Source organism: Faecalibacterium prausnitzii (assembly GCF_049532945.1).
Lineage (GTDB): Bacteria > Bacillota > Clostridia > Oscillospirales > Ruminococcaceae > Faecalibacterium > Faecalibacterium prausnitzii_N.
This window is the reverse complement of the sequence record NZ_CP186691.1, coordinates 511802-568004: the sequence shown is the minus strand read 5'-3', so window position 1 is coordinate 568004 and position 56203 is coordinate 511802. Positions and strand designations below refer to the sequence as shown.

General features: G+C 52.2%; 56 protein-coding genes (2 of these 56 cut by a window edge). 25 read left to right on the top strand and 31 right to left on the bottom strand.

The genetic code is table 11. The features are described 5' to 3' along the window. The 4 genes in view from ACNQFG_RS02835 to ACNQFG_RS02820 are tightly spaced (at most 13 nt apart) and all read right to left on the bottom strand, a layout consistent with a single transcriptional unit that may run on beyond the window. On the bottom strand, nt 1-123 hold the 5' end (the start) of the coding sequence (locus ACNQFG_RS02835) for a helix-turn-helix domain-containing protein (RefSeq protein WP_008982739.1). The gene continues 837 nt to the left of window position 1, outside the view; 123 of the gene's 960 nt are visible here — the first part of the coding sequence; the start codon lies at nt 121-123; its stop codon lies off the left edge, out of view. A gap of 5 nt (nt 124-128) precedes the next feature. Then, entirely contained in the window at nt 129-1532 is a 1404-nt protein-coding gene (locus tag ACNQFG_RS02830) for an ABC transporter ATP-binding protein (protein ID WP_423405904.1), read from the bottom strand. Nucleotides 1533-1545: 13 nt separating this feature from the next. Further along, nucleotides 1546-2229 (bottom strand): energy-coupling factor transporter transmembrane component T, encoded by a 684-nt coding sequence (locus ACNQFG_RS02825; protein WP_423406542.1) that lies wholly within the window; start codon nt 2227-2229, stop codon nt 1546-1548. Next, nucleotides 2229-2834: an MptD family putative ECF transporter S component gene (locus ACNQFG_RS02820; RefSeq protein WP_005938453.1), complete on the bottom strand. Its 606-nt coding sequence runs from the start codon at nt 2832-2834 to the stop codon at nt 2229-2231. Before ACNQFG_RS02820 ends, ACNQFG_RS02825 begins: the two co-directional genes overlap by 1 nt. Nucleotides 2835-3213: 379 nt before the next feature. On the opposite strand from ACNQFG_RS02820, the gene ACNQFG_RS02815 reads away from it, so the two are divergent. From ACNQFG_RS02815 to ACNQFG_RS02805, 3 genes are all read left to right on the top strand, one after another. Then, nucleotides 3214-3543, top strand: a complete 330-nt coding sequence (locus ACNQFG_RS02815; protein ID WP_423405903.1) for a plasmid mobilization protein — start codon at nt 3214-3216, stop codon at nt 3541-3543. Further along, complete coding sequence (locus ACNQFG_RS02810) at nt 3504-4832, top strand: relaxase/mobilization nuclease domain-containing protein (protein WP_177672881.1); 1329 nt, start codon at nt 3504-3506, stop codon at nt 4830-4832. The genes ACNQFG_RS02815 and ACNQFG_RS02810 overlap by 40 nt, the downstream gene beginning before the upstream one ends. A gap of 111 nt (nt 4833-4943) precedes the next feature. Beyond that, nucleotides 4944-5837 (top strand): BRO-N domain-containing protein, encoded by an 894-nt coding sequence (locus ACNQFG_RS02805; RefSeq protein WP_008982743.1) that lies wholly within the window; start codon nt 4944-4946, stop codon nt 5835-5837. A gap of 116 nt (nt 5838-5953) precedes the next feature. Here ACNQFG_RS02805 and ACNQFG_RS02800 read toward each other — a convergent pair whose 3' ends face one another. The 15 genes from ACNQFG_RS02800 to ACNQFG_RS02730 form a co-directional block, all read right to left on the bottom strand. Then, entirely contained in the window at nt 5954-6154 is a 201-nt protein-coding gene (locus tag ACNQFG_RS02800; RefSeq protein ID WP_423405902.1) for a transposon-transfer assisting family protein, read from the bottom strand. A gap of 3 nt (nt 6155-6157) precedes the next feature. After that, nucleotides 6158-7084, bottom strand: coding sequence for a hypothetical protein (locus ACNQFG_RS02795; RefSeq protein ID WP_423406541.1), 927 nt, complete (start codon nt 7082-7084; stop codon nt 6158-6160). A gap of 21 nt (nt 7085-7105) precedes the next feature. Next, complete coding sequence (locus ACNQFG_RS02790; RefSeq protein WP_423405901.1) at nt 7106-10312, bottom strand: YodL domain-containing protein; 3207 nt, start codon at nt 10310-10312, stop codon at nt 7106-7108. A 98-nt stretch (nt 10313-10410) separates the two neighbouring features. Further along, nucleotides 10411-12489, bottom strand: coding sequence for a DNA topoisomerase 3 (locus ACNQFG_RS02785; RefSeq protein ID WP_423405900.1), 2079 nt, complete (start codon nt 12487-12489; stop codon nt 10411-10413). Further along, complete coding sequence (locus ACNQFG_RS02780; protein ID WP_423405899.1) at nt 12486-13208, bottom strand: DUF4366 domain-containing protein; 723 nt, start codon at nt 13206-13208, stop codon at nt 12486-12488. Before ACNQFG_RS02780 ends, ACNQFG_RS02785 begins: the two co-directional genes overlap by 4 nt. Next, a complete protein-coding gene (locus tag ACNQFG_RS02775) occupies nt 13198-13449 on the bottom strand; it encodes a DUF4315 family protein (protein WP_015537333.1) in 252 nt (83 codons plus the stop codon). The genes ACNQFG_RS02780 and ACNQFG_RS02775 overlap by 11 nt, the downstream gene beginning before the upstream one ends. 18 nt (nt 13450-13467) lie before the next feature. Then, nucleotides 13468-15444 carry a C40 family peptidase gene (locus ACNQFG_RS02770; RefSeq protein WP_423405898.1) on the bottom strand — a complete coding sequence of 659 codons (1977 nt, stop codon included), beginning with the start codon at nt 15442-15444 and terminating at the stop codon, nt 13468-13470. Continuing rightward, the gene (locus ACNQFG_RS02765; protein WP_423405897.1) at nt 15441-16337 is read right to left on the bottom strand and encodes a DNA cytosine methyltransferase; all 897 of its coding nucleotides are present in this window, start codon (nt 16335-16337) and stop codon (nt 15441-15443) included. The genes ACNQFG_RS02770 and ACNQFG_RS02765 overlap by 4 nt, the downstream gene beginning before the upstream one ends. Then, the gene (locus tag ACNQFG_RS02760) at nt 16334-18736 is read right to left on the bottom strand and encodes a VirB4-like conjugal transfer ATPase, CD1110 family (RefSeq protein ID WP_423405896.1); all 2403 of its coding nucleotides are present in this window, start codon (nt 18734-18736) and stop codon (nt 16334-16336) included. Before ACNQFG_RS02760 ends, ACNQFG_RS02765 begins: the two co-directional genes overlap by 4 nt. Further along, the gene (locus ACNQFG_RS02755) at nt 18663-19088 is read right to left on the bottom strand and encodes a PrgI family protein (protein ID WP_005935473.1); all 426 of its coding nucleotides are present in this window, start codon (nt 19086-19088) and stop codon (nt 18663-18665) included. Before ACNQFG_RS02755 ends, ACNQFG_RS02760 begins: the two co-directional genes overlap by 74 nt. A 20-nt stretch (nt 19089-19108) precedes the next feature. Then, the gene (locus tag ACNQFG_RS02750) at nt 19109-19972 is read right to left on the bottom strand and encodes a VirB6/TrbL-like conjugal transfer protein, CD1112 family (RefSeq protein ID WP_005927770.1); all 864 of its coding nucleotides are present in this window, start codon (nt 19970-19972) and stop codon (nt 19109-19111) included. Between the two features lie 86 nt (nt 19973-20058). Beyond that, on the bottom strand, nt 20059-20274 hold the full coding sequence (locus ACNQFG_RS02745) for a Maff2 family mobile element protein (protein WP_005922889.1): 216 nt from the start codon (nt 20272-20274) through the stop codon (nt 20059-20061). Nucleotides 20275-20336: 62 nt separating this feature from the next. Continuing rightward, nucleotides 20337-22145: a VirD4-like conjugal transfer protein, CD1115 family gene (locus tag ACNQFG_RS02740; protein WP_217285417.1), complete on the bottom strand. Its 1809-nt coding sequence runs from the start codon at nt 22143-22145 to the stop codon at nt 20337-20339. Then, nucleotides 22142-22612, bottom strand: a complete 471-nt coding sequence (locus ACNQFG_RS02735) for a PcfB family protein (RefSeq protein ID WP_005928054.1) — start codon at nt 22610-22612, stop codon at nt 22142-22144. Before ACNQFG_RS02735 ends, ACNQFG_RS02740 begins: the two co-directional genes overlap by 4 nt. A 100-nt stretch (nt 22613-22712) precedes the next feature. Beyond that, the gene (locus tag ACNQFG_RS02730) at nt 22713-23627 is read right to left on the bottom strand and encodes a DUF6017 domain-containing protein (protein WP_423405895.1); all 915 of its coding nucleotides are present in this window, start codon (nt 23625-23627) and stop codon (nt 22713-22715) included. Nucleotides 23628-24046: 419 nt separating this feature from the next. On the opposite strand from ACNQFG_RS02730, the gene ACNQFG_RS02725 reads away from it, so the two are divergent. Next, the gene (locus ACNQFG_RS02725) at nt 24047-24298 is read left to right on the top strand and encodes a DUF6061 family protein (protein ID WP_005922694.1); all 252 of its coding nucleotides are present in this window, start codon (nt 24047-24049) and stop codon (nt 24296-24298) included. A gap of 145 nt (nt 24299-24443) precedes the next feature. Here ACNQFG_RS02725 and ACNQFG_RS02720 read toward each other — a convergent pair whose 3' ends face one another. From ACNQFG_RS02720 to ACNQFG_RS02675, 10 genes are all read right to left on the bottom strand, one after another. After that, nucleotides 24444-26168: a recombinase family protein gene (locus tag ACNQFG_RS02720; RefSeq protein ID WP_097781440.1), complete on the bottom strand. Its 1725-nt coding sequence runs from the start codon at nt 26166-26168 to the stop codon at nt 24444-24446. Next, nucleotides 26165-26629 (bottom strand): hypothetical protein, encoded by a 465-nt coding sequence (locus tag ACNQFG_RS02715; RefSeq protein ID WP_005924522.1) that lies wholly within the window; start codon nt 26627-26629, stop codon nt 26165-26167. The genes ACNQFG_RS02720 and ACNQFG_RS02715 overlap by 4 nt, the downstream gene beginning before the upstream one ends. 183 nt (nt 26630-26812) lie before the next feature. Next, nucleotides 26813-27031, bottom strand: a complete 219-nt coding sequence (locus tag ACNQFG_RS02710; protein ID WP_080545308.1) for a hypothetical protein — start codon at nt 27029-27031, stop codon at nt 26813-26815. 385 nt (nt 27032-27416) lie between these two features. Beyond that, complete coding sequence (locus tag ACNQFG_RS02705; RefSeq protein WP_423405894.1) at nt 27417-27791, bottom strand: hypothetical protein; 375 nt, start codon at nt 27789-27791, stop codon at nt 27417-27419. Between the two features lie 42 nt (nt 27792-27833). After that, the gene (locus ACNQFG_RS02700; protein WP_423405893.1) at nt 27834-28790 is read right to left on the bottom strand and encodes a hypothetical protein; all 957 of its coding nucleotides are present in this window, start codon (nt 28788-28790) and stop codon (nt 27834-27836) included. A gap of 12 nt (nt 28791-28802) precedes the next feature. Further along, the gene (locus tag ACNQFG_RS02695) at nt 28803-29147 is read right to left on the bottom strand and encodes a hypothetical protein (protein WP_423405892.1); all 345 of its coding nucleotides are present in this window, start codon (nt 29145-29147) and stop codon (nt 28803-28805) included. Between the two features lie 17 nt (nt 29148-29164). Beyond that, nucleotides 29165-29875 carry a hypothetical protein gene (locus ACNQFG_RS02690; protein WP_423405891.1) on the bottom strand — a complete coding sequence of 237 codons (711 nt, stop codon included), beginning with the start codon at nt 29873-29875 and terminating at the stop codon, nt 29165-29167. A gap of 348 nt (nt 29876-30223) precedes the next feature. Then, entirely contained in the window at nt 30224-30679 is a 456-nt protein-coding gene (locus tag ACNQFG_RS02685; protein WP_015537049.1) for a DUF3592 domain-containing protein, read from the bottom strand. Between the two features lie 825 nt (nt 30680-31504). Beyond that, nucleotides 31505-32773, bottom strand: a complete 1269-nt coding sequence (locus ACNQFG_RS02680; protein WP_423405890.1) for a GHKL domain-containing protein — start codon at nt 32771-32773, stop codon at nt 31505-31507. Next, on the bottom strand, nt 32770-33468 hold the full coding sequence (locus ACNQFG_RS02675; protein ID WP_117472332.1) for a LytR/AlgR family response regulator transcription factor: 699 nt from the start codon (nt 33466-33468) through the stop codon (nt 32770-32772). The genes ACNQFG_RS02680 and ACNQFG_RS02675 overlap by 4 nt, the downstream gene beginning before the upstream one ends. A gap of 178 nt (nt 33469-33646) precedes the next feature. Here ACNQFG_RS02675 and ACNQFG_RS02670 point away from each other — a divergent pair, with 178 nt between their 5' ends. From ACNQFG_RS02670 to ACNQFG_RS02630, 9 genes are all read left to right on the top strand, one after another. Beyond that, the gene (locus ACNQFG_RS02670) at nt 33647-34234 is read left to right on the top strand and encodes an accessory gene regulator B family protein (protein ID WP_423405889.1); all 588 of its coding nucleotides are present in this window, start codon (nt 33647-33649) and stop codon (nt 34232-34234) included. A 12-nt stretch (nt 34235-34246) separates the two neighbouring features. Then, nucleotides 34247-34417 carry a hypothetical protein gene (locus ACNQFG_RS02665; RefSeq protein ID WP_005924488.1) on the top strand — a complete coding sequence of 57 codons (171 nt, stop codon included), beginning with the start codon at nt 34247-34249 and terminating at the stop codon, nt 34415-34417. 77 nt (nt 34418-34494) lie between these two features. Next, nucleotides 34495-34965 carry a DUF5626 family protein gene (locus ACNQFG_RS02660; RefSeq protein ID WP_207699088.1) on the top strand — a complete coding sequence of 157 codons (471 nt, stop codon included), beginning with the start codon at nt 34495-34497 and terminating at the stop codon, nt 34963-34965. A gap of 13 nt (nt 34966-34978) precedes the next feature. Then, on the top strand, nt 34979-35125 hold the full coding sequence (locus tag ACNQFG_RS02655; RefSeq protein WP_081027705.1) for a cyclic lactone autoinducer peptide: 147 nt from the start codon (nt 34979-34981) through the stop codon (nt 35123-35125). 113 nt (nt 35126-35238) lie between these two features. Continuing rightward, a complete protein-coding gene (locus ACNQFG_RS02650; protein WP_005943373.1) occupies nt 35239-35520 on the top strand; it encodes a hypothetical protein in 282 nt (93 codons plus the stop codon). A gap of 202 nt (nt 35521-35722) precedes the next feature. Then, entirely contained in the window at nt 35723-36289 is a 567-nt protein-coding gene (locus tag ACNQFG_RS02645; RefSeq protein ID WP_117535234.1) for a hypothetical protein, read from the top strand. A 12-nt stretch (nt 36290-36301) separates the two neighbouring features. Further along, nucleotides 36302-37039, top strand: coding sequence for a DUF3658 domain-containing protein (locus ACNQFG_RS02640; RefSeq protein WP_223387800.1), 738 nt, complete (start codon nt 36302-36304; stop codon nt 37037-37039). Nucleotides 37040-37237: 198 nt separating this feature from the next. Further along, nucleotides 37238-38974: a recombinase family protein gene (locus ACNQFG_RS02635; RefSeq protein WP_423405888.1), complete on the top strand. Its 1737-nt coding sequence runs from the start codon at nt 37238-37240 to the stop codon at nt 38972-38974. Between the two features lie 123 nt (nt 38975-39097). Beyond that, the gene (locus tag ACNQFG_RS02630; RefSeq protein WP_423405887.1) at nt 39098-39475 is read left to right on the top strand and encodes a carbohydrate kinase family protein; all 378 of its coding nucleotides are present in this window, start codon (nt 39098-39100) and stop codon (nt 39473-39475) included. 263 nt (nt 39476-39738) lie between these two features. Here ACNQFG_RS02630 and ACNQFG_RS02625 read toward each other — a convergent pair whose 3' ends face one another. Next, nucleotides 39739-41340 carry an ATP-binding cassette domain-containing protein gene (locus ACNQFG_RS02625; protein WP_423405886.1) on the bottom strand — a complete coding sequence of 534 codons (1602 nt, stop codon included), beginning with the start codon at nt 41338-41340 and terminating at the stop codon, nt 39739-39741. A gap of 228 nt (nt 41341-41568) precedes the next feature. Here ACNQFG_RS02625 and ACNQFG_RS02620 point away from each other — a divergent pair, with 228 nt between their 5' ends. After that, nucleotides 41569-42480, top strand: coding sequence for a helix-turn-helix domain-containing protein (locus ACNQFG_RS02620; protein WP_423405885.1), 912 nt, complete (start codon nt 41569-41571; stop codon nt 42478-42480). A gap of 303 nt (nt 42481-42783) precedes the next feature. Next, nucleotides 42784-44064: a serine dehydratase subunit alpha family protein gene (locus ACNQFG_RS02615; RefSeq protein ID WP_423405884.1), complete on the top strand. Its 1281-nt coding sequence runs from the start codon at nt 42784-42786 to the stop codon at nt 44062-44064. 133 nt (nt 44065-44197) lie between these two features. On the opposite strand, the gene ACNQFG_RS02610 is transcribed toward ACNQFG_RS02615, so the two are convergent. Next, complete coding sequence (locus tag ACNQFG_RS02610) at nt 44198-44851, bottom strand: HAD family hydrolase (protein WP_423405883.1); 654 nt, start codon at nt 44849-44851, stop codon at nt 44198-44200. A 456-nt stretch (nt 44852-45307) separates the two neighbouring features. Between ACNQFG_RS02610 and ACNQFG_RS02605 the strand changes: the two genes are divergently transcribed. The 10 genes from ACNQFG_RS02605 to argC all read left to right on the top strand — a co-directional run. Continuing rightward, complete coding sequence (locus tag ACNQFG_RS02605; RefSeq protein WP_423405882.1) at nt 45308-46387, top strand: branched-chain amino acid aminotransferase; 1080 nt, start codon at nt 45308-45310, stop codon at nt 46385-46387. Nucleotides 46388-46577: 190 nt separating this feature from the next. Then, complete coding sequence (locus ACNQFG_RS02600) at nt 46578-47345, top strand: alpha/beta hydrolase (protein WP_423405881.1); 768 nt, start codon at nt 46578-46580, stop codon at nt 47343-47345. A gap of 32 nt (nt 47346-47377) precedes the next feature. Beyond that, on the top strand, nt 47378-48136 hold the full coding sequence (locus ACNQFG_RS02595; RefSeq protein ID WP_423405880.1) for an esterase family protein: 759 nt from the start codon (nt 47378-47380) through the stop codon (nt 48134-48136). Between the two features lie 217 nt (nt 48137-48353). Then, entirely contained in the window at nt 48354-49724 is a 1371-nt protein-coding gene (locus tag ACNQFG_RS02590; RefSeq protein ID WP_423405879.1) for an ATP-grasp domain-containing protein, read from the top strand. 202 nt (nt 49725-49926) lie between these two features. Further along, complete coding sequence (locus ACNQFG_RS02585; protein ID WP_423405878.1) at nt 49927-50856, top strand: hypothetical protein; 930 nt, start codon at nt 49927-49929, stop codon at nt 50854-50856. A gap of 124 nt (nt 50857-50980) precedes the next feature. After that, the gene (locus tag ACNQFG_RS02580) at nt 50981-51808 is read left to right on the top strand and encodes an MYG1 family protein (RefSeq protein ID WP_423405877.1); all 828 of its coding nucleotides are present in this window, start codon (nt 50981-50983) and stop codon (nt 51806-51808) included. Nucleotide 51809: 1 nt separating this feature from the next. After that, nucleotides 51810-52670 (top strand): GNAT family N-acetyltransferase, encoded by an 861-nt coding sequence (locus ACNQFG_RS02575; protein ID WP_423405876.1) that lies wholly within the window; start codon nt 51810-51812, stop codon nt 52668-52670. 354 nt (nt 52671-53024) lie between these two features. Beyond that, on the top strand, nt 53025-54257 hold the full coding sequence (locus tag ACNQFG_RS02570) for an argininosuccinate synthase (protein ID WP_044953332.1): 1233 nt from the start codon (nt 53025-53027) through the stop codon (nt 54255-54257). 333 nt (nt 54258-54590) lie between these two features. After that, nucleotides 54591-55991: an argininosuccinate lyase gene (gene argH / locus ACNQFG_RS02565; protein WP_154255776.1), complete on the top strand. Its 1401-nt coding sequence runs from the start codon at nt 54591-54593 to the stop codon at nt 55989-55991. Continuing rightward, nucleotides 55988-56203: the start of an N-acetyl-gamma-glutamyl-phosphate reductase gene (gene argC, locus ACNQFG_RS02560; RefSeq protein WP_423405875.1), read on the top strand. The gene runs 726 nt beyond the window's last position; the window shows 216 of its 942 coding nt (coding positions 1-216); its start codon is at nt 55988-55990; its stop codon lies off the right edge, out of view. Before argH ends, argC begins: the two co-directional genes overlap by 4 nt.

The following is a 56203-nucleotide window of genomic DNA, read 5'->3' as shown; positions in this document are numbered from 1 at the left end:
ATGATAGAGCGTCATCATGCCTTCACCGGAGTTATCGCTTAAACGCATTACCTTGCAATCATCTGACTCGATCAAGTTTTGAACATTGGGACCGTAATACATTTCTTGGAGCAGTTCCGGCATAGACGCTACCTCCTTTCTTTGGAGCATCCCTCCATATTAAATATTTTATCACAAGTCCGGCCCAAAAACTCAAAATCATGGGAAACAATGATGATAATTTTATTTTCATCATTCAACTTGCGGATCATGTCGCTCACTTCCAGCATACGATGATAGTCAAGCCCACTGGTCGGCTCGTCAAAGACAAGCACATCTTTGTCGGAGAGAATAGCGGTTGCCACCGCAAGGCGCTGTTTCTGACCTCCTGACAGGGCCATCGGATGGCGGTCTTTGAAATCCAGCAAATCAAAAGACCTGAGAATTTCTTCAATCCGCTCCGGCGGACAATCCGGCTGCGCCAGTTCACATTCGTTCCATACGCTGTCTGAAAAAAGCTGATGGTTCACATCCTGCATCACACAGAAGCTGGCCTTATTGCGCTGTTTTGCTTTCAGTGTTTGCCCGTCCAGCCGGACGGTTCCATTCACTTCTTTCAAAAGCCCGCACAGGCAGCGTGTCATCGTCGTTTTTCCTGCGCCGTTATGACCGACAATTCCCAACACTTCGCCTCGTTTTGCAGAAAAGCCAAGACCGCTGAATACCGGCTGCTTATCAAAGGCACAGGAAAGGTTTTCTACGGATAAGCCTTCCTGCGCTCCTGACGGATCGGCAGGAGGCAGCTCCAGCACAGGATGGACAAGACTTCTAAGCCCCATCCTGATACGCTGCTCATCCGAAAGATTGCGAAACTCGTTCCCGGAAAATATCTGAACGATTTTCCCTTTTTGAATGAAGATTGCCCGGTCAATCAGATCCATCAGGAAATATAGGCGGTGTTCGGCAATAACAACCGTCCGTCCTTCTTTTTTGATCTGGATAATCTGCTGGCGTAAGGTGTCAATCGCGTCAGCATCCAGATTTGCCGTCGGCTCGTCCAATACAAAAATGGACGGGTTCATGGCATATACAGAGGCAAACGCAAGACTTTGTTTTTCTCCGCCAGACATGGAAAAGATATTACGGCCCAGCAGTGACTGTATTTTCAGAGCAGAAACCGTAGCATCATATCGCTCTTTGATTTTCCTTGGCTCAACGCCTGCGTTTTCCAAACCAAAAGTAATCTCGCTGTCAGAATCTATATTGAAGAACTGCGATTTTGGGTTTTGGAACACGGAACCAACCTGTTCTGCCAAACGGTACATTTCTGTTTGAGCTACATTCATACCGTTTACAATCGTTGTACCAGATAAGGTTCCGCCCTCGACAAAATGAGGAATCAGACCGTTAATAAGTTTTGTTATGGTTGTCTTACCACAGCCTGATTCACCAGTAAGAACAATGCACTCGCCCTGCTGAATGTTCAGGTCTATATGAGAAAGCGTCCCCTGCGATTTCTCATATTCAAAAGATACATTTTGAATTTCAATCATAGGAAACACCTCCTTATCCTACCATAATGGAAACTACGCAAAAAGCAACGCCTATTGCCAAACACACAAAGTCCTGCACACCGAGCTTCATTTCAATCATGCTTGTCTTTGGTGCAGGGTTTTCAATCCCCCGCGTAACAGCGGCGGCGGATAATTCTTCCGCTGTTGTTGTGGCAGAGATCATTGTAGGCACCAGTAAGCATTCAATTTTTTGTACTCCATGAATATTACGGAGCTTCATGGCATCCCGGATATAGCCGGTTTCTTCTTTTAAAGCCGGAAAATATCGGACAGTTACAGACAAAGGAATAATCAATCCCTGCGGGATATGCCATTTCCGAAGTGCAACCATCAATTCCCGGACGGGCGTTTTCTGTAATACCATTGTACCGACAATCAAACAAGGGAAAATCTTTCTTGCATAAGATACAATGATTGTGAAGCTGCTGGCTAAAATTTTCGGTCCGTTTGGAAATACATAGTATTGTAGCGCCAGACAAATTCCAAATGCGATTGCCAGTTTGCCTGCGGATTTTTGGCATCCGCAGGCAACGATCAGCAGGAGCAGAAAAATAACCCATGTAATTTCAACCCATACGGAGTGCTGGGTAAAGGCCACAATATTTGCCAGCACCAACAAAAGCAATTCCGTCCGTGGATCGAACCTTAATGTATGTTTTTTGCCCTCCCCATTCATCACACAATTCCTGCCTTTACAAAGTGCTTTTTGAACAGACCTCTGGCAATAAATGCGCCGATGATACCACCGATGATTGGAGCAACAAACAGAACGATTAGCATTGCATTGGATGACAGAGCTTCAACTGCCGCAACATAATCAGCGGGCATTCCCTGTTCTGTAATCTGTGCCAAGAAATCGGCCTTAAACAACCAGATGGGAAGGGGAGAACCAACCATCCCCAGAGAAAAAATCACATAGGCAATCGAATTTCCCTTGAAGCTGTTATACTTAGTCACCATTCGGACAACTTCAGCCAAAATGCAAGTAGAAGCCATCGAGATCAGGATCACCAGGGTAAATTGTCCTGTGGCAAAATAGATAAGAGCCGTGATAAGCCCCATCAGGAAAACTGCACCCGGTTTTTGAACCTTTGCGACCATCAGCATAAAGGGAATGCCTGCAAACACAGCGATAAAGCCAGGCATCAGCATCCAAAGAACAGGGTGAATACCTCCCAGAAGCATAAAGGCAAAGTTGATGACAAAGTAGATTGCGGAAAAGATACCGATGGTAATAAGGTCTTTTCCTTTCAGTTTTTTGTCCGTACTCACTTCAGACATTGAAAATTCCTCCTTTTAGTTAGGACGTGCTAACTCGTAGACTTTTTGAAAGCGCCCTTCGGCGTTTTCAGTAATTATTATAGCAGACTTGAAAAGTCTTTTCCGCTCCAATCGGCCTTTTTTGTTCCAACCAGACGCCTTCTTTTTATTTGAATTTTGCTTGAGTGAATTTCTTTATTTTTATGAAATTTGTGTTTTTATTTTATTCTGCCTAAGCCATTTCTCTTGTTAAGGATTGTAGTATTAGTAGAGGGAGAATACGAGGAAAGAGTTACGGTAGCAAGCATAGGAAGTGTGTACCCACTTCCGTATTTTGCTCTGCAAAACAGCTTGTTGGGAAGTGTCCCAAACCCTCAAAACGGAAAGGAGAGTAAAACGAATGGAAGGCAGAAAACGAACCGTGCAGGTCAAATTTTATGTGACGGAAGAAGAACGGAGGTTGATTCGAGAAAAAATGAAATTGATACCAACCCGGAATATGGCCGCCTATCTGCGAAAGATGGCGATAGATGGTTATGTTGTCCACATCGACACCACCGACATCCGGGCGCAAACCGCCGAACTGCAAAAGATTGGTGTCAACGTCAATCAGATCGCGCGGCGGATGAACAGCATGGGGCCGCTGTACACACAAGACGTTGCGGACATCAAGGGAGCATTGGCGCAGATATGGCAATTACAAAGATACATCCTATCAAGTCAACGCTGAAAAAGGCACTGGACTACATCGAGAATCCGGCAAAGACGGATGAAAAAATGCTGGTATCCTCCTTTGCCTGCTCCTACGAAACCGCCGACATCGAATTTGAACTGCTGCTATCACAAGCCATGCAGAAAGGCAACAATCTGGCCCACCACCTGATACAGTCTTTTGCGCCGGGCGAAACCACGCCGGAGCAGGCCCACGAGATTGGCCAGCAGCTTGCGGATGAAGTGCTGCAAGGAAAATATCCCTATGTGCTGACAACGCACATTGACAAAGGGCACGTCCACAACCACATCATCTTTTGCGCTGTGGACATGGTGAATCAGCGCAAATATGTTTCTAACCGGCAGAGCTATGCCTACATCCGGCGCACCAGTGACCGGCTGTGTAAGGAACATGGCCTGTCCGTGGTAATGCCCGGCCAAGACAGGGGCAAGAGCTATGCCGAGTGGGACGCGCACCGCAAGGGCACGAGTTGGAAGGCGAAGCTGAAAGCCGCCATAGATGCAGCCATCCCGCAGGCCAAGGATTTTGACGATTTTCTGCGGCTCCTGCAGGAGCAGGGCTACGAGGTCAAGCGTGGCAAGTATGTTTCGTTCCGTGCGCCCGGACAGGAACGGTTCACCCGCTGCAAAACACTGGGAGAAGCCTATACCGAGGAAGCTATTACCGAGCGCATTAAAGGACGGTCCGTGGAACGGAAGCCCAAAGAAAACCATAAAATTTCGCTGCGGATTGATTTGGAGAACAGCATCAAGGCCCAGCAGTCCGCAGGGTATGAGAAGTGGGCAAAACTCCACAATCTGAAACAGGCTGCCCGGACGCTGAACTTTCTGACGGAGCATGAAATTGATAGTTACCCGGATTTGGAAAGCCGGGTGGCCGAGATCACCGCCGCCAGCACCGAAGCTGCCGCCGCATTGAAAGCAGCAGAGCGCCGGCTTGCAGAAATGGCCGTGCTGATAAAGGATGTAACCACCTGTAAGGAACTGCACCCACTGTTGCAGGAGTATCAGCGGGCTGCTGACAAAAAGCAGTTCCGACGTAAGCATGAAGGAACCTTGATTCTCTATGAAGCAGCGGCGAAAGCTCTAAAAGAGCAGGGCTTTCAAAAGCTACCCGACCTCTACGCCCTGAAAAACGAGTATAAGCAACTGGCCGAGCAGAAAGACCAGATGCAGCGGCAGTACAATGATGCCAAACGCCAGATGCAGGAGTATGGCATCATAAAGCAGAATGTGGACGGCATTCTGCGGACAGCACCGGGAAAGGAGCAGATGCAGGAACGGTAAATCTGCACAAAATATTGTTCGGACTTTTGAATCCCAAACGCTTAGACCGGGTGGCGTTTCCGCCCGAAATCATGTAAAATAGACTTAGACAACGAAAGCGAGGAACCCTCTATGGCAGAAGTGAACGATAACGGCTCTATCCAGCTTTTTGAAGATCAGAAAATCCGCACTGCATGGGATGCAGAAAAGGAAGAATGGTATTTTGCCATCGTTGATGTGATTGCTGTTCTGACTGACAGCGCAGACCCACAGAACTATTGGCGCGTTCTAAAAAAGCGTCTTAAAGACGAAGGAAATGAAACCATTACAAATTGTAATGGTTTGAAAATGACCGCTCCTGACGGCAAAAAGCGCAAAACGGATGTCGCTAACACTGAACAGCTCCTGCGCATCATCCAGTCAATCCCATCTCCGAAAGCTGAGCCGTTCAAGGCATGGCTGGCAATGGTAGGCAAGGAACGCATCGAGGAAACCATCGACCCGGAGCAGGCCATCGACCGCGCGCTTGATACCTATTTGAAGAAAGGCTACTCCGAAGAATGGATTCACCAGCGGCTTTTGGCAATCCGTATCCGAAACGAACTGACAGACGAATGGAAGAAGCGCGGAGTGCAAAAGGGCAAGGAGTACGCCATCCTGACCGATGAAATCTCCCGCGCATGGTCCGGCATGACCACGGGGCAGTACAAGCGGCTGAAAGGTCTGACAAAAGAAAATCTCCGGGACAACATGACCGATTTGGAACTTGTGCTGACCATGCTGGCCGAAGCCTCCACCACGGATATTTCCAAAACTGCAAAGCCACAGACCTTTGAAGAAAACAAGCAGGTTGCCAAACGTGGCGGCAAGGTGGCCGGCATTGCACGGCAGGCTCTTGAAGCGGAAACCGGCAAGCCCGTTATCACAGAAAAGAATGCGTTTGACTTCCAGCAGCTTGTGACCGACATTGTAGAAGATGCCGCCGAACTGCCGGAAAATCCCACCGAGAAAAAAGATAAAGACTGATACATGAAAAATAGCCGGACACAGCAACCCCAAGGCCACCGTGTCCGGCTATTTCTGTGTTGACAACCACACATTACTTTGATTGAAAATAATGTGTGGTTGTCAAGCTGGCGGTATCACTCACCCGCAAAAACGAACTTCTGCCCATCAAAATCTGCATCGGTCATGCGCTCCAGTTTTGCAAGGGTGCTATTCGCCAGCCGTCGCATTTCGGTATCCATATCCGGCAGGACGGCGAGCATCCGTGCCATCGTCTGGCGGCGGTCAGAAGTGTGGTACATACAGATCAAATTTTCTTCTTCTACGCTGAAATTCATGTGTCAGACCTCCATTTCATGTTGCTTGCTACGGGCCGCTTCCTTTTTCGGGCTGGCGGCCTGTTTTGTTTCGGAAAGCTGTTTGCGGATGGAAGTGCGGGGCTTGCGAATGCACTTGTCCCGGTTCTCGTTTTTATCAATCAGCGCGTAGATGCCGAAACGGCCTTTCACGCTGGACAGGTGCAGGGATTTGTACGGCAGCATGGCAAGCAACTGATCCGTGTCCCGGCTGGATGCCAGCTTGGTGAAGTAGGGCGATACTTCCACCATAAAATGATTCTTGTCCGGGCTGTTGGGAGCAGCCATACGTTTCATGTCTGCCGCAATGCGCTGAGCCTCGGCCTCGATCAGCCCAGTGTGCAGTGCCGCAAGATATTCTTTGAAATCACCGGGCCGTGCCGGTTCTCGACTGCGCTGCTCCTGCCGGATGGCCGCTTGCAGAAGTTCCGGGTCACGGGGCTGCATTTCATGCCGCACGAATTCCCCGAAATATTTGTCCGGGCGGCTGTCGAAATGCTTTTTCGGGCCAATCTCCCGCATCCCGCTTTCGTAGATCAGACGATTGGCACCCACGGGCAGGGCGACTTCCCGGATGTGCTGGAAGTGCTGCTGATAGTCCAGTTCATACAGATTGCCTTGCACGGTTCCATTGGCCGTGCCGGTCAGTTCCACCGCGTAGGCAAGAATCCTGTCATGGGTCTGTTCGCCGCAGAATTTCCATGTATTGTAGGCTTGGGTATCTTTGAGCAGCACGTCCCGTTCCCGGAAGCAGAATGTTCCAGAAGGCCGGGACAGCCACAACAGCAGCTTATCTTCCGGCTGGTCGCTGCGGGCGGCCTCCCGCAGTATCTTGATGTCAAAGGCAAAATCGCTCTGATAGTATGCGGTGTTCTGGTGCATAATGGCTTCCAGCGCAGCGATCAAGTCCATATTTTCAAATTTTTGCACGGTTTACACCTCCAATTCTTTTGTCTTTTCCCGTGGCGGTGTTTGTTTGCTCTGCTCTTTTTTCGCGGCATCCAGCTGTGCCCGGATGGAAGGCTTTTTCGGCTTGGCTGTGCGGGACTTCTTGGCTTTTGGTGCCTTTTCCTCGGCCTTGACTGCGGCGGCAAGGTCTGTCAGAGAAATTTGTTCTCCGGCTTTTGCTTTTGCCTCCAATTCGCCCAGAGAGGGTGCGTTGTTCAACACACCATCAATCATATTTTCGTTTTGTTCCGTGGAAAGTTCTGCGGTGCGCAGCGGATTTTCTCGCAAGAACTCCGGCACCTGCTGGAAGCCCACACTGTCGCAGTAGTGGGCGGTGTCCTGCCCATTCTGGTGCAGCACCACCACATCCGAAACAGACAGCGAGTGTCCCTTGAAATCTGCCGGATAGTCCACATTGAATGTGCGGTAGATGTCCTCCAACGTGGTGCCAGCAGTCAGCGGCGCGGCGTATACTTCCGTATAGTTGGCCTTGTCCACGGTCAAACCGGCAGCCTGCAGGCGGTCGTAGGGCTCAAAACGATAATCGCGGGTGGAATCTTCATTGCGCAGCTGGTAGATGGAAAAGCTGTCCTGCTGCGGTGCCTCAAAACCTGCTGCCGCGTATTCCTCCACGGTCATTCCGGCAGCGGCCGCTTCCTGCGCGATCTCGGCCTGCACCTGTGCCTCGTAGTCCTGCAAACTCTGGTCGAAGTCGGCCAACTTGGGCGGTTCCGGCAAGTCATACCGACCTTGGTTGAGCATCGAGCGGCAGTCCTGCACATAGGCCACAACCGCAGTGTAATAGGAAGTCTGTTCCGGCAAAATATTCTGTCCTTCCCGCAAAGCGGTGGTGGCCGTCTGCTCCATAGCCGAAAGATTGCAATGTTGTTTGAGGTACGGGATAAACTCGGTCAGCACCATTTTCCGCTCTGCCTTGTCCTGTTCCCACGCTTCCGGGCCTTTGTTGTGCAGAACAAAATTTTTCCAGTTCTCGTCCTTGGCGTAGTATTCGTGGTAGTTCTGGATATGCTGAACCAAAGAACCCTCTCCGTCACCAAAATCCTGCCGTCCCTCGTAGTTATCCGGCTGGCCGTTCAGGGTAAAATCAATGCGGAACGCGGTCTTGTCGTACCAGCCACCCTCGTAACCATCCTTTTCCCGGTCTGTGTGCTGGGCGGTGTCCAGTTCTTCAAAAACGCGGTTTGCCACAGACAGCGGCATGATTTCGCCGTCCTGCAACTTGTCGCTTTCACTCCACAGAATCGTGACCGTAGGCTCTGCGGATAAATCTGTCGCAGCGGCTTTTTCTGCTTCCGGGGCAGAAAGTTCATTTGCTTTTTCCGCCGCCTCTTGGAACGCCGCCAGCTTATCGCCCAACAGAACTTCCGCCACCGCGGCTGTCTGCCCCAGCAGATTAAGTGCTTCCTGCCTGGCATCCGGCAGGGTCAGACCGGGCGCGTCCAGCTGCCCACCGTCCAGAGCCGTGTGGTCCGGGCCATACAGAGTGTAGTCATAGCCAGAATCGCAGGTCTGGATGAACAGCGTATTGCCATTATCCAGTGCAAATGCGGCCTCCTGTGCAGCGGAAAGGTCTGCTTCCCGCTGCTGGCGAAGTTCTGCCAGATGTTCGTCCAGCGCGGAGATCAGCTCATGGGCCGCGCTGCGGATAATTTCCAGAGAGGCTTTCAGTTCGGCCAGTTCCCGGCCAGAACTCCACCCGGCCACATAGCCAAAGGAATATTCGGATGTGTCCAGCCCATAGTGCTGGCAGACGGCATAGGCCACACTTTCGGCCTGTACCTCGCGGGTGCGGCTGTCCGGGCGGTTGGTCTGTTCCGGGTCGTTCGGGTCGATGGCGTGCAGCTTGGCATGGGCAATCTCGTGGATGGCCGTTTTGATGGTTTGCAGCTGGCTCATGCCCTCCTGAATTGCAATGCGGTTGTCGAGCAGATGAAAGTAACCGTGCGCCCCGCCCTCGATGTCCTCAAACCCGATGGGCACCGGGGAAGCCTGCTCCAACGCTCTGAAAAAATCTTGGTAGTCCTGCACGCTGCCGGACAGTTCATTCACTGCAATAGAGGGCAGCGGTTCGCCCTCGGTCTGGCTGACATCGAACACGGACACCACCTTGAAAGCCGGAATCTGCACCGTCTTTTCTTCCGTCAGCGGCTTGCCGTCCTTGTCCAGAATCGGCTTGCCCTGTTCGTCCAGCTTTTCCATCTTCTGCTTGACCTTGTACGGCGCGGGGGCAAGGATTTTGATGCCCTTTTCGCCCTTTTTCACAGTGCGGTGGAACGTATCCTTCCACTTGTTGAAGCCCGCCACCAGCTGCCCGCCCTGCATGGCGATCAGCAAGGTGTTGTTGAAGCTGTAATTGTGGAATTTCGCCATCGTGGTGAGGTAGGCCTTGTAGCGGTCACTGTCGAATAATTCTTGAATGCCTGTTTCCAGCCGGTCCGTGATTTCTTTCATGCGTTCCGCGCTGTCCTTGCCGTTCAGGATAATGGGAATAACTTTCTGCGGTTCTGTTTCGGGTTGAACAGGCGGCGGGATATTGGCTGCATCCCGCATGACTTCCGGCACAGGAAAGGACAGTACCCGGTATTCCTCCGGCACAGGCTGGCCTTCGTGGACTTTCTGCCACTCGTCCCCGCTTTTGACAAGGTAGCCATACTCGGTAAACACGCCCTGCTCCTGCTGGGCCACATACCGGCCGAACTGCGCCGTGTCGATGCCGCCTTTCCATTCTTCCGGCATATCCACCATGCCGGAACGGTTCAGATAGTAGTCGCCCAGCTGGGCAGGCCCGTGCACATCCGGCAGATGCACATAGTAGTCCACGTTTTCGGGAAAGTCGGTGATTCTCCCGATGCTGAAAAGCTCACTCTGCGGGGCTTGCAAAGCGGCGTTCAGCTCTGCGCGTTCCCCGGTAGAGAGTGTTTCCAGCCGTGCGGCAAGAAAGTTCAGCTCGTCCACATTGGATGCCAGCACCATGTTGTAGGGGATGGCAAAACGCTTTTCTTCCTCGGCAAAATAGCCGGAAATGAAAAGGCCCTGCGGATTATCGGACGAAATGCCGATTTGCCGCAGGGCCGCTTGTACCTGTTCGGTTGTAGTGGGCAGGTCCAGCCAGACACCATCCCTGCCTTGCTGCTGCCGATTTTGCAGCTGGATGGAAAATAATTCGCTCATTTGGTCACACTCCTTTTTTGCTATCCTACGGATAGAGAGAGCCGGTTATGGCAAAATGAATGCTTCACCTTACCATAACCGGCCCTCGTATTTTTGCCTTACTCTTTGCGCTCTACCCGGTAATTGACGTACTTGTCTCCCGTATCTGCTAGAAGCACCGTTGCATCATAGATTTTGCCTGTCTTTTCGGAGTAGAGGCCCTTGACCTTTGCCTTACCGTTTTTGAGCAGAGCGGCGGCGATCTTCGGTGTGAATGCCTTTTTGCGCTGCTCAAAGAAGTGGTCATTCTTCCACATCACGAACTGACAGCTACGATTCCCGCAGTAGAAGTTTTTCTTGCCCTCGTAGACGTTTTCACCACACCGGGGACACTTGCCGATAATAACCCGTTCCGACTGGAACAGGTTTTGCTTGTCCGCGCTGATGCAGGAGTAGGTCTTGACCAGCTGATGCACCTGCGCTTCAATTTCGGCCATGAACTCGTCCGGGTCTGCATTGCCCTTGGCAATCTCGGTCAGACGGTTTTCCCATTCGGCGGTCAGGACGGGAGAGGTCAGGCTTTCCGGCAGAACCACCGCCAGATTGATGCCGTCCTTGGTGGGGACAAGCTGTTTGCCCTTGCGCTGCACAAAGCCCATTTGCACCAGCTTTTCCAGAATCGCGGCGCGGGTGGCGGGCGTACCCAGCCCCTTGCGTTCTGAGTTTTCCAGCATATCCTCGGCTCCGGCCTGCTCCATTGCCGACAGGAGCGTATCTTCGGTGTAGGCTTTCGGTGGGGACGTGAAGTGTTCCGAAACGTTAGCCGTCACGGAAAAACTCTGTCCCTCGGCCAGTTCTGGCAGGGTGTTCAGGCTTTCCGCTTCTTCTTCGCCGTCTGCTTTCAGGGTGGAGCGGAACCGTTGGTCGATCTCTTTCCAGCCGGGGACAAGCACGGTCTTTCCCTTGGCGGTGAACTCATTTCCTGCACAGGAAAATACCGCAGTCACGGTTTCGTACTCATGGGGCGCGGCTATCGCGCAGAGCAGTTTGGAGCAGACAAGGTTCATCAGCTTGCTCTCACTTTCCGCAAGACCAGTGAACCCCTGCTTTACAAATTCGGACGTGGGGATGATGGCGTGGTGGTCCGATACCTTTTTGCTGTTCAGAATCCGGCCCACTTCCGGGGTCAAGCCAAGCCCTTGGGCAAAGGGCAGCAGCCCCAGCAGGTCAGACACAAGATGTTGTGCTGTCTGGCCCATATCCTCGGTCAGATATTGGCTGTCCGTGCGGGGATAGGTCAGCAGTTTCTTCTCGTAAAGCTGCTGGGCATAATCAAGGGTCTGCTTTGCCGTGAAACCGAACAAGCGGTTTGCCTCCCGCTGCAAGGTGGTCAGGTCATAGAGCTTGGGCGGCTGTTCTGTCTTTTTCTCCCGTTTGACAGAAGTACAAACGGTAGTTGTGCCTGTGCATTTTTCTTTGAGAGAATTTGCGGTTTCTGCATCCGAAATGCGCTCACTGTCTGCTTTCAGGCTGCCGGACTGGATGCCGACTGTGTAATATTTTTCTTTCTGGAAGCGCAGAATTTTTGCATCCCGGTCCACCAGCATTTTCAGTGTCGGGGTCTGCACCCGGCCCACGGTTAGGGTCTTATGGTACAGCACCGAAAACAGCCGTGTTGCATTGATGCCCACCAGCCAATCCGCCTTTGCGCGGCAGAGGGCCGATTGATACAGCGCATCGTAATCCGAATCCGGGCGCAGGTTTGCAAAGCCCTCTCGGATGGCTGCATCCTCCATGCTGGAAATCCAGAGCCGCTTTACGGGTTTCGTGCAGCCGGCCATTTGGTAGACGAAACGGAAGATAAGTTCTCCCTCCCGGCCTGCGTCGGTCGCAGCGGTCACACTATCCACATCGGGGCGGTTGAGCAGGGCACGCAGAACTTCAAACTGCTGTTTTTTCTCGTCCGGGACGACGAACTGCCACGGCTGGGGCAGGATGGGCAAATCCTCATACCGCCACTTACAGTATTTTTCATCGTACTGGTCCGCCTCGGCAAAGGACACCAGATGCCCGATGCACCAGCTGACCAGATACCCGCCACCCTGCCAATAGCCGTTTTGCTTTTCGGTGGCCCCGATCACGGCGGCAATGCTGTGGGCCACACTGGGCTTTTCGGCAATCACCAGCTGAAAGCTCATGTTTCGTCCTCCTGTCCGTCCTCCGAATGAATCTCGATTTCAGCCGGTTCCTCGTCTGCATCCTCGTCCTCGCCAAAATCGTATTCGTCCAGATCATCGTGCCCGGTGGTATCGGCCTTGGGCTTGCGGAACTTGAAATAATAGAGGGCCGCGCCGCCGCCCGCCAGAGCCAGCACCAGCAGGATCATCAGACTGCCCATGTTGGACTTGGGCTTTTCCTGCGGCGTTTTGGTGTCGGTTTTCACCGCTTCCGGGGCCGTGCAGTTGCGCAGGCTCTTTTCACACAAGGGGCAGTTTTCGTTGACGTTTCCGGCCTCACATTTCACGGTGCAGGTGCAGACCTCGGCGGTCTGCGGTTCTTCATCCAGCAGAGCCAGCAAGTCGGCATCGTCCACTTGGTTCAGAAAGTGGACAGAAGTTTCCTTGTCCTCGTTGGCGCGGTCAATCAGGATGTAAAAATAATTCCCGGCCTTGGTGGTCACGGTGATAAGCTGCTTGTCGCCGTAAAAATCATCCACCAGTGTTGCGTTGCCTTTGGGCGTGATGGACACGCCCTCCGGCTCCATGCCGCCCGTAGTCGGTTCTTCCTCGGCAATTTCTGGCAGAGGTTCCGGGGCAGGGTCAGTGCCGCTTGCAAAAACAGGCATGGAGAACGAACAGAGGCAGAGCAGGATAGCCAGCAGTCCGGCAGCGAAGCGGTTCCAGTTGTCAGGTTTCATCGGCGGCATCCTCCTGTTTGTGGTACGGGGTGGCGGTGGGTGCAGCATTCAACGCACCGCTGCGCAGGAAGGCCGCGAACTCGTCCGGCTTCATGTTCATGCTGCGCACCAGCTGAATGATCTGCAGGTTTTCCTGTTCAGTCTTTGCAGATTCCAGTTCTTTCAACTGCTGCTGGTATTCGCTGATTTTTTCTTTGAGCCGTTCGATGTCGCGCTCAATGCGGGAAAGTCTTTTTGCCATACAAAATCCTTTCTGGCGTCACGGTAAACGCCCATAGCTGTAAAAATGTTCCTGCCAATATTTTGAGTTGAGGTTTGTGTAAGAGATAGGGTCGCCGCAGTGCAGCATGATGGAATTGCCTACATAGATACCGCAATGGCTCACGCCGGGGGTATCGTAGGTTCCCTTGAAAAACACAAGGTCGCCCGGTTTGACCTGCGCCGTCGAAACAGGAGTACAGAGGTTGTAAAGGCCCTGTGCGGTCTGGCGGCCCACGTTCCAGCCGGAGTGATTCAGCACCCACGAAATGTAGCCGCTGCAATCAAAGCTGGTGCTGGGCGAACTGCCGCCCCACACATACGGGTAGCCGATGTACTTCGTGGCTTCCTCCATCATGGCGGCAAACCTATCATCCTTTAGTGCTTCCGGGGGAATATCGTAGTAGGTGGGCTGCTTGATGGTAGACGCATTGGGGTATTGCGCTTTGCCGAACAAATCCGGCCGGTTGCCCAGTGTGCGCATATAGAGCGAATAGGCACTGAGCTGTTCTTCGGTCAGCACTTCCACGGGTAGGTGGGACAAATCTTTGTTCTTCAGCTTGACCGTGCAGATGTAGTATTCATACGGTTCTTGATAGGTGATAACCTGCGGCACACCATACGGGCCAATAATGACCATCATTTTTGTACGGTAACGTATCTGCATGGTCACGGTCTCGGTCAGGATGTACTGCTTTTCAAAGAGCATTTCAAGTTCGCCCTGCACCTCGGCCAATGTAAAAACGCCGTCATGGAGCGCGGACAAAATCGAGATCAGCACATAGGGGTCATGCTCGATTTCGTCCAGATAAAAATGGTATTCATCGTAGTTGTGGGTGGCCTCGTAGGTGTCGAGATACCGTTGCAGTTTTTGTTCCAGCTTGGCGTAGGCTTTCTCTGCACCCAGCATATCCTTGTCCTTGGAAAAGTAAGAGGATGCCGTCACGCCGGTTCCAGCGGTGCCCGCCATCACGGTGCAGGACTGCAACCCCGTTATCAGGAGCAGAGCCAGCAGACCGAACACGGCCACGATCAGAATGGTTTTCCAGTTCTGGGCCGCAAATTCGGCCACTCGTTCGCCGCCCTCGGCTGCCAGCTTCGTTACCCGGAAACCGTTCTCTGCGGTGGCGGCTGCACCCTGCGCGGCGGCTTGTCCGGCCTGCCGTGCAGCTTTGGCATACTGCTGTTTGATACGCCGTTTCTGCCACATCCGGGAAATGGGGTTGCTGGCCGCCTGTGCAATTTGCGGATTGTCCCGCAAGGATTTCTGGTAAAAGTATTCTGCATTGGCAGACATGAGCTGACGCTCTGCCTTTTCCACGGCCTTGTAGGGCTTCATCTTGTGGTGCCGGATGCCGCTGCGGATGACCTTGGCGGTCTGATGCTCCACCAGTTCTTCACCCTTGTGGCCACCCTCCACACCCACATTTTCGTGTTCGACTTCATGGATTTTTCCGTGAGCGAACAGCAATGCTTCCGACAGTGGGCGGCTGGCCGGGTTTGGTTTCAGGCTGGGCGGACCTTTGTCCTGCTGCTCAAAGCGCAGGGTGGATTTTGCCTTGCCGCTGGCTGCATCGTAAACTTTTTTCTTGACTGGGACGCGCTTTTTCGGCAGAGCGGCGCGGGCTGCATCCAGCTTGTCAGCTTTCGCTTCTGCCTTGTGAATGTACGGCTGCAACTCCGGGTCTGCCCGTTCTTCCTCGGTCAGTTCCAGACGGGAAGCAGAGCGGTGCAGGCCATCTTCGCTTTCGGCAGTTTCCGCAGCTTGCTTGGCCTTTTTCTTTGCCTTGTGCTTGTCCTTGATGTCCTCGACCCGTTCTAAGATTTTTTCAGCCTTGCCCTCGGCATCCGTGGAGTAATCCCGTTCTGCTTCACGAGTAGAAACGTTCTCAACAGTACCAGTGGCCTGATTTTCCATCACCAGACCATCACGGGTCATGGTCTGGGTGACTTTGGCTTTCGCCTGCAATTCTTTCAAAGTTCTTCACCTCCTATCGGACAGCGGCCCGTTTCAATGTCCGCAATGTATTTGAGAATCGGGAACACCTGCGGCGGCGAAACTGCATTGCCCAGTGTTTTCATCCGCTTGCTGCGGTTCGGCACATCTTCGGTCAGGCGCGGGATGTCGGCGGGTTCTTCGGCCCAAAGGGAATGTCCGTCCATTTGCGCGGGAAACCCATCAGCCACTCTACCCAGTCCGGGTTGAGGTAGGGCTTTTCCAGTGTGGTGGGTGTCATACGGTAGATCACATGAGAGAGCCGCGCCGTCCATGCTTTGCCATCCTTGTTCATCTTGCGATAGCTGCCATTCGCAGAGATTTGGATGTCCAACCCCTTGCCCACATCCCCGGTGTCGCTGGCAAGGGGTGTGGGAAGCAGCGGAGCCGATGATGAATACCCGTTTCCGTTCGTGCCACGCGCCAACGGCAGCAGCAGGTAATACGAAAACCCGAACATCGTAACCTGCCTGCTCCAAGTCAATGAGCGTTTTGTCGAGCCCCATACGGAGGAAGCCAGCAACATTTTCTCCAAGCACCCAACGGGGCTGCAATTCCCGGATAACGCGCAGCATTTCGGGCCAGAGGTAGCGTTCATCGTGGAAGCCGCGCTGCCGCCCTGCGGTGGAGAACGGCTGGCACGGGAAGCCGCCTGAAATGAGGGTGACGGTGCGAAGTCCTGTTTTTTCAAAGAAAGCCTCCTTTGTTACGGTGGTGATGTCCTGAAAACGGGGCACCTCCGGCCAGTGGCTTGCCAGAACAGCGGCGGGAAAGGCCGCCCACTCGCATTGACAGACCGAAGTAAAACCCGCCGCTTCCGCGGCAAGGTCAATGCCGCCTATGCCGGAAAACAAGCTAAAATGAGTTAAGCTCATAGCTCCACCACCTCGTTGAGCCGGGTGGTCATGATTTTATAGAGCTGGGTGTTTTTCGGGAGGGGATTGGAAAACGGTAGCACCACATTTTCAAAAATCAGTAGTCCCTCACCCGGTTCGGAATTGTCGATGTACTTCTGCTGGTCTGCGGAGAGGTTTAGCCGTTCCGAAAGGATTTTGCGGTCGCCGGATGCCTGATTCAGCAGCGTGATGAAGTCGCTGTTTTCCAGAATGTTCTCGATCTCCGGCGAAGAAAGAAGGTCCTTCACATTCTGGGTGGCGCCCGTGGGCACACCGCCCCATTTGCGGAAGCGTTTCCAGATCTCGGCACTGTACGCGGCGGTCTGTTCTTCTTTCAAGAGCAAATGGAACTCATCCGCAAAGTACCATGTAGCCCTGCCTTGGCTGCGGTTCTGGGTGACGCGGCCCCATATCTGGTCCTGAATAATGAGCATCCCCAATTTTTTTAACTGCTTGCCTAACTCTTTGATGTCAAAGGCCACAAGTCGGTTGTGGATGTCCACATTCGTTTTGTGGTTGAACACATTCAGCGAGCCGGACACATACAAGTCCAATGCCTGCGCTACACGGTCCGCTTCCGGCAAGTGCTGGTCGAGCAGGGCTTGGTGGAGGTCAGACAAAATCGGCATATTCTCCGGGCAGGGATTCGCCAGATAGGGGCGGTAGATGGCTTTCACGGCACGGTCTATCACGGTGCGTTCAATCGCTTCCAGACCTGTTTTGCCGCCCATGACCAGTTCACAGAACGACAGCACAAAATCCGATTTCAGGGCAAGCGGACTATCATCCTCGGAGTAGTTGAGGTTGATGTCCAGCGGATTCACATAGTCCTTGCTGGTGGGCGAAAGTTTGATGACCTGCCCATGCAGCCGCTTGACCAGCGGATAATATTCGGCCTCTGGGTCTGAAATAAAAATATCGTCAGCAGTCGTTAAAAACACACTGACGATTTCAGACTTGCAGCTCATGGATTTGCCGCTGCCGGGCGTACCCAGCTTTAGGCCGTTGGGACACCGGGCCTGCTTGCGGTCCAGCATGATCATGTTGTGGGATTTCGCATTGATGCCGTAGTACATGGCCGCACCGCTCTGGAAAAGCTCCTGCGTGACAAAAGGCACGAACACCGCCACGTTGGAGGTGGTAAGGCTGCGCTGAATCTTTATTTGGTTGATACCCAGCGGAAGGCTGGACACAAGGCCCTGCTCCTGCTGGTAGTCCAGCCGGACAAGAGAGCAGTTGTACTTCTGGGCCACACCTGCCGCTTGGAACACATCGTTGCCCAGTTTTTGCTTGGTGTCGGCCACGTTCAGCACTAAAAAAGTCAGCATGAACAATCGCTCATTTCTTGTTTGCAGTTTGTTCAGCAGCTTTTTGGCGTCCTCGCCGTAAGTGGCAAGGTCGCTGGGCAGGATGTCCATGTCGTACCCGGAACGGACAGCCTTTTTCTGCTCCTGAATCTTCATGGCGTCAAGGTCTGTGATCTTCCGCTTGATGGTTTTGATGGCCTCGGTCTGGTCGATGGCCTGCACATGGAGATTGACGAGAATGCCGCTTTCCGTTTTGAGAAAATCGGCCAGCATTTCATCCGAAAGTTCCGGCGCAAGGATTTGTAAAAAGCTCACAGCTCCATATTTGCCGCCCAGTCCAAAAGTCTTGGCCGTGCCGAAGCAGAGGGAGGACGGGGCCACAAAATCCTTAGTGGACAGGCCGGAGGGCGCCAGCCAGTCCCAGTCAAAGCGGAACGGTTCCCCGTCCGGGTGGAAGATGCCGTGCAGCACCTCCAAACGCGCCTGTCCGTCCATGACGTGCGCCACGCAGCCCATGGTCTTGAAATAGCCCAGCAGGTCAAGACCAATGCGGGTCAGCCGCGCTCGTGCGGTTTTCAGACTGTCGGCCTCGATGGTGAAGGTCAGGTATTTCGTTTTGACGATGCCGTTGTTGCCGCTGGCAAGCTGCTTTTGCAGGATGGCGGTGTACTCGGCGCGGATGTCGTCAAAATCATCCCCCTGCGGTGCGATCTCAAAACTTTTTGCGTACTGCACCGGGTCAACCTTGCGATTGAGAAAAGACAGCTGCACATGGATGGAGGCATCCACATAGTTGTACAGGTCGCACAGGTGTTCAAAGATGGCGGTCCGGGTCTCCGGCTGGGCCAGCTGATAGCTGATGTCCTCAAAGGCAATGCACTTGGAGAATGTGCGTCGGTCAATGCGGCACACACCGTCCGGGTAGATGGCCTCATACGGGATGGTGGCCTGTGCCGTGCGGGGCTTGCCGTCACCCTTGTACTTGCGGATGACGGCATCAATTTCTTTTTTCTGGGCGCGGGTGAGCTTTTTGGGCTTTTCGGTTTCGCGGGGTATCGTTTTTCTGGACAATGGCCTTTACCTCCTGTTCCATTTTGTATTGCCGCACAAGGGCGGCGTAAGCATTGTTGGTCTGATAGGGCCTTTCCTTGGGACGGATAAAGCAGCACTGAATCATTTGCTGAATCACCACTTCAAGGGGCTGGCCGTGCCGCTCAAACAGCGCGAACAGCAGCCCCGGCAGCATGGCAAAAATCATCAGCAGGGCCGCCGCACTGTTGGAAAGATAGTTCCGGGCCAAAAAATAAAGCGGTCCGCCCGTGAGAAGCGCACCGCCGAAGCAGACCAGCTGCCGCTTGGTCAGCCCGAACAAGACTTTGGATTTTACATGGGTCAAATCTTTGGGAACGGTCACATACGCCATACGTTTTTCCTTTCTCGGCCTTAGTGGGCACCGAACACCGACTTGCTGATGCTGCCGGTCTTGAACAGACAGAAACAGAGTAGCACGGTGTAGCCCATGCAGCCCCAGATGGCCCCGGCAATGTCCGCTGCACCTGAAATGTTGCGTATCAGCACCGCATAGATGCCCACGACAATCATAATCAGGAACGCTTGGAAGCCTAACGCCAAAAGCGATTTCAAATAGTTCTGCCCGGTGCTGCGCCACTCGCTGCTGCCCATGGTCGCCAGCGGGATAGGCCCCAGTGCGGTCACAACGTAAATCTCAATCATGCGGCCGTAGGTCACAAGGAAGATGCAGATGGACAGGATGTTCATGGTCAGGCCCACCACAAGGGTCTGGAACCACAGGCTGAGCAGACTGCCGATGGTCATGCTTTCCAGTTGAAATTCCAGTCCGGGTATCAGGCGGTCAAAGTGGATGGATGTTTCGCCAATGATAACGCCGGAACTTTGGTTGACAACGCTCTGGGTGGCATCGAACACACCCATAACGATATTCCATGTGTTGCTGACTATGAGGATGGCAAAGGCAGACTTGAAAATCCAGCGGAAGAACATGGAAGTATCGAAGTCGTGCATATTGTTCTTTTCGGTAATCATCTGGATAAGCTCATGGCACATCACAAGGGCAAGGATGGCCGCTGCAATGGGCAGCACCACCGTTTCGGAAAGACTGCGCAGCATATTGAAAATGCCGCTGTTCCATGCCTGCGGGGTAGAACCAACGTCCGAAGCGATTTCGCCCACCTTGGCGTTCACGTTGTCGAACAGGCCGGAGAGGTTGCCCGTGATGCCATCTATCAAAATGCCTTTTATCCATTTCTCGATGATCTCACTAATCAAGCAAAGATACCTCCTTTCCCGCGCCCTCCCATGTGAGCGGGAGAGCGCGGTGGGGTCTCAAAGGTGGATGTACGGATAAGTTGAGGTTAGCCCAGCAGCCCGGACAGCAGCGGGACAAGGGTCACGCCGATCAGGGCAACGCCGCCGCCCGCGACCAGCTGCTTCACGCCCTGGCTCTTGCTGCCGGGGTTATCCTGTCCATAGCCCTCCAACAGGTTGATGCCACCCCAGACACACAGGGCACCGCCCAGACCGACCACAATCGTCTGCAAAGTATCAACTGCGCTGTTGAAAAATTCCATAAGGTCCTCACTTTCTGCCGCTTGTTCTGCGGCACTCAAAAATTTTTTCAAAAAATGCCGCCTCATTCGGCGGCTGCATCTTCATCCGACAGGTCGATTTCGTACAGGTCAAAACTTTCGTCCTGTGCGACTACCTGCTGCCGTTTCCGGCGCAGGGTGGATAAGAACCTGTCCACCTCAAAGGTATTCTTTTTGTCCGCGTCCGCAAGGTACTTGTAGTGCGGGTGCTTTGTAATGTCGAACTTCTCCGAGAAGAACGGCCTCACGCCCCGCAGCTGCAAAATGCACCTGCCGCCGTCCATGATTGCGATTTCGTCCTCTGACATCAACGCCTTTCCTAATTTTTGATAGTTCAGTCCGTGGGAGGTTTGAGAACCCCGGTTCTCGCTGGTGTTGAAACTGTCGATGGTCTCTTTCCCCAGCGCATCGGAGATCTCTTTGGCATTCTTACCCCGCCCACTCAAAAAGAGAACAGAATCGCAGTTGTCCGAAATGATTTCGGCCGCATCCTTGTAGATGGCTTTTAGCTGCGACTGGCTCTGCAAAATGATGGATGCCGAGATTTCCCGGCTGCGGATGGTGGCGATCAGCTTGTCGAAGTTGGGAATCTGCCCAATGTTGGCGAACTCGTCCAGAATCAGCCGTACATGGACAGGCAGCCGACCGCCGTATTTATCATCCGCACGGTCACACAGCAGATTGATAAGCTGGCTTTGAAGCATGGCAAGAATGAAGTTGAAGGTGGTGTCCGTGTCGCTCATAATCAGGAACAATACCGTCTTTTCATCCCCGATGGTGTCCAGTTCCATTTCATCGTCCTCCATCAGCTCCCGCACCTCCCGGATGTCAAATGGGGCTAAACGGGCACCACAGCTTATCAGGATGGAGGAACGGGTCTTGCCGGCCGACAGCAAAAACTTTTTGTACTGCCGGACGGCGAAGTGGTCCGGGTCTTTCTGTTCCAGCCGTTCAAACATGAGGTCCACCGGGCTTTGAAAGTCCGGGTCATCCTCGCGGGCTTCACTGGCGTTTATCATTTCCAGCAGGGTGGTGAAGTTCATTTCCTCTGCCGGGGCCTCGTACCAGATGTAGCCAATGAGTGCGGTGTAGAACAGCCGTTCCGACTTCACCCAAAAATCTTCTGCTGATTTTTCACCCTCGCCTTTGGTGTTAGCGATAAGGGTATTCACTAGCTTCAGCACGTCTTTTTCCGAGTGGATGTAGACAAAGGGGTTGTACTTCATGGACTTGGAAAAGTTTATCGTGTTCAGGATTTTCACCCGGTAGCCTGCCCGCTGGAACATTTGGCCCGTTTCCAGAACCAGTGTGCCTTTTGGGTCTGTGACCACGAATGAGGTGGGATAGTCGGAAGTGGGGAAACATTGCATGAGGTTGGGCTTCACATAGAAGCGGGTCTTGCCGCTGCCGGAGCCGCCGATCACAAGCACATTTTTATTCCGGGCTGTTTTGGGGTCTTTGGGCCGCCCAGTCATGGTCAGGCGTTCGGTCTGGGTCAGCAGGATGTTGTTTTCAAACTTGAGGTCGATGTACGGGGCAATGTCTTTAGCGGTGCCCCACCGGGCAGAACCGTATTCCTCGCCCTTGCGGTACTTCTTGGCGTTCTTGCCCTTGCTGTACACGATGAGCCGGACAGCCACCGCCCCGGCAACGCCCACGCACAGGTCAAACAGATGCAGGCTGGGCAGCGGGCTTGCAAAGGCGACAGAGATGCCGTTCGTCAGGTGGAGCAGCTTTGCCGAAGCATCCACGCCCGCCGCCAGACGGTACGCCTGCCCGCATTTGGCGAACAGGTACACGAACAGCAGATACGGTAGATTCAGCACCAGCAGCTTTTTCCATTCAGGCTTCATCGTTCCAGCCCCCTTTGCTTGATTTTTTCTTTGGCGCGTTTCGGCTGCTGGGCCGCTTTCTGCTTGGCTGCGGTCAGCACCTTGCGGATGGAGGGCCGCTGCTCCTTAGTGAGCGTTTTGGCCGTGAACTCCCGGAACGCCTGTTCCAGATTATCCGCATCCTTGGCCTTGAAGATCACGATGTAGTGGGGCGGCTGGGTGGTCTTGTCCTTGCGCAAGGTAAAGTCCACGCCGTACTTCTTGGCGCAGGGCTTGAACGCCCCGATGTTCGCCTCCGTGACTTCAATGTTGGTCAGGGCCGCACCATGGGCTTTCAGCTGTTTCAGGCTTTGCTTGCCGTGGTGCAGCTTTGGCCCCTTGGCCCGGTGCTGCAAATATTTTTTCAGGGCAGCTTGCAACGCTTGGGCGGTGAGCTTGCCCGTTTTCATGGACAGGGCAATAGTTTTCTGGGTGACTTCTTCCTGCATTCAGCATCCCTCCTTGGCAGGTAGTCGGAAAAACAGCAGCTAGGGTGGAACCACCAGCCGCCGCAGGTAAAGGGTTCTCATGGGTGGACGCTCCTTTCGGTCAGTTGTTGGGCGGGCGGCCCCAATCGGGCTGCGCCATATCGTGCGCCACAAGGGACGCATAGTAGCTGTTGATGGTGCTGGGGGCGTTGAACAGCATGGCCCGCAGGTATTGCTTGATGTTGCGGACTTTGGTGGTGTTGTCCCGCAGGCAGTCCATGACGAACTCGATGTGATGGCTGTCCAGTTTCAGGAACTTGGCCTTGACCAACGCTGCCGGGTAATCGTCCCCGGCCACCCGGATGGACTTGCGGTTGGTGCAGACGGTTTCCAGCAGGATGTCCACGATCTCGTCCAGCTGCTCCCGGTCTATCCGGGGATTCTGGATGAGGGTGTCATACTCGATGTTCTCCAAAATCAGGTCCCGGTAAATTTGATAGGCCGCTTCCTTTCGGCTTCCGGTCCGTTCCGGCGGCGGTGCCGCTGCCTCGTCCTCGTCCAAAGGCAAGGGGTTTGGGGAATGGATAGGAATGGAATCGGTATTTAATCCCTCTTTCTTTTGTTTTTCTGTAATTAGTTTATCTTTATTTAATTGCATTGGATTTTCCAACGTAGGGTTTTCCTGCGTGGGATTCTCCAACGTTGGATTTTCCAATGTAGGTGAAACCGATGCAGGAACGGGCTGCGGCAGCTCGAAAATCACATAGTCTGCACCACGCAGCCGCCCTTTCTCGTCCCGTTCTCTGGAACGCTGGATGTAGCCCGCCTGTTCCAGTTCCCGGATGGCCTGCCGTATCGCGTCGATGCTTTCCCGGTTGATACGGGCCAGCCCTTGCAGGGTGTAGTCCCAATCTTCCGGCAGGGAGAGCATTTGGGAGAGTAAGCCTTTGGCTTTCAGGGACAAGGCCCGGTTCCGCAGGTGGTGGTTTGACATGACCGTGTAGCCGCTGTTCTTTTCTACCCGAAAAACTGCCATTTCACGGATGCCTCCTTTCGTTGCAAACAAAAAAAGCAGCGTTCATTTGCTCCCGGTGATGGGAGAAGTGAACGCTGCGCGTACTTGATAATTTTTAGGTTGTGTGGTATATAAAAGGCAACTATATTTCAAACACGGCTGCCCATCGGGGTGCAATACAAGCAAGTTGCTATCCGATGACCTTAAAAACGAATTGTACTACGATGGTTTTTGAAAAGTTCTGTATCACTACTCGCACCAAACCATGAAAATCCGAACCTTTTCTCGATAGGAGAAGGGTTCGGATTTTTTGTTTTCTTCGGAAACGAGAACAATGGCTCTTCCCTGACGGCTGTGTGTCCAAAACCTTATCAGAAGAAAGACCGTATCACGAAGGTCACAACAGTAAGAGTGCCGTAAGGCAGAAGGGACGCAAGATTATGAAGTACGATGCAAGAGCCTGTCAGTTTAACATGGGCACCGGCTGTGTGGAGCTGCTGCTCCGGGATGGGCGCAAAATTTCCATCAACTGCACCGGTGTCGAGGATGCACTGGATGTTACCATGGCGCAGAGGTCTGAACTGGACTACCTCATCTACAATGACCCGCTGGCGTATGCAGAGCTAATTTTGAACGGTGAGCCAGAGGAGTATCTGAGAAATGCGGCTGGAAGTCACGGATTAGAGGACTGAACGCAAAAACAGGGTGCGCCCTGCCGGACGCACCCTGCAAAAATCCACACACGATAAGTAAGGCAGGGAGTTCCCCAAAGCAGAGTTCCCATAAAACAGTATTTGCAAAAGTTCCCTAAATGGGGAAGATTTGGCGTGACTTCGGTCACGCCTTTTCTTTTGCTTCCAGTTCATCCAGAGGGATGTACCCCAGCCCGTCGTACTTGATATGGATGTGCTGCACCCGCTTTCCGCTGGACTTATCCGGGGCATCTACATAGATAGCCGACACCAGTTCACGGAGAGCATAGGGAGTGAGTTCTTCAATATGAACGTACTTGTGCGCTTTCTGGACGAATTTTTCAATATTCTCGATTTGCTGTTCCTGTACTTCGATTTCCTGTTGGATAGAGAGGGATTCCTCTTCCAGCTGCTTCTGTTCGGCATCGTAGCTCTGGCTCATCATGTCGAAGCGGTCATCGCTCAGCTTTCCATTGGCGTTGTCCTCGTAGATTTTCATGAACAGCCGTTTGAGGTCTACAATCCGCTTCTCATTCCGGGCAAGCTGCTTCTTCAGGACGGTCAGCTTTTCGCTGCTTTCCACACGAAGCTGCTCCTCCATGACCTTGCGGAAGTAGTTTTCATGACGGAGAATGTAGTCCGTCACCCGCTGAACATGACTCAGCACACGTCCTTCCAGAACCTTTACCCGGATGAAATGTCCCTTGCACTTGCTCCCGTTCTTCTTGTGCAGAGAGCAATCAAAGAAGTCTTGACTGAAGTCCCTGTTATTGGACGAACCATATTGCATCTTGGAACCGCAGTCAGCGCAGTAGACCATACCGGAGAAAATGCTGCTCTTGCCTGTTCGGGTCATACGGTGACGCTGGCTGCGAATCTCCTGAACCTTTTCAAACACATCATCGTCAATAATGCGCTCATGTGTATCCGGGAAGATAGCCTGATTTTCCACAGGATTCAGATGTCTCTTTTTATCCCAGATAGAGTTAGTATAGGTCTTGAAGTTGACTGTGCAGCCAGTGTACTCCCGGCGTTCCAGAATCAAACTTACTGCTCTTTTATCCCAGCGATAAGGGTCTTCCGGGGCAGGTGCGTTTGTGCTCCGGCCATGGCTCAACTTGTAGGCGGTAGGAGTCAGAACTTTATCTGCCCACAGTTGGTTCGCAATTTGGGTCGGCCCACGTCCCTCCATGCACATGGAGAAGATGCGCTTCACAATCGCAGCCGCTTCCGGGTCAACAAGCCAATGCTTCGGGTTCTCCGGGTCTTTTACATAGCCGTACGGAACATTAACCGTCAGCGGTACTCCACGCTCTCCCTTGGCCTTCTGAACGGCCCGAATCTTGCGGCTGGTATCGCGGGCGTAAAACTCGTTGAACCAGTTCTTAATGCCCGCAAAATCGTTGTTTACGCTGTTCGGGTCAATGGTGTCGTAGTTGTCGTTAATGGCGATGTAGCGAACGCCATACTGGGGAAAGGTGAAGTTGGTGTACAGACCAGTCAAGGCAGAATTGCGCCCCAGTCGGGACAAATCCTTCGTGATAACGATTCCTACACGCCCTGCTTCGATCTCGACCAGCATACTCTGAAAGCCGGGACGGTCATAGTTCGTGCCGGAGTAGCCATCATCCACAAAGAACACCGGGTTCGGGAAGTGGTTCTTTTTGGCGTATTCCAGAAGGATGACCTTCTGGTTCTCAATGGACAGGCTTTCGCCGAGCCGTGCGTCCTCTTGCGACAGTCGGCAGTAAAGTGCGGTGATTTTATTCGTTGCTCCAGACATTGTTGTGTCCTCCTTATTCTGTGGAGCAACTGTCAGTACAGGATTGGTTACCGGATCAAGTATAGCAGAATTGGACGCAGTTGTCATTCGTCTGCACCCTCATCTTCAAATTTTTGCTGGGCGTTCTTGGCAACAATGCGCTCCAGTTTCTTCAAAAAGGATTCCTTGCCCTCATAGCTGCCGGTCACGGTGTAGGTGGTGTGACCGACTTTCTCCGTGGTGGTCAGTTCAGGAATCCAGAATGCAGACAGGTTCTTGACATGGAGATTGCCGTTCTCATCTACATAGGAGCCGTGCTTCTTCTGCTCTTCGGTCAAGGGCTGCCGCTTGAAATAGATTTCGTTTTCGGAGATGCTTACGGTTTCGCTGGCTTGCTCCTTCGGGGCATCGTCATACAGCTGGGCAAAAAATGCCAGTGCATCTTCGGGTGAGTCTTCCTCCATGAGCTGCTCGAAAACTCGCTGTTCCTCTGCCGAGAGGTTATTCCATGCGGCTTCCAACTCCTGCTCGTTGGCTGCGTTGACGAAGGCTTCGATCTCTTTTTTCATGGTGCATCCTCCTTTGGCTGCGAAAAGCGGATTTTCAAAAAGTATGGGTTTTCGTGAGAGCAAGAATCGTCCCGTGGCCACAAATTTTCAATTCTTGAAAATTCTTGCCCTTTTGGGACAGCTTCTTGTTGGGGCGTGCCTGCCCCAAACCCTGCTTAGGAGTGAGTGCGATATACTAGGAATTTATTTATTGCTTGCATCGGTTTTGTCGTTTCCCTTTTTCTTACGAGACAAACCTAAACAAAGATGCGTCGAGCCAAGGCAAAGAAATGATGAACCAAGACACAACCATACAACAGCCATAGAATTATCATTTCCACTTATGAAGCTAATAAGTGAAGCCATATATAACAGAGCAGAAGCTGCATAGAATAAGATAGATTTCTTGGTTTCTTTTTTCATAAATAATCGCCTCCACAAATCGATTTGTTGAGTCAATTATACCACGTTCTTTATCGAAATTACACCCTCTACATGGGAGAACTTGGCCGATTTACTGCGTACGTGCGTACCCATCTTCCGTATACACGTATGCGGCGATTTGCCCGAAACGCACTCTATACAGCCGTTCCCCCTCGGAGAGCCCACTACACTTTGCAGACCACAGGGATGAAAGTGTCATAGTGGGTTATTACACTTCCGCAGAAGTGCCTTCTCCTCGCCGCAGACAGCCGGGTGTGCCTTTTGTGAGAGCTTTCTGTGCGGCGAATCTACATCGCCCACAGGCGATGTAAGCAGGGATTCCAAAGGGGCGCAGCACCCTTGGCACACGACTTTGGTACAAAGTCTAGTGTGTTACACCTTTCCAGAGGTGTATACGTTCCTGAAATGCAAAAAGCCCCATACCCAACACCTTAACGGTGCGGACATGGGACTTGATGCTTCCTCGGCCTAGCCGGGTACTCCGTAACCAATCCTGACAGGCAGTTGCCGTGTCATTTTTCGAAAACTGTTTTACGGATACCCAGCAAGCGGGAACTTCCTGTTTTTCTTTGGTTGCGATATGAGCCTGTTCCGCCTGCCATGCAGCAAATTCCCGTTGACCTTCCTCGCTGTTCCAGCAGGCAAGGATCGCCGGATAGAATGCCCGTGCCAGTCGTTCGATGGCTTCATCGGGGTAAGGGGAAATATTTGTGGACTTTTTCTTTTTGTTCAAACGCACACTCCTTTGGATTTCCGTTGACAGCATACAATGTGCCTGTTGTTATGCTGTCTGCTCATCCTCTGCGAGTGCAGATTCCAGAGAAGCAAGGTACTCCTTGTGCTTGTGGATGATTTCGAGAATGACTTCCCGCTGCGCATTATCCGGCATCATCTTCAGCTGATAGTCAAACTCTGTACGGAAACGAGTGGTGATGTGTTCCAGCGCCACATACTCGTACCGCACTTCTTTCGGGTAAGCATCGCTGTCATAGACCGATTCGATTTTCTGCATCGGCATATAGGGCGCTTTCCCCGGCTCTGGGGGTGCTCCATTTGTATTCGGTTTCGGCTCGACCTTCCGTTCCGGGTACAGAATCTCATCCACGATTTTCTGCCGGTCGATATAGTCTGCCTTGGCAAGACGGTGCAAATCGGCATCACGGACTTTGAATTGCCCGGACAGGATCTTTTCTTTTGTACCGGGCATCATCTGCTCCATGATCTCCACGCCCTTCATAAACTTTTCGGAGCGGGAAACGTAGGATTCACTGACATGGTGCTGCTCTGCAATCTGCTTACGAACGCTTGCTTCTGTGGCAGTGGGAGGAATTGTGTCATTTTGACACAATTCCTCCGGGGCGGTTTTCTTGGCAGCAGCCGTGTGCTGGTTGTTGCCGTTTCCACCGGGCTTCCGATGCTCGATGCTGTACTGCTTTCCAACAAGGAACTTCTTCTGCTCCGGCGTGAGATTGCGTCGCCCCAACTGATTCTTGCAGATCCATGCGAGGACTTCTTCTCTGCTTTCAAATCGGAGCGGCATGGTGGAAAAATAAATCTCAGGATGCTTCTGGAGAATGGCATAACGGTTGTGGCCGTCAACAAGGGTATTGTTCCAAACGATCAAAGGAGAGAGCAGCTTGCCCTCTTTCAGGATATTTTCTTCAAGCTGCTTAAATTCATCATCGGTCAGAGGAGGAATCTGAGACTGGAACTCTGGGTCGATTTTCAAGTTGATCATACGCACACTCCTTTATCTCTCCTGCTGCGCCTGTTCTTCCTCCCGGAAAAAGGACGCAACATTCTGCTTTGCGGTTTTCAGTTTGAGCAGTTCCTCTTTGGCTTCCTTGTACTGCTCGTAGAACTTTGCCTTTTCGGATGCCAGCTGCGCATACTCGGCTTCCAGCTTTTTCGGGCTGGGCAGCTTGGTGATATCATTTGCCTTGAAATAGGCTGCTGCCGCCCGGTGCGCTGTCAGCTCTGCACGGTGCTGTTCTTCAAAGGCTGCGGGTCGTTTTGCAGCTTTTAACTGCTGTGCGACGCTCTTGGTGCTGGCGTAGGCTGCGACATGATAGCGCAGCTCTTTGTTGGCTTTCATGCGACCTTCGAGATCTTTCACCACTGCCAGCGAATCGTGGAACTTGGTATCAAGCTCTGTAATTCTCTGGTCGAGTGCGTCCTCGTCAGACCATTTTCCTGCAAGAGGATCAAGGTCTGTGCCATAGCTTTGAGGTTGTGTTTTTTCGCCCAACGCTCGTAGCCGATGCCCTTACCCTGCTTCAGCTTTGCCTGAATATCGATCAGTTTCCCGATGCGGTCAGGCATAAACTGAATCGCGCGCTTACGCTCAGCATTTTCTTTCAAGGCGGCAAGCACTGCTGCCTGATCGAACTTGTCACCGAGCTTTTTTGCCCGGATGAACTTTGTCCTTCCAGCAGGCAGATAACTTAAGCATCCGCGACTTTCCTTGACGGTAATGCCGTACTGCTGCAAGAGCCTGTCCGAGAAATCTTCAAAACTCGTGACACGGTACAGCACTGAAGAAATCTGTTTCCGCAGGGTATCTTTTACGGTTTCAAACTTCTTCTGCCGGGACGGTTGTCCAGCTGCGGTGAGGGCTGCGTTCTCGCGGTCAAGTTTCTGTTGTCCACGCCGCCTTGCCCAATATTCGGCCTCGCTGACACGCTCTTTCGAGCCGTTGAGCAGGTCGATCTGGTACAGTCCAGCACCTTCGCACAGCTCCATGACCTCGACACGCAAGTGCCGCATGGTCTGGGCCGTGCTGGAGTGCTTCATACCCTCACACCAGTCGCGGGGCTTCTGCATATAGGGCTTGCGCCCGCTCCATGGTCAGGCCGTTCTCTACTGCGTCCTTCGGGTCGAAGCTGATGATATAATGGTGGGTCTTCACGTCCGCAGACTGTTCGTAAAACAGTATTCAACAAATGACACGGCAACTGGATGTCAGGATTGGTTACTGTTCACTCCGCTAGGCCTAAAAAGCATTAAGTCCCATGACCACACCGCCGAGGTGTTGGCCATGGGACTTTTTGTGTCTGGGAGCGGCACACCTCTATCGAGGTGTAACACACTAGACTTTGTTCCAAAGTCGTGTGCCAAAGGAGATTACGCTCCTTTGAAATTTCCGTTATCATAGAGGAAAGAAACAATCTATTAACTTTCCCATGCAGCAACAATGCTTCTTTCTGGGTTTTGAGGGTCAATAGTCACCTTTATAGGTGTTCCCTTGCTCACGAGAGGTTTGAACCAAAACCAATGGGACTGTCCATAATAAGTGTCTTTTCCAATCTTGTATTGGTACCGAATCACCCAAGGATAAATTACATCTTCATCAGCAAGGTGATAGGTACTCATGTGGAATTTTATGTGAACCCTTTTTACTGCATTAACTTTTCCGGAAACAATCTTTCCGTTTTTCAGCAGGTCTGCTTTGCGGATGTCTGTAATCCATGCTACCCCGATAATTGCCATAGCAATAAGCCACGCAGCTATGAGTGCCCCGATTCCAACTTGCTTATAGGCGATAGAAATCAGAAAAGCAACAAAAATCCCAACAGCACCAAGAATATGGAGCAAATCTTTAGAAAAGAACTTATGGATTTTTTTCATGGAAAGACACTTCCTTTCTCGGTAGACAACATTATTTGTTCTATTGTATCATATGCTCTGTGTTTTTTCAAACCAAGTCAAGTGATTGGTGAAACGACATGAAATAATTGCATCTCACGACAGGTCACCAAAGATAATTGGATTTTTGCAAAAAGAGGAGTAGTGTATCATCGAAGGATGTGTTATACTCAGTCCATGGAACAATTATGAACTTTATTGTTACTCGGCAGGGTTTGGGGCAGGCACGCCCCAACAAGATCACTTCGGAAATGCAGACGCATTGAAGAAGTGAAGTCCCGGTGGAGCACAACATTTTCAAGAATTGAAAATTTGTGGCCACGGGACGGTTCTTGCTCTCCACCGCTGCGCTCAAAACGCATTTCCGAAAGTTGTTTCCGAATTGTTAAGACGCAAAAATAAGTAGAGAGTTCCGCTGCTCGTGTATGTTGATCGCCGTTTGCTCCGAACGAAGTTCCTGCCCCTGTTTTGCAGCGGCGTTGGCCGAAAAGCCGGTATCACGCTCGGACGGCTCATGAAATTCTCAAGGTACGGCTTCCCCAAAAAGAAAATACCGCCCACGCAGTACAGGCGAAGGATTTTGTCGGGTGAAACAGACGGCAAAATGATCGGGTGTGTTGCGGGGCGGTAAATCTTCGCAGGAAATAAAACCGCACAGAATCGTTTCTTTACAGAAATCGCTGTGGATTTGTTGGGAATGATAACATAAGTATTGATGTGTGTCAACACTTCAGGATAATGAATACATCAGATGAATGAAACACACAAAGTACAAGCAAAAGCAAAGCAATGTTTTAGGAGAATGTTTTAATTTTCGCAGTTCAGGCGGACTTGGACGGTAAACACACCGTCTTTCTTTTTCGTATAGAAGTCACCATGGTTCTCCTGAACGATACGATTTATATTTTTTAGTCCGTAACCGTGATACTCTCCGATGCGGATTCCGCGAGAAGTATCACTGTATGGGTTTTCCAGCCGATAGAAGAGGCTTCGATACTGCTTGCGCAGCTGTAGATGAATGATTCTCTGTTCCGCTGGCAGGTCGCAACAGGCTTCGATGGCATTGTCAAATGTGTTTCCGATAATGATGCTCAAAGACAACGATGAGATCGTCAGGACTTCAGGAATCGTCACATCCAGTTTGACGTTGATGTTATTCCTTTCCGCAATTCGTAAGTAATAATTCAAAAGAGCATCAACAACAGGATTTCCGACCGCAGAAATATTTGTGGAACGCTCGAAAACATTCGTGGCGGCCTGTGCGATCTTGTGAAGTTCTTCGGTATCACCGTGTTCTGCAACTGCCTGCATCGCCAGAATGTATTTCTTCACATCATGCTGTAGAGAACGGACTTCTTCCTGACGTTCTTTGAGCTGCTGGTAGTATTCCATTTGAAGGTTGTACTGCTGCTCATTGAACTTGGCTTTGAATTTTTCCAGTTCATTTTCCCGGAGAGCTTCCACATAGAACACAATCAGGATGTTTATAAGGAGAAGTACAGCCATAAGGCCGACCATATAATCCGGGAAATACTCATCCGCAGCATGATACTGTGCTACATAACAGACAGCAATACTTGAGATTTGAATTACAATGATTGGCAACAGCCATAGGATGCGCAGAGCATTTCCCTTTCGACTGAAAAAATGTGAGATCAGGACTACAAGTGGAATTTGAATCAGGTTTGAAAAAACGACATAAACCAACCGTGCTGCCCCAGCCTGCATCAGAATATCGGTATCAGGGATGCGCAGCCCAATCAGGAGCATTGCAAGCACTTCCACCAAAGCAATCAGCGTAAAGAAAGCTCCGCTTGCAAAAACCGCCTGCCATGTTCGCACTTCGTAAAACAGCAGTGCGAGGAGAAATCCGCCAACTAAAAGATAGATCGTGCGCTGCGTCACCCAGTCCGGGAATAAGCTCAGTGTACACTGACCAACGATCATAAGCACAACATACACATAGAACCATTTTGAAACGGGCTCCTTTTTAGGAAACAGCCGACCGATAAAAAGCAGCAACAGGGCGATGTTGGCAAAGCTCCCTGCAAACTCAACGAAATAATAAAGCATCATCTTCCCAAATAAGCGTTGAAGTTCTGGTTGAACTCCTGACGCTTCCTCCTGCTGATCGGCAGCTGATGTCCGCTGGAAAGAAAAACAGCGGTTCCTGTAGCGTAAACAATGTGTTCCATGTTGACGAGATAACTTTTGTGTGGTGACACAAAGCACCGTTTGGGAAGCTGCTCCAAGGCTTCAGGAATGCTCATTCGCAATGTAAGGTCTTGCTCCTTACAGTGGATCAGAACTTTATGTCCGTGGCTTTCCAGAAAGTAAATGTCCGATGTCTCCAAGGACATGGTAACACCATCGTATTCGATTGTAAAATGTTTGGAGTTCAGCTCCTGAAGGACGGCATCCATTGCTGCAGCGAACAGTGTCTGATCCAAAGGTTTGACAAGGTAGCGGAATGCAATGCCATATCCTTGCACAGCGTACTCATGCCGCTTCGTGACAAATACCACCAAGGGATGTTTCTCCATTTGGATCAGAGACTGTGCCAGCTGAAAACCGTTGGATGGCATCTCGATATCGAGAAGAAGCAGATCAAAGGATTTCTTCTGCATCTGCAATTCGCTCAGAAGCTCATTCCCGTCCATGTAAGTCTCAATGTCAAAGCAGCCTTGCACATCGTACTGCTGGACGCTTTGAACAATGCCATCAAGGTCTGATTTCTCATCATCGCAGACTGCAACGTGGTACTTCAGCATTTCGACAACCTCCACAAAATAATGTCCCGATACTATTATAGACTGTGCAAAGGCTCCTTACAAGTAGTCCGACCTACCACTTTTGTCACCAGAACGACCAGTTTTGCCAAACCTCTTGATTTTGTTGAAATTTATGATACAGTGAAGCAAAAATCAGAAGATAAGGTGGGCAACTGCAATGTGGGAACGCACGCTGTCTCAGAAATTAGTCCGTCTTTTCTGTGAGCAAAAAGTGATAGATGAAGCAAAGGCGGATGCGTATGTCTATGGGTACGAGTTGCTCATATCATCTGTTGTGAGCATTCTGCTTGTTATTCTCATCGCTGCTGTGTGTGGTGATGTGCGGTACGCACTTTCATTTTTGATCGGGTTTATCCCACAGCGAATCTACATTGGTGGATATCACGCAACGTCGCACACCAGATGCTATCTGGCGTTTACCGGACTGGCACTTATCTGCATTTTGCTAAGTAAGGCAATCGCAGCAAATCACCTTTTCCGTATCCTGACAACAGTAGCTCTTTTGGGCATCTCTATCTTTCTCTCACCTATCGAAGCAAAGAATAAGCCTTTAAGTGAAAAGAAGCGGTCAAGTTACAAGATGGTCGCATCTGTTCTTTCGTCAATAGATTTCCTGCTTGCCATTTTTAATGTGCTTCCGTATACACGTCATGTAGTTTGCTACTATCTCTCCAAATGGGTATTGATTGTATTCTCAACAATTCCTTTGGTTCAACAAAAATTTAATGCCAACTTTTGTAGATAGGGAGGTGATAACATGAAAAAAAACAAATGGGTGCTGCTTCTTATCGCTTTTGTTGCATTTTTGGTATTGGTTTATTTTATTGGTGCTTGCCTTAATGCAACGGCAGAGGCATTGACAATTATTTCTCTCTGCATCGGCATACTGGTCATTTATTTAGTCGTAAAAGCAATCAAATCAAAATAAGGAAAGGAAAATGTGATCATGAGTACAAGAAAATTTATCAAAAACTTACGGCGAGTCTGCTTTTTATTGCGGTTGTAATGTCGTTTGGCGTTCAGTCTGCCTTCGCTGAATCGAATTCACCGAAAGCTACCGTTAAGAACAACGTTGTTACTTTTAGCAATCTCGATCAACTGAAGGCAAACGAGAAGCTCACAATTGCGGTAGTTGACAGTAATGGTGATCCAGCAACTATTACTATCGAGTCAGTGGACAATTCAATTTCTCGTGTAGCGAAATCGTCGAATTCTTGGAAGGTTTCGTATAAGGGAGTGGTGATTCATGCATATTTTTATATGACAGTGACGAATAACAAAGTCACAAATGCATGGGACTATTCGATTACAACTTTGGGTTCCACATATAGTGATGCAAGTTTGACGTATAACTCCAGTTCGGCAAAACTCACCTTTACCAGTAACGCTTATAATGGTATTGCTTCTCATACTTGCTGGCTGAAGGGAACTCCTCGCGGAACAAACAATGAAGTCGATGTAACGTATTCTATGTAATGTGGAGGACAATATGAAACAGAATTCACAAAAACTGATTTTTTTCCTGAGTAAAATTACATGTGCTTTTGCAATGGCGATTGCAGTCTTAAGTGTGAATAGCACCTGCTGCTTTACAGCGTATCAGCCGGATGTCCCTGAATCGCTTGATCGCAACTAAACTCATATGATAGACATTACCCATTGCTATCATGATATTTTGTATTCGTATGATTCCGGTGGACACCTTATGGATACTACAAAATCGTACCATCAAGCTGTGGGAGGCTAAGAATGAAAAAAGGCAAAAGCAACTTTTTTCTTATTGCTCCTTTTGCTCTTTGGGGCTGCATTTCAGTATGGACTAGTAATCTTGTCCGATTGACAGATAAAAGCGCAGTACCTTATGCTTGGGCTTCTTTGTTTTTCTCATATGGAATCGTAGCAGTGCATTATATCCAAGTGGCAGTATCCTCCAAAGGCTGTAACAATGCCGAAAACGAAAAAATTGCATGGGTTCAGCTTGGGCTTTCAACTTTGTTCTTGATAGTAGCTGTTGTTCTAGCTATTCAATGAAGGAAAGCAACGTAATCACCCAAAGCAGTGTAAGGTCACAATATTTTCTATTCCAACAGTATTCTAGTAGTTTCAGCATTTGTATGGTTCACATTTATTTGCCGAGGAGTATACACCTGAAGGGGAAAATTTAATGAAGGTGATTCCAATGGAGCTTTAGTGTATTGAGTGAAGAAAAAAATAAATTAGGAGGCAGTATACTGTGACTAACAAAATCAAACGGCTGATTTCCATTCTATTGGTCACGGTTTTATTTCTCCTGACCATTCAGCCAGCATTTGCAACTGGAAATAAGAGAAAGATCGATGATTATTCGATAGAAGAACTTCTCAATCTTTCTGTGCAAGAACAAGAGAATCTCGGATTTTATGTTTTGGCCGAGGTTCCAATGCGCGTTCCTGTTTCTAATACAGACGGCTCAAGAGTTGTATCGTATATTGATGGAACATGGAGAGTTCTTTATACAAAGGCCAATGGATTGGGCTTTTATATGAGTGGAACTACCGTCGGTATTGGCCCGGATTTAATAAAAAATGTTTCAGGAACGGATTACTACACGAGCTATTCCGATAACATCGAACGAAGCTGCCCATTTTCAACGACAGCACTAGTTCCAGAACAAAGTATATATAATACAACCTATACATATGACTTCTATGATGTTGGAACTTATCTTGATTGCAGCGTTGGGTGTTATTTTGGAGTGGTTGGCTCAAGCAAACCAATCTATTGGAGTGCAACTACACAAGTCACTATCCCGAAATTATGATTCTGACCAGCTATGGATGAAATTGTTTTTGAACCCAGTGATGTCAATATGTTAGCAGCTTTAGGCATCGTCGAAAGTGTAAAGTTGTTTCCGTTTATGTTATCAATGGGAGAACTTCAATATGCTTGCGATTCAGAATATCGTTGCAAACAATTCGTGAATTGCCTTTCAGAATATTATCCTGACAGCCAAATTGAAGCTAGACAACTGTGGTCGAAATATCATGGTACAGCGAATGCGGTTCAATGTGATATGATAAATCATAAGCCACTGCGTGTTTGGGTCAGGAGTTCTGCCGATTGTTGGTGCGGCATTTATTATATTTGTTACTATGCAGCAAAGTATGGTACAAATAGAATTTTGCTTGCATCCAGAGAAGGTCTGAAAGAATTTATGGAAGGGAAAACCGATAAGATCTCACAAAAGTATTTGACGGAAGAAACTATTACTGAGTATGCCAAAAGATGGGGAAAGCTATTAAACGAAAACACCTCCATGCGTATTTGGCATGCGAACGATGTTAAAAGCGTTAACATAGATTATTTCGACCAGAGAATTATTAGTTTAGTATCGAGAATTCCTATTTCGGTTGGTGAACTTACCGCAGACGTATTAAAAGCGATTTCTGCTCCGGTAAGTGACTGGTATGTCATGAAACGCATAGAAGCACTTTTGAAAAAGGGTGTTCTTCAAGTCGTTATTCCAAACAAAATCTTTTATAATACCATCGTCCAGCTAAACGAAGAATAAAGGAATCCGAGCAAGTCGGCCCAACAGTCACCTCATTTCAACGAGAGGGGTGGCTGTTGGGTCAATTGTTCAAAAAGAAAAACTGAAGATAATAAAAAGTCTTGATTTCTCCATCAAAACATGGTATATACATTATACGAAACAGCGCTTTGAAAGAACGCTCCACCGTTCAATGACGTGTAAAGAGAGGTGCTTGCCATGACCGCTGTGATCTACGCCCGCTATTCCAGTGATAACCAGCGCGAAGAATCCATCGAAGGCCAGATTCGTGAATGCACGGCCTATGCCGAAAAGAATGACATCACTATCGTCAAGCACTACATTGACCGCGCCATCTCTGCCAAGACGGATAATCGCCCTCAATTCCAACAGATGATAAAGGACAGCGACAAGAAGCTGTTTGATATTGTTCTGGTCTGGAAACTTGACCGCTTTGCCCGGAATCGCTACGACAGTGCCCGGTATAAGACCCAGCTGAAGAAGAACGGTGTCAAGCTCATGTCGGCTACGGAGATCATCTCCGAGGGGCCAGAGGGTATCATTCTGGAATCGGTTCTGGAGGGCTATGCAGAATACTACTCTGCCGACCTTGCCGAAAAGGTTGTCCGTGGACAGACAGAGAACATCCTGAAAGGCCGCTGCAACGGTGGTCGTGGAACGTTTGGATATACGCTGGATTCCGAGCGGAAATTTCACATCGACCCGCTTGCCTCCCCTTTCGTGCTGGAATCGTTCACGAAGTATCGGGATGGCCTCACGATGAAAGAGATTCGGGACTGGCTGAATGAAAACGGCATCAAGAACCCGGTCGGAGGCGAATTTACTTACAACAGCGTGGAGCACATGCTCAAAAACCGGCGTTATATCGGAGAACTGAAATTCCGGGATGTGGTCGTGCCGGATGCGATTCCGCCCATCGTGCCGCTGGAACTGTTCGATGATGTGCAGGAAAAGATTGCCAAAAACAAGAAAGCCCCTGCCCGAAGAAAGGCAGAGGACGATTACCTGCTGACAACCAAGCTGCACTGTGGTTGCTGCGGTGCGCTGATGTTTGGCGAAAGCGGCACAAGCCGGACGGGAGAAGTCCACCGCTACTATAAATGTGCCACGGCCAAAAAGAAGAAGGGCTGCAAGAAGAAAACTGTCCGTAAACAGTGGCTGGAAGATCTTGTGGTTAACCAGACCATGCAGCTTGTAAAAGACGATGCCGCTATGGAGTCCATCATCGCCAAAGTCATGGAACTGCAAGACCGGGAGAACACCAACCTTCCCCTCTATGAGAAGCAGCTCAGGGATGCGGAATCAGGTATCCAGAATATGCTCAACGCGATTCAGGCCGGAATCCTCACCAGTTCCACCAAGGAACGGCTGGAGCAGCTCGAAGAAACCAAGCGTGAGCTTGAAGCCCGCATTGCAGAAGAAAAGCTGGCAAAGCCCAAGATCAAAGAGGAATTTATCCGTTTCTGGTTGATGAGGTTCCGTAAGCTGGACATGAGCCTGAAAGACCAGCGGCAGGCGTTGGTGGATACGTTCATCAATTCGATTTATCTGTACGATGATAAGGTTTTGATAACCTTTAACTATAAAGAAGGTACACAGACCATCACGTTTGAGGAAGCGGCTCAAGCCGCATCAAAAGAAAATGGTTCGGATTTGGATTGCATTCCTGCACCAAGAAAAACCAGTACACATTGTGTGCTGGTTTTTCTTTTTTGTTTGCGCGATGGAAGGGACTCGAACAGGGCGGCGGCGCATAGCGCCGCAAGCAAAGCCACAGTGTGGCTTTGCTTAGCCCGCGGGTCCCAACGCGTAGGAATGTCTAACGTGGAAGCTGTGAATCGAAAGATTTCATGGCTTTTTTGTTTTGTAAGCCATGAGTGCACGGTTTCTGCACGGTTTTTGCACGGTCGGTGTTTTCCATGTCCGATGATGTAGGGCGCTGTATTGCATTGCAATCAGTGCCCTTTTTTGCATCAGGTGAGCAGTGCCAGGCGGAGCTTTGCCTTCATTTCCGGGTCGGCATCCTTCAGCAATTCCAAAAGAGCTCCCCTGCCGCTGGTGGATATCCTGAAAGTGTCCGATGAGGAGCTGCCCCTGCTCATCGGCACCACCGACTGTGCCGAGGGCACAGCCCAGCTTGCCCAGAACGGCATCCGGCTGATTTTCGTCACCTTGGGTGCAAATGGCGTGTTCTACCGCTTTGGGGACAAGACCGGCCGTGTGGCTGGCGCTCCCTGCAAGGTAGGCGACATCAACGGCGCAGGCGATACCTTCTTTGGGGCGGCTCTGTCCAAGCTCTGCAAGGAGGAGCTGGACACTCTGACGGTGGACAAGCTGGAAGGCATTCTGGCCTTTGCCAATAAAGCTGCCAGCATCACCACCAGCCGCCATGGTGCTATCCCTGCCATGCCTACATTGGAAGAAATCGAAAAATAACAGAACCGGCCACCGACCTGTAGCAAATCATACAGGCCGGTGGCCGGGAACCATGGGTTAGAAGATTAAACGCAAACAAAAAACAGGGTGCACCACCCGGACGCACCCTGCCAAGATCCACAGACGATAGCGATATGTACAACAGGGCGCTCCCCGTCGGAACGCTCTGTTTTTCTTTGCTGGCTTCATCGGGATAAGGGGAAATGTTTGTGGACTTTTTCTTTTTGTTCAAACGCACGCTCCTTTGACGATCCGTAGACAGCTTAATGTGATTGTACCTGATGCATCATTCCTTTACGAATCTCGTAAGTTTTATCTGCTACGGCATCATAGTAGGCATTGTGACTGATAACGAGAATTAACTTTTTTTCCTTGAGCTTTAACAAGTAATTGATCAGGCTATGTTCAGTTTTTTCGTCAAGGTTGCTTCCGGGTTCGTCCAGCAAGATGCAAGAAGAGTTACCCAAAAGGGTACGTGCTAGATAAATCTTTTGCTTTTCGCCCAGAGAAAGATTCTCAGGCTTGATAGTCACCTGCTTGTCAGCGGGAGGCAGCTGAAGAACAGTTTCAAGTTCTTGATACTGTGTATTGGAAATCTTTCGTCCACAAACAATGTTTTCTCGGACTGTACCTGGAAAAATGAAGTTAGGATAGAAAAGATAACTTGGTTTTGATTGGTCGCAGTTAAATCTTCCGTTTTCGTTGAAACGGAGATGCTTTGCGTCCGGGGCAAACACACCAGAGATTATATTGAACAAAGATGACTTGCCGCAGCCATTTTCTCCATGGATCAGCACCAAACCTTTCCCGTGGACAATAAAGTCGTTCACATGGAAAAGCGCCTCACTCTCCGATCGCATCAGGTCGATATTATGAGCCTCGATTTTTGGAGGGGCTACAGTTTCTGTATTCTTTTGCTGATCTGGCATGGCAAGAAAGTCTGCCACACGATCGAATGATGGCTTCTGGCTGATAATCTGGGCATGAAGTTGAGAAATTTCTGACAGAGGATTGAACAGGTAGGCAATAATCTGAATAGAGAATAACAGCTGACCGATGGTCATGTTTTGCAACACCACTTGGTTTCCACCAATGATTAAAATAAGCAGAGGTGCCAATGTGGTGACAAAAAGAGGGAATTCTTGCACGATCAGCAGAAGAAAGTGTTGACGATTGCGAGCATCAAGATATGACTTCAGAGCCTCATTATAGCGGTTCTGCATATAATTTTCGACCTTGTTTAGAGTAATGCTAACCTTGCCGTTGAGAATTACATCAAATTCCTGAAACCATAAATCTCCAGCTTCCCTCTCCTTGGCTACTAGTCTTTCCAGTTCGCTTTTGTTAAGAAAACTGGGAACCATGTAGAGCGGAATCAAAATGATTGCTGTCAGTGCAACAGATGGGCTGGCATAGAAAAGCAGAAGTCCAATGATGACAATTACTTTAACTAAGTTTGCAGGTACTGTGACCAAATAGCTACTTACAGTATATATCGCACTGACATCGTTAGCCATATTTTGAATACGGGCTTTGTTCTGGCTCTCATAGGCAGGGATACTGCTACTCAAAATCTTTTGCGCCAGATGTTGGCGGTAATTACCCGCCATGCGATCTGCGTTCATCTGAGAATTATAGTTGACGAAATAAAACTGGTAAAAATGAATTAAAAAAACACAAACAATGATTCCCAAAATCCACGAGGTTGGCATATGAGTGCCTGAGGTAATCCAGACATCTGTAAGATACAGAGTTAGGCCAGCAGGCAACAAGGCAAGCAAAAAGCCCACCAAGTCAAAAATGATTCGCATAACCAGCTGAGACCAAGTAATGTAGATTCCACGTTTTTCAAGATATTGTTTCATTTGAAGTCTCCTTTCTGTTGTATTTGGCTCTACTCAACGGTTTACTTCTTTTATGTTAAGCCGTGAGTTTTGCGGTGTCTACATCTTATCACAGTAAAAACCGGTTGACCATATCGTCTGGTGTAATAAATAATTTCATAAGACGACAAGTCAACGAGAGAAGTGCTTGCGTGATGACATAAGGCATACTATAATAATTATAATATTGATTATCTGAGGTACTGAAGAATGCAGAACTATAGGCTTGGTGATTATATCCGCCAGCGACGGCAGGAGTTGAATTTGACGCAGGAGCAAGTCTGTGCAGGCATTTGCGAGCCTGTTACTCTCTCCAGATTTGAAAATGGAAGGCAGACCCCCAGTCGTACAAGGATCAATGCTATTCTACAACGCCTTGGCTTGCCAGATGATCGGTATTATGCACTTGTAACACCAGAGGAGCTGGAAATTGAGGCATTGGAAAAGGAAATCGTGGCATGCAATGCGCTGAAACACGTTAATGAAGGCTTTGATAAAATCAGTCAGCTTGAAAAAATTGTAAAGCCAGATGATCAAATTACACAGCAATTTATTCTCCGATCAAAGGTTCTTCTTGGTGGGCTGGATAAAAGGTATTCAAGTGACGAGCGAATCCAAATGCTTATGCAAGCTATTCAAATGACTATACCAAATTTCCAACTGAGTAAAATTGAAGACTATCTTTACACGTTGGACGAAATGAAGCTAGTCAATCAAATTGGAAATGCTTATTCCTTGGCTGGTGATAATGAAAAAGCAGCCGATATTTTTTATCGGTTGCTTCAGTATATGAGACGCCATCTCCAAGAAATGGTCACATCAAACAGGATGCTTCCTTTGGTTCTCTACAATTTTGCCAGATCTCTGGACTTGTTGGAAAGATATGAAGAAAGCGCAAGAGTTGCAAGAAATGGAAAAGAAGCTTGCATTAAATATGGACATTATCAAGTACTTCACTCTTGTCTGGAAATCGAAGCTGAGTGTGATTTCTTCCTTGGCAAAAAAGAAGAGAGTGCAGAGCGATATCGTGAGGCCTTTTACATTTGCAAAGTTATGAGATACGAGGATGACTTGCAGATTATTCGTAATGAGGCCCAAAAATATCTGGACATTATTTTCTAAATGTTAAGTAATATCGTCCTGTGGTGTAGCGGCATCTGCTGTCTTTGCTCGTCAAAGCTACGCAATGATTATTTGTTAAACACACACTAAAAAACAGGGTGCGCCACCCGGACGCACCCTGCCAAGATCCACAGACGATAGCGATATGTACAACAGGGCGTTCCCCGTCGGGAACGCTCTTCACGGTCACAGTCAGGCCGCGGACGGTCTTCTGGTCTGCCCCGGATGCCGGGCAAATTTTGCGGGACGCATTGTGTTTTGCCGCAGCTTCCGGTACAATGGAGAAAAAGGGGACGACGGAAGATGGAAAAAACCGAACAGAGATACCAGGCATACCTTCAGATCTTAAAAGAGGAGCTCATCCCGGCAATGGGCTGCACAGAGCCCATTGCGGTGGCCTATGCCGCCGCAGTGGCCCGGCAGACGCTGGGGGAACTCCCGGACCGGGTGCGGGTCGGGGCCAGCGGAAGTATGATCAAGAATGTCAAGTCGGTCATCGTGCCCAACACCGATAATATGAAGGGTCTGGAAGCCGCCGCAGCGGCGGGCATCGTGGCTGGCCGCCCGGAGCAGAAGCTGGAAGTCATCGCCGATGTGACACCGGAGGAGACGAAGGCCATCCGCGCCTATCTGGAGCAGGCCGATGTGAAGGTCGAGCATGTGGAGAACGGCGTCACCTTTGATATCATCGTCACGGTCTGGAAGGGGGCGCACACCGCGCAGGTGCGCATCGCAGTCTTTCACACCAACATCGTCCGCATTGAGAAGGACGGCGAAGTCCTGCTGGACCTGCCCGTCCACGGCGACGAGGAGGAGAACCTGACCGACCGCAGCCTGCTCGACATGGAGCACATCTGGGATTTTGTCCATTCGGTGGACATCGAGGACGTGAAACCGATTTTAGACCCGCAGATCCGGTACAACATGGCCATTGCCGAAGAGGGTCTGCGGGGCGATTACGGGGCCAACATCGGCAGCGTCCTGCTGGACATGGAGGGCAATGATGTGCGGGTGCGGGCCAAGGCCAAGGCGGCCGCCGGTTCGGATGCCCGCATGAACGGCTGTGAGCTGCCGGTCATCATCAACTCCGGCAGCGGCAATCAGGGCATCACTGCCTCAGTGCCGGTCATCGTCTATGCGCGGGAACTCAAGGTGAGCGAAGAGCAGCTGTACCGGGCGCTCACCCTCTCCAACCTGACCACCATCCACGAAAAGACCGGCATCGGCACCCTGTCCGCCTACTGCGGTGCCATCAGTGCGGGCGCGGGGGCCGGTGCGGGCATCGCCTATCTCTGCGGCGGCGGGTATGAAGCCATCATCCACACGGTGGTCAATGCGCTGGCCATCGTGTCGGGCGTCGTCTGCGATGGTGCCAAGGCCAGCTGTGCGGCCAAGATCGCCACGGCAGTGGAAGCCGGGCTGCTCGGCTATAATATGTATATCCGGGGCCAGCAGTTCCGCGGCGGCGACGGCATCGTCGCCAAGGGCGTGGAAAACTCACTGCGGAACGTGGGCCGCCTGGGCAAACAGGGCATGAAGGAAACGAACCGCGAGATCATCGACATCATGGTCGGGTGCAAATAACAGAAAACGCAGAACGACGCCGTCGGCATTTGCCGACGGCGTCGCTGTTTGTATCGGTTCAGGTGGTCTCCCGCTGGGTCAATGTATAAGGGAACTGGATGGACAGGGCCAACGGGTGTTTTTGCGTATCACATTACCAGCGGTTCGCCTTGAGGCCGTCGAGCACCTCGAACAGGCTCCGGCACTCGGCGGTGTACAGACGGCGCATCTCGTCGTCGGCGGGGGCAAGGTCCGGCACCATCACGGTGACAAAGCCGCCCCGCGCACCGGCGCGCACGCCGTTGTAGCTGTCCTCCAGCACAAGGGCGTGTCCGGGCGCAACGCCCAGCTTCTCCGCCGCCAGAAGGAAGATCTCCGGGTCGGGCTTGGAGCGGGTCACCTGCTGGCCGGAGGCGAGGACGCTGAAATAGGAGCGCATCCCCCAGTTGTCCAGATTGCGCTGGATGACATCCATCCGGCTGGAGGAAGCCACCACCATGGGAATGTGCTGCGCTTCCAGATAGGCGATGAGTTCATCCAGACCCGGCTTTTTGGGCACCGGCTTCTGGAACGCCTTGTCGGCCACCGCGTGCAGGCTGTCTACGATGGCGGCCGCATCGCAGTCCTGCCCGTAGAATTGACGCACGACATTCCGCAGAGTTTCGCCTGCGGTGCCCCGCGCGGCCTCACTGAGGCCCTTTTTATAAGGAAGCCCCAGTGCCGCCAGAGCCGGTTCCCAGAATGTGGCCCAGATGCGCTCGGTGTCGAACATCAGCCCGTCCATATCAAAAATGACGCCGTTTATCATAAGGTATCCTTTCTGTTTGCGTCCCTGCCCTCTCAGGCGCTTTGCGCCAGCTCTCCCAAAGGGAGAGCCTTTGGCAGGACGGTTTTGATCGTAGAAAATGAAGAAGGTGGAGCGGCCCGGAAACATCCGGGCTCCGCAAAAGAGGCAGACAGGAGCTGCCAATGGGGACAGGGCCCACGGCTATGGGAGCCGCAGGCGATCTTGCACTCTGCCCGACATGCCAAAGCCTCTCCCTTTGGGAGAGGTGGCATTGCGTTAGCAATGACGGAGAGGGCTGCTCACAAAAATAATATCACAATTTGCGACAACTTACAGCCCCCAAACATGAAAGATTTTTTGATTCCTTGAAAAATGCGTTCATGATATTATAATAGAAAACAACATTTGACATCTGGAAAGCGCGGAGGGAGCCGCGTGTGTCAGCTGTGTGAGATCAGGAAAGAGGGAAAATAAATCATGTTGGATATCAAGATCACCCGGACGACCTGTCCGAAAGAGAAGCCGCAGGATGAGACCAAACTCGGCTTCGGCAAGAAGTTCACCGACCATATGTTCGTGATGGATTACACCGAGGGCGAAGGCTGGCACGATGCCCGCATTGTCCCCTACGGCCCCTTTGAACTGGACCCGGCTACTGTCGTGTTCCACTACGCTCAGGAGATCTTTGAGGGCATGAAGGCATACCGCACGGCCGATGATACCGTCCAGCTGTTCCGCCCGGACTGCAACGCAAAGCGTTTCCAGGACTCCGCCGACCGTCTGTGCATCCCCAAGATCCCTGTGGAGGACTACATTCAGGCCGTTGAGACGCTGGTGGATGTGGACCGTGACTGGGTGCCCCATTCCGACGGTGCTTCCCTGTATATCCGTCCCTTCGTGTTTGCAAACGACGTGGGTCTGGGCGTGCACGCTTCCAAGCACTACATTTTCTGCATCATCTGCGCTCCCTCGGGCGCTTACTATGCCGAGGGCATCAACCCCGTCCGCATCTATGTTGAAGACGAGTACATCCGTGCCGCTCCCGGCCTGACCGGCTTCACCAAGTGCGGCGGCAACTACGCTGCTTCCATCAAGGCCGGCGAGCTGGCCGAGGAGCAGGGCTACGCACAGGTGCTGTGGCTGGACGGCGTGGAGAAGAAGTACGTCGAGGAAGTTGGCAGCATGAACATCATGTTCAAGATCGACGGCAAGGTGTACACCGCTGCTACCGTCGGCACCGTTCTGCCCGGCGTTACCCGCCGCAGCTGCATCGAGCTGCTGAAGGACTGGGGCTATGAGGTCGTCGAGGGCAAGATCGCCATTGCCGACATCATGGCTGCTGCCCGCGAAGGCAAGCTGGAAGAGGTGTTCGGCACCGGTACCGCCGCTGTCGTCTCCCCCGTCAAGGAGCTGGTCTGGAAGGGCGAGCACGCCTACATCGGCGACGGCAAGATCGGCCCTGTCACCCAGAAGCTGTACGACACCATGACCGGTATGCAGTGGGGCAAGATCCCCGATACCAAGGGCTGGATCGTTCCGGTGGAGAAGAAGTACTAAGCTGCAAGTTTCTTTCCTTGTTCCGAATTCCGCAAGCGCCGTCCGGCAGCTCACCGGGCGGCGTTTGCTGTATCAACCGCTCAGGCGCTTTGCAGCGCAATCTGCCCTGTGGTCTTGGTTCAGAATTGCAATTCTGCCGGGATGGTGCTAGACTAAGCATAGAGTAAGAGGATTGAGAGGGACCAGGACCATGGTCAAAAAATGGAGCGTGAGCTACCCTGCCGTCAACGGCACCGAGCAGCGCAGAGTATATGTTTATCTGCCCACGATGTATGAAGCTGACCCCGACCGCCGGTATCCGGTGCTGTATATGTTCGACGGCCAGAACGTCTTTTTTGACGAGGATGCCACCTTTGGCAAAAGCTGGGGCGTGGCCGATTATCTGGACTACACCGACACCCCGCTGATCGTGGCGGCGGTGGAGTGCAACGCCGGAGCCAACAACGAACGGCTGGTGGAGTATTCGCCCTACCGGTTCGACGACCCGACCTATGGTCACTTTGACGGCAAGGGGGCTGCGACCATGAGCTGGTATATCCACCGGTTCAAACCCTTCATCGACCGCAACTTCCGCACCCTGCCCGACCGGGAGCACACCTTCATCGGCGGCAGCAGCATGGGCGGCCTGATGAGCCTGTACGCCCTTTTGCAGTACAACGACACTTTCAGCCGTGCGGCGGCGCTGTCGCCGTCCATCTGGGTGTCGCCGGAAAAGCTTTCCGGCCTTGTGGGCCGCGCAAAGCTGGAGCCGGGCACCGTGCTGTACATGGACTACGGTTCCCGCGAGATGGGCAACCACGACGGGATGCGCTGCGGCTTTGCAGAGATGTGCGCAAAGGTCATGACCCGGGGCATCCACCTTACCAGCCGCATCGTGCCCGGCGGCACCCACAGCGAAGCCAGCTGGGAAAAACAGCTGCCCTTTATGTTCCATACTCTGATGTACGAACTGGATTGACCCGACGACCCGATTATAAGGAGGGACCCACGATGGAAATGCAGTATTTTAAGGACTACAGCCCGGCGCTGGGCCGCGACATGGAGTGCAAAATTTACGGCCACGCAGGCCGCCCGATGCTGTACATCCCCTGTCAGGATGGCCGCTTCTTCGATTTTGAGAACTTCCATATGGCCGACACCCTTGCCCCATGGATCGATGCTGGTAAGATTATGGTGATCTCCATTGATACCATGGACAAGGAGACCTGGTCCGACACGCAGGGCGACCCCTATTGGCGCATTCGCCGCTATGAGCAGTGGCTGCGCTATATCGTGGAGGAGGCTGTGCCCAAGATCCGCCACATCGCCCGCGAGCGGAACGGCTGGAACGACGAACCGGGCGTCATTGCCTTTGGCTGCAGTCTGGGTGCCACCCATGCGGTCAACCTGTACCTGCGCCGCCCGGATGTGTTCTGCGGCTGTCTGGCCCTCAGCGGCATCTACACGGCCCACTATGGCTTCGGCAATTATATGGACGAGCTGGTGTACATGAACTCGCCCGTGGACTACATGAAGAACTTCCCGGAGGATCACCCCTACATGCAGCTGTTCCGCAGCCAGAAGGCGGTCATCTGCTGCGGTCAGGGCGACTGGGAGCAGCCGGACACCACATGGTTCCTCAAGCGCATCTTCGAGGCCAAGAACATCCCCATCTGGGTAGACCTGTGGGGCCACGATGTGAACCACGACTGGAACTGGTGGTATAAGCAGACTGCATATTACATGCCGTATATTCTGGGCGAGCAGTAAAACAAACCCTCTCAGGCGCTGACGCGCCAGCTCTCCCGAAGGGCGAGCTTTGATGCATCTGACGGTTTGCAGCAAATAAGCTCCCCCTTCGGGGGAGCTGGCATCGCGCAGCGATGACTGAGAGGGACGCCTCCCTCCCGGAGGGAGCTGGCACGGCGAAGCCGTGACGGAGGGAGTTTTTATAGAGGTTTATAGAGGAAAGAGGAATCGTAAAACCATGCAGAATTTTATTTTTATTTCGCCCAACTTTCCCACCAACTACTGGCAGTTCTGCCGTGAGCTGAAAAACAACGGCATGAATGTGCTGGGCATCGGCGACCAGCCCTACGATGAGCTGAAGCCAGAGCTGAAGGACAGCCTGAACGAGTACTACAAGGTGGGCAGTCTGGAAAACTACGACGAGGTCTACCGCGCCGTGGCCTTTTTTGCCTTCAAGTATGGCCGCATCGACTGGCTGGAGTCCAACAATGAATATTGGCTGGAGCGGGACGCAGCCCTGCGCACCGATTTCCACATCACCTCCGGCTTCCAGACCTCCGATATGCCCCGCATCAAGTACAAGAGCAAGATGAAGGAGTATTACCAGAAGGCCGGCATCGCCACCGCACGCTACCACATGGTGGACGATTACGAGGGCTGCCGGAAGTTCATCGACGAGGTGGGCTACCCGGTGGTGGTAAAGCCGGATAACGGCGTGGGCGCATCCGATACCCACAAGCTGTCCAGCGACGAGGACCTGAAAAAGTTCCTCGTGCAGAAGACGGCCCATCACCCGGATGTGGAGTACATCATGGAGGAGTTCGTCCGGGCCGAGGTGAACAGCTACGATGCCATCATCGATGCCAACGGCAACCCCATCTTTGAGGCCGGCAACGTCAGCCCCATGTCCATCATGGATATCGTCAACGACAACGACAACTCCATCTACTACATCATCAAGGACCTGCCCGAGGACACCCGCGCTGCAGGCCGTGCCGCCGTCAAGAGCTTTGGCGTGAAGAGCCGCTTCATCCACTTTGAGTTCTTCCGCATGACCGAGAATCAGGCCAGCATGGGCAAAAAGGGCCAGATCGTGGCGCTGGAGGTCAACATGCGCCCCTGCGGCGGCTTCACCCCGGATATGATCAACTTTGCCCGCTCCACCAACGTCTACAAGATCTGGGCGGACATGATCGCCTTTGGCGGCACCGATATGCCGGTGGGCGAGCACTTCTACTGCCCGTTTGCAGGCCGCCGCGACGGCAAGCACTTTGTGTACAGCCACGAGCAGATCATGCAGAAGTACCAGCAGAACATACGCATGGTGGACCGCATGCCGGACGCGCTGAGCGGTGCCATGGGCAACCAGATGTACGTTGCCACCTTCTCCACCCGCGAGGGCATGGAGCAGTTCTACTCCGATGTGCTGGCCGTCACCGATGCCGACAACGACACCGTTCAGAGGGAACTGAGCGAGGTGCTGGCCCTCGGCGAGCCTGCTGCTACCACGGCCCTCACCAGAAAGCCGAACCTCTCCCCCGCCGTCAAGCCCACCACGGCCGTGACAAAGACCACGACCAGAGCGGTGACGAAGACGAAAAAACACTGAATCCCAAGGAAAAGGGCCGTCCTGCCGTGCGCTGCAGGGCGGCTCTTTTTGTCAGATTGCTCTAAAAACAGGACGGAAATTTTCCATATCCGATGAACTTTTCAAAAGGCGTTGACAGGAGTTTTGGAAGAGAGTAAGATGAGAAAAAATGGATGGCTTGTTTTGGGGAGTTGTCCATAAAAACAAAATGGAGGAATGAACTATGCGTATGATGAAACGTGTTGCAGTCAGCATTTTGGCGGCGGCAATGGCTCTGTCTCTGATGACTGCCTGCGGTGGCGGTGATGCCCCCAGCGCTCCGGAAACGCCGAGCAATCCGGGCACTTCGCAGGGCGAAGAAAAAAAGGACGACAGCACCGACAGCAAACCGGAAGACAAGAAAGACGACGAAAAGAAAGACCCGCCCGCAGAGAGCAAGCCGGAAGACAAGAAAGACGAAGAAGTGGCAGACGGCTCGACGATCGAATTCAACAAGAGCCGCACCTATAAGTGGGCGCTGGAATATGGGTCTGCAAAAAAAGTATACATCAAGGCGGAACCGGTAAAACCGGCCTCGCAGGATGTTGTTTGTACGGAATCGGTTACGGATGGACGAAAGTCGTATACCAAAGTGACCTATAAAAATGGAAAGGTAGCAGAAGCACTTGCCGATTTGACTCAAAACAATGTCTTGAATCAGTATGAACTGTATTCGAACCAGAAGATCGCGATCATGAGAAGCTATACCATGAACGCAACAAATCCGGATGATAATACAGTTCTTGATCCTGAGACGAATTATACTGTGAAGAAGACCACGCGTGTCATCAATGCGGTCCCTTATTACACGGAAGCAATCACGATGGAAGATAAGGATACGAAGAGGACGGAGACCCAGATGTTCTGCTATGACAATACGGGCAGTCTGGTGTATTTGGTTTCTTCTCCGGATACGGCGGATGAACAGATCGTTCACGTTCAGTGCAGTAAGTCGATCCCGGATTCTGCGATCCTGAGCATTCCGAATGATTGGAGTGTCTATACGGTTACGTACAGTGCAGGCCATAGCGTGACTGTAAAAGATCAGAGCGGTCATGAACTGACAGACGAAGAAGTGGAAGCTCTTGCCAAGAAGATCGGCGGAACCATCTGATGAAAACAAAGGCCCGAACCGGAAATCTCTGCCCGGTTTGGGCCTTTTTGCGTTCTCTATTTGTCCCGCTCCGCAGAATGTGCTATACTGTCCTCAAAGACACTGTTGAGAATGAGGTACAGATATGAAAATTCCCGCAAATGGTTTTACACACGCTGGCAAGTTCCACGCCGACGATGTGTTTGCCACTGCCCTGCTGCAAATTTTGCGCCCGGACATCAAGATCACCCGCGGCTTTGTGGTGCCGGATGATTTTGACGGCATCGTGTACGATGTGGGCTTTGGTATGTTCGACCACCATCAGGAGCCGCGGGAGTGCCGCCCCAATGGCGTGCCCTATGCGGCCTTCGGCCTGCTGTGGCGGGTGCTCGGCCCCGGCCTTGTGGGTGAGCGTCAGGCCCGGCTCATTGACGAGAACTTCATCCAGCCGCTGGACCTCAACGATAACACCGGCGAGCAGAACAGCCTGTGCGATGCCATTGGCTTTTTTAACCCGGTGTGGGACTCCAAAGAGGATCAGGACACCTGCTTTTTCAAGGCGGTGGCCGTGGCAAAGCAGATCTTGGAAAACCAGATCGCCAGCGCCAACGCCGTGAACCGCGCCGACGAAAAGGTGCAGCAGGCTTACAAAAACTCCCGGGACGGCATCGTGGTGCTGCCCTGCTATCTGCCGTGGAAGAACGGCCTGTACAAGACGGACGCGTTGTTCGTGATCTACCCCAGCCAGCGCGGCGGCTGGAGCGCCCAGTGCGTCACCGACCACAAGACCAAGCGCCCCAAGCTGCCCTTCCCCCAGAGCTGGGCCGGCCAGCCGCAGGAGGTCATTGAGCAGAAGAGCGGCATCCCGGGCATCAGCTTCTGCCACGCCAGCCGCTTCCTCATCACCGCCAAGGATAAGGAAACTGCCCTTGCCGCCTGCCGTCAGGTACTGAAAAACAACGGGAGACTGTAACATGAGTGCGGGAACCGAACAAGAGACTGAAGAGCGGGCCTACGTGTATATGGTGCGGTGCGCGGGCGGTCAGCTCTATACGGGCTGGACGAACGACCCCGGTGCCCGCCTGCACGCCCACAAGACCGGCAGGGGGGCCAAGGCCACACGGGCCATGGGGGCGGAGCGGTTCGCCTATCTGGAACGGTGCGCGGACCGGTCGGCGGCGCTGCGCCGGGAAGCGGCCCTGAAAAAGCTGCCGAAAGCGAAAAAGGAAGCCCTCTGCGCCGGGTGGGAGGAGAAGAACCTCCCCCGCCTCTCGGTGGCGTCCCGCGCCGATGCAAAGGACATTCTGGAACTGTACAACTGGTATGTGCTGCACCACACCGCAACGTTTCAGGTCACGCCCTCCACGCTGGAAGAATACGAGGACTGGGTGGACAACACCTTGAAGGTGGCCCCGCTGCTGCTGGCGCGGGACGCAGACGGCAGGCTGCTGGGCTATGCCTGCGCTCATCGCTGGCACCCGCGTGAGGCCTACGACTGGTCGGTGGAGAGCACCATCTACTGCGCCCCGGATGCCTGCGGCTGCGGGGTGGGCACCCTGCTCTACCGCGCACTGCTGGAATTGCTGGCCGCCTGCGGCTACTGGAACGTCTATGCACTCGTGGCCGACCCGAACCCCGCCAGCGAGCGCATCCATGCGCAGCTGGGCTTTTCCTGCGTGGGCCGCACCCCGCACACGGCGTATAAATTCGGCTGGCTGGGCCTGTCCACCTGGTGGCTGGCGCTGCGCACCGGCAACGAAAAGCCTGTCCCCGTCCGGATGGTGACGGCAGAGCAGACGCAGGCCGTGCTCTGCAAATACGGAAAAACAGAATGAAACGAAACGAAGAGCTCCGGCATCTGCCGGGGCTCTTCTGCGTTTCGGAAAGCGGTGCTGAAACCTTGGCACCTGCCCGGCGGGACGGATGAAACGGCTTTCAGAATGTGTAAGAATATATACACCAAAACTGCATAAAATTTGCATAAATAATAAAATATTTGCATAAACATGCAAAGTGCCACAAACGGCACTGGAAAAGGGCAGAAGGTTTGGCGGTTTTCCGCATTGACGGAAAAGCCGCGCCGCGTATAATAAAAAGCGTGATAAGCAACCGAGAGATCGAGCGCACCGGGAGGGACGCCCGGTGCAGGAAAACAAAAGTGTAAGCATGAAAACAAAGGAGCGTTCATCATGAAAAAGGAAAACATCAAAAAAGTCGTGCTGGCTTACTCCGGCGGTCTGGACACCTCCATCATCATTCCCTGGCTGAAGGAAAACTACAACAACTGCGAGGTCGTCGCTGTCTCCGGTGACGTGGGTCAGGGCACCGAGCTGGATGGTCTGGAAGAAAAGGCCAAGGCTACCGGCGCTTCCAAACTGTACGTGCTGGACCTGAAGAAGGACTTCGTGGAGAACTACATCTTCCCCACCCTGAAGTTCGGCGCAAAGTACGAGGACTACCTGCTGGGCACCAGCTTTGCACGTCCGTGCATCGCCAAGGCTCTGGCTGATATCGCCATCAAGGAAGGTGCAGATGCCATCTGCCACGGCTGCACCGGCAAGGGCAATGATCAGGTGCGTTTTGAGCTGACCCTCAAGGCCCTGTGCCCCGATATGGCCATCATTGCTCCGTGGCGTGAGTGGGATATCAAGAGCCGTGACGAGGAGATCGACTACGCCGAGGCTCACCACATCCCCCTGAAGATCAACCGCGAGACCAACTATTCCAAGGACAAGAACCTGTGGCACCTGAGCCACGAGGGCCTCGATCTGGAAAGCCCCGCCAACGAGCCCCAGTACAACAAGCCCGGCTTCCTGGAGCTGGGCATCAGCCCCGAGCAGGCTCCCGATAAGCCCACCTATGTGACCATCCACTTTGAAAAGGGCATCCCCACCGCCGTGGACGGCAAGGAGATGGGCGCTGTGGAGCTGGTGGAATACCTGAACAAACTGGGCGGCGAGAACGGCATCGGCCTGCTGGATATCGTGGAGAACCGTCTGGTGGGCATGAAGAGCCGCGGTGTGTACGAGACCCCCGGCGGTGCCATCCTGTACAAGGCCATCAATGTGCTGGAGACCATCACTCTGGATAAGGAAAGCTCTCACTTCAAGGCTCAGCTGGCCCAGAAGTATGCCGATATCGTTTACAACGGCCAGTGGTTCACCCCGCTGCGCGAGGCTCTGGACGCCTTTGCCGACAGTCTGGAAAAGACCGTCACCGGCGATGTGAAGCTCAAGCTCTACAAGGGCAACATGATCAACGCAGGTGTCACCTCTCCGTACACCCTGTACGACGAGCAGACCGCTTCCTTCGGCGAGGACGAGGACTACAATCAGGCTGATGCAACAGGCTTCATCAACCTGTTCGGCCTGTCCATCAAGGAGCGCGCAAAGCTGTCCAAGAACTGGCCGGAGGTCAAGTAAGCAGCTATAACATCTTCCCTTTCGTGTGTTTTCACACTTTCACACGGAAGTTCCATCCAACCGGCATCGTTGCCGGCGGCACCGCCGCAGGAGCGTTTTCCCCTGCGGCGGCTTTGCCGTTTTTAGAAGAAATTGACGAACCCTCTCAGTCAAACCCTGACGGGTTTGCCAGCTCTCCCGAAGGGCGAGCTTTATGCGCAGTTCGGCAAAGCCGTTCTTCAAGTGGGGAAGCTCTTGCTTTTCGCAGGCAGAAGAAAAGCTCCCCCCTCGGGGGAGCTGGCACGGCGCAAGCCGTGACTGAGAGGGTTTGGACATAAAGTAAAGGATAAAACTATGGCAGAACAACTCTGGAAGGGCCGTTTTTCCAAGGCCGTGGATTCCCGCGTGAACGACTTCAACTCCTCCATCCGCTTCGACCAGCGCATGATCGCGCAGGATATGCGCGGCAGCGGCGTGCACGCCGCCATGCTGGCAAAGCAGGGCATCATCTCGGAAAAGGACTGTGAGGACATCCTCAACGGTCTGGCTTCCATCGCCGATGATCTGGCAGCCGGCAGGCTGGAGATCGACCCCAATGCCGAGGATGTGCACACCTTTGTGGAGCAGACCCTCACCGCCCGCATCGGCGACGCCGGCAAGCGGCTGCACACCGGCCGCAGTCGCAACGATCAGGTGGCGCTGGATATCCGCCTGACCCTGCGGGACTACAGCCACACCCTGCAGGCCTACATTGTGGAGCTCATCAAGGTCATCTGCAAAAAGGCCGGTGAGAACACCACCGCCGTCATGCCCGGCTACACCCATCTGCAGCGTGCCCAGCCCATCACCTTTGGCCACGCCCTGATGGCATATGCATCCATGCTGCTGCGCGACCTGCAGCGCTTTGAGGATGCCACCGCCCGCATGGACGCACAGTGCCCGCTGGGCAGCGGCGCGCTGGCTGGCACCACCTACCCGCTGGACCGCCAGTTCACCGCCGAAAAGCTGGGCTTTGCGGCTCCCTGCGCCAACAGTCTGGACGGCGTGTCCGACCGCGATTTCTGCATCGAGCTGGCCAATGCAATCTCCATCTGCATGATGCACCTGTCCCGGCTTTCCGAGGAGATCATCCTCTGGTGCAGCTGGGAGTTCAAGTTCATTGAGCTGGACGATGCCTTTACCACCGGCTCTTCCATCATGCCGCAGAAGAAGAACCCCGATGTTACCGAGCTGATCCGTGGTAAGACCGGCCGCGTCTACGGCGACCTGAACACCCTTCTGGTGATGATGAAGGGCATTCCCCTCGCTTACAACAAGGACATGCAGGAAGATAAGGAAGCTATCTTCGACGCAGTGGATACGCTGGAGCTGTGCCTGAAGACGGTCACTCCCATGCTGGACACCATGAAGACCATTCCGGCCAACATGCGCCGCGCCGCCGCCAAGGGCTTTATCAACGCCACCGACTGCGCCGACTACCTCACCAAGAAGGGGATGCCCTTCCGCGATGCCTACAAGCTGACCGGCTGCATGGTGTCCGACTGCATCGCAAAGGACAAGACCCTTGAAGAGCTGACCCTCGACGAGTTCAAGGGCTACAGCGCTCTGTTCGAGAACGATATCTACGATGCCATTGATCTGGTCAAGTGCTGCGAGGGCCGCACCAGCTACGGCGGCCCCAGCGAAGCCAGCGTGAACAACCAGATCGCACTGGCAAACGCACAGCTGGATGCGTGGGAGGAAAAGAACGCATGAGCGTGAAAGTTTTTATTGATGGCTCTTCCGGCACCACCGGTCTGCGCATTGCCGACCGTCTGGCGCAACGCCCGGAGATCGAGCTGCTTTCCATTTCCGCAGAGGGCCGCAAGGATGTGAACGAGCGGGCGAAGGTCATCAACTCTGCCGACCTCGCCTTCCTCTGCCTGCCGGATGCCGCTTCCAAAGAGGTCATGCCTCTGCTGCGCCCG

What these genes read in the sequence shown, in the direction of transcription:
- ACNQFG_RS02570 (WP_044953332.1), top strand. Translation starts at nt 53,025, where the DNA reads ATGAAAAAGGAAAACATCAAAAAAGTCGTGCTGGCTTACTCCGGCGGT.
- ACNQFG_RS02700 (WP_423405893.1), bottom strand. Translation starts at nt 28,790, where the DNA reads ATGATCAACTTGAAAATCGACCCAGAGTTCCAGTCTCAGATTCCTCCT.
- ACNQFG_RS02685 (WP_015537049.1), bottom strand. Translation starts at nt 30,679, where the DNA reads ATGAAAAAAATCCATAAGTTCTTTTCTAAAGATTTGCTCCATATTCTT.
- ACNQFG_RS02620 (WP_423405885.1), top strand. Translation starts at nt 41,569, where the DNA reads ATGCAGAACTATAGGCTTGGTGATTATATCCGCCAGCGACGGCAGGAG.
- ACNQFG_RS02710 (WP_080545308.1), bottom strand. Translation starts at nt 27,031, where the DNA reads ATGAAAAAAGAAACCAAGAAATCTATCTTATTCTATGCAGCTTCTGCT.
- ACNQFG_RS02790 (WP_423405901.1), bottom strand. Translation starts at nt 10,312, where the DNA reads ATGAGCGAATTATTTTCCATCCAGCTGCAAAATCGGCAGCAGCAAGGC.
- ACNQFG_RS02635 (WP_423405888.1), top strand. Translation starts at nt 37,238, where the DNA reads ATGACCGCTGTGATCTACGCCCGCTATTCCAGTGATAACCAGCGCGAA.
- ACNQFG_RS02810 (WP_177672881.1), top strand. Translation starts at nt 3,504, where the DNA reads ATGGCAATTACAAAGATACATCCTATCAAGTCAACGCTGAAAAAGGCA.
- ACNQFG_RS02735 (WP_005928054.1), bottom strand. Translation starts at nt 22,612, where the DNA reads ATGCAGGAAGAAGTCACCCAGAAAACTATTGCCCTGTCCATGAAAACG.
- ACNQFG_RS02585 (WP_423405878.1), top strand. Translation starts at nt 49,927, where the DNA reads ATGCGTATGATGAAACGTGTTGCAGTCAGCATTTTGGCGGCGGCAATG.
- argH (WP_154255776.1), top strand. Translation starts at nt 54,591, where the DNA reads ATGGCAGAACAACTCTGGAAGGGCCGTTTTTCCAAGGCCGTGGATTCC.
- ACNQFG_RS02720 (WP_097781440.1), bottom strand. Translation starts at nt 26,168, where the DNA reads ATGACAACTGCGTCCAATTCTGCTATACTTGATCCGGTAACCAATCCT.
- ACNQFG_RS02670 (WP_423405889.1), top strand. Translation starts at nt 33,647, where the DNA reads ATGTGGGAACGCACGCTGTCTCAGAAATTAGTCCGTCTTTTCTGTGAG.
- ACNQFG_RS02650 (WP_005943373.1), top strand. Translation starts at nt 35,239, where the DNA reads ATGAAAAAAGGCAAAAGCAACTTTTTTCTTATTGCTCCTTTTGCTCTT.
- ACNQFG_RS02730 (WP_423405895.1), bottom strand. Translation starts at nt 23,627, where the DNA reads ATGGCAGTTTTTCGGGTAGAAAAGAACAGCGGCTACACGGTCATGTCA.
- ACNQFG_RS02655 (WP_081027705.1), top strand. Translation starts at nt 34,979, where the DNA reads ATGAAACAGAATTCACAAAAACTGATTTTTTTCCTGAGTAAAATTACA.
- ACNQFG_RS02830 (WP_423405904.1), bottom strand. Translation starts at nt 1,532, where the DNA reads ATGATTGAAATTCAAAATGTATCTTTTGAATATGAGAAATCGCAGGGG.
- ACNQFG_RS02675 (WP_117472332.1), bottom strand. Translation starts at nt 33,468, where the DNA reads ATGCTGAAGTACCACGTTGCAGTCTGCGATGATGAGAAATCAGACCTT.
- ACNQFG_RS02815 (WP_423405903.1), top strand. Translation starts at nt 3,214, where the DNA reads ATGGAAGGCAGAAAACGAACCGTGCAGGTCAAATTTTATGTGACGGAA.
- ACNQFG_RS02600 (WP_423405881.1), top strand. Translation starts at nt 46,578, where the DNA reads ATGGTCAAAAAATGGAGCGTGAGCTACCCTGCCGTCAACGGCACCGAG.
- ACNQFG_RS02595 (WP_423405880.1), top strand. Translation starts at nt 47,378, where the DNA reads ATGGAAATGCAGTATTTTAAGGACTACAGCCCGGCGCTGGGCCGCGAC.
- ACNQFG_RS02740 (WP_217285417.1), bottom strand. Translation starts at nt 22,145, where the DNA reads ATGAAGCCTGAATGGAAAAAGCTGCTGGTGCTGAATCTACCGTATCTG.
- ACNQFG_RS02575 (WP_423405876.1), top strand. Translation starts at nt 51,810, where the DNA reads ATGAGTGCGGGAACCGAACAAGAGACTGAAGAGCGGGCCTACGTGTAT.
- ACNQFG_RS02765 (WP_423405897.1), bottom strand. Translation starts at nt 16,337, where the DNA reads ATGAGCTTAACTCATTTTAGCTTGTTTTCCGGCATAGGCGGCATTGAC.
- ACNQFG_RS02665 (WP_005924488.1), top strand. Translation starts at nt 34,247, where the DNA reads ATGAAAAAAAACAAATGGGTGCTGCTTCTTATCGCTTTTGTTGCATTT.
- ACNQFG_RS02715 (WP_005924522.1), bottom strand. Translation starts at nt 26,629, where the DNA reads ATGAAAAAAGAGATCGAAGCCTTCGTCAACGCAGCCAACGAGCAGGAG.
- ACNQFG_RS02615 (WP_423405884.1), top strand. Translation starts at nt 42,784, where the DNA reads ATGGAAAAAACCGAACAGAGATACCAGGCATACCTTCAGATCTTAAAA.
- ACNQFG_RS02780 (WP_423405899.1), bottom strand. Translation starts at nt 13,208, where the DNA reads ATGAAACCTGACAACTGGAACCGCTTCGCTGCCGGACTGCTGGCTATC.
- ACNQFG_RS02755 (WP_005935473.1), bottom strand. Translation starts at nt 19,088, where the DNA reads ATGGCGTATGTGACCGTTCCCAAAGATTTGACCCATGTAAAATCCAAA.
- ACNQFG_RS02800 (WP_423405902.1), bottom strand. Translation starts at nt 6,154, where the DNA reads ATGAATTTCAGCGTAGAAGAAGAAAATTTGATCTGTATGTACCACACT.
- ACNQFG_RS02625 (WP_423405886.1), bottom strand. Translation starts at nt 41,340, where the DNA reads ATGAAACAATATCTTGAAAAACGTGGAATCTACATTACTTGGTCTCAG.
- ACNQFG_RS02785 (WP_423405900.1), bottom strand. Translation starts at nt 12,489, where the DNA reads ATGAGCTTTCAGCTGGTGATTGCCGAAAAGCCCAGTGTGGCCCACAGC.
- ACNQFG_RS02680 (WP_423405890.1), bottom strand. Translation starts at nt 32,773, where the DNA reads ATGATGCTTTATTATTTCGTTGAGTTTGCAGGGAGCTTTGCCAACATC.
- ACNQFG_RS02725 (WP_005922694.1), top strand. Translation starts at nt 24,047, where the DNA reads ATGAAGTACGATGCAAGAGCCTGTCAGTTTAACATGGGCACCGGCTGT.
- ACNQFG_RS02640 (WP_223387800.1), top strand. Translation starts at nt 36,302, where the DNA reads ATGGATGAAATTGTTTTTGAACCCAGTGATGTCAATATGTTAGCAGCT.
- ACNQFG_RS02795 (WP_423406541.1), bottom strand. Translation starts at nt 7,084, where the DNA reads ATGGACTTGATCGCTGCGCTGGAAGCCATTATGCACCAGAACACCGCA.
- ACNQFG_RS02660 (WP_207699088.1), top strand. Translation starts at nt 34,495, where the DNA reads ATGTCGTTTGGCGTTCAGTCTGCCTTCGCTGAATCGAATTCACCGAAA.
- ACNQFG_RS02825 (WP_423406542.1), bottom strand. Translation starts at nt 2,229, where the DNA reads ATGAATGGGGAGGGCAAAAAACATACATTAAGGTTCGATCCACGGACG.
- ACNQFG_RS02820 (WP_005938453.1), bottom strand. Translation starts at nt 2,834, where the DNA reads ATGTCTGAAGTGAGTACGGACAAAAAACTGAAAGGAAAAGACCTTATT.
- ACNQFG_RS02775 (WP_015537333.1), bottom strand. Translation starts at nt 13,449, where the DNA reads ATGGCAAAAAGACTTTCCCGCATTGAGCGCGACATCGAACGGCTCAAA.
- ACNQFG_RS02590 (WP_423405879.1), top strand. Translation starts at nt 48,354, where the DNA reads ATGCAGAATTTTATTTTTATTTCGCCCAACTTTCCCACCAACTACTGG.
- ACNQFG_RS02805 (WP_008982743.1), top strand. Translation starts at nt 4,944, where the DNA reads ATGGCAGAAGTGAACGATAACGGCTCTATCCAGCTTTTTGAAGATCAG.
- ACNQFG_RS02695 (WP_423405892.1), bottom strand. Translation starts at nt 29,147, where the DNA reads ATGAAAGCCAACAAAGAGCTGCGCTATCATGTCGCAGCCTACGCCAGC.
- ACNQFG_RS02690 (WP_423405891.1), bottom strand. Translation starts at nt 29,875, where the DNA reads ATGCAGAAGCCCCGCGACTGGTGTGAGGGTATGAAGCACTCCAGCACG.
- ACNQFG_RS02605 (WP_423405882.1), top strand. Translation starts at nt 45,308, where the DNA reads ATGTTGGATATCAAGATCACCCGGACGACCTGTCCGAAAGAGAAGCCG.
- ACNQFG_RS02745 (WP_005922889.1), bottom strand. Translation starts at nt 20,274, where the DNA reads ATGGAATTTTTCAACAGCGCAGTTGATACTTTGCAGACGATTGTGGTC.
- ACNQFG_RS02610 (WP_423405883.1), bottom strand. Translation starts at nt 44,851, where the DNA reads ATGATAAACGGCGTCATTTTTGATATGGACGGGCTGATGTTCGACACC.
- ACNQFG_RS02580 (WP_423405877.1), top strand. Translation starts at nt 50,981, where the DNA reads ATGAAAATTCCCGCAAATGGTTTTACACACGCTGGCAAGTTCCACGCC.